We start from the raw sequence: 56,500 nt of genomic DNA, 5'->3' as shown, positions 1-56,500 counted from the left end.
ACCAACTGATCGAGCCTGACGAACAGCTCGACCTGTTTGCCTGCCAGGAAATCCGCGTCCACTTGGCGGCCCGCCAGCTTGAGCTGGGCGTGCCGGTCGACCGTACCTTGTGCGGCAGTTTGCTGCCCGCGCAGCCGCGCTGGTCCGGCGTGCAACGGTCGATCTACCGCGATGACCGCCTGTGCGCACTCTGCCGCGCCATTCTCGACGCCCAGCGGCGCGGCATGCGCCCGGTGTGGCCGCAGCTTTGATGCCAAACCTGACACACCTTTCATCATCTGAAACGCTTGCGTGACGCCAATGCCTCCCGCTTGCATCGGTGCAGGTGTACAATCGATTCTCTTGACCCACCTTTCGAAGGATTTACCGGATGTTGCCGCGCTTTCCTGCCGTCACCCGTAGCCTGTCCCTGGCCGCCCTGCTGGTAGCGGGCCCCGCTGCTGCGCTGGAGCTGCCATTGCCACCCCCCGGTGAAGACATTGTCGGCCAGGTGCAGGTGATCAAGGCAAAGTACGAAGACACCTTCGCCGACATCGGCACTGCCAACGACCTTGGCTACCTGGAAATGATCGCCGCCAACCCGGGCGTCGACCCTTGGTTGCCGGGTGCCGGTACCGAAATTATCCTGCCGACCCGCTATGTGCTGCCGCCGGGGCCGCGCGAAGGCGTCGTCATCAACCTGGCCGAGTACCGTCTGTACTACTACCCGAAAGGGCAGAGCGTGGTGTACACCTTCCCGCTGGGCATTGGTCGTGAAGGTTGGGGGTCGCCGATCGCCAACACCAAGATCACCGCCAAGACCCCGAACCCGACCTGGACCCCGCCCGCTTCGATTCGCGCCGAGCACGCCGCCGACGGCGACATCCTGCCGACCGTGGTGCCTGCCGGGCCGGACAATCCGCTGGGCCCGTTCAAGTTCACCCTGGGTGTACCGGGTTACCTGATTCATGGTTCGAACAAGAAGTTTGGCATCGGCATGCGCACCAGCCACGGTTGCTTCCGCATGCTCAACAACAACGTAGTCGAGCTGTCGAAGATGGTGCCGGTAGGTACACCAGTGCGCATCATCAACGAGCCTTACAAGTTCGGTATCAGTGCTGGCAAGGTCTACCTCGAAGCACACACGCCGTTGGACGATCAAGGTAATCCGTCGGTGGTGGATAAGCACACTGCGGTTATCAATGCATTGCTCAAGCGTGAAGACCTGGCGAACAACCTGCGCATGAACTGGGACATGGTGCGTGACGTGGTCGCCGCTGAAGATGGCATGCCCGTCGAAATTGCCGTGCCGGTCGATAATCAGGGTACGGCGCCGATGGTTTCGAGCATCCCGCCTGAACTGCAGTAAGCGTTCGCGAGCTGCCCAGGGCCTGCCTTAGTGCAGGCCTTTTCGTTTGTGCACTGCGTGTTGCGGGGCAATAAAAAAGCCGACCCACAAGTGGGTCGGCTTCATAACAATCCGTGAGGACTATTACTTGCGGCTGGCTTTGTCCAGCATACGCAGAGCGCGCTCATTGGCTTCGTCAGCGGTTTGCTGAGCCTTCTGAGCGGCTGCCAGTGCGTCGTCAGCCTTACGGTAGGCTTCGTCTGCACGAGCTTGAGCGCGAGCTGCTGCGTCTTCAGTCGCAGTCAGACGAGCTTCGGTTTCTTTGGATACGCTGCTGCAACCGGTAGCCAGAACTGCGGCCAGAGCCAGAGCAGAGAATTTCAGAACGTTGTTCATCGTGTTCCCCTTCAAGGACTTTCTATTAAAGAGCCATCTCTCGGAAAAGAGAAACTGGCCGGCGTACATAGTACCCATTACTTGTAGTAAGTAAACTGACAGAGCGCAAGAACTGCAAAAAAAATGTTGCTCCAGGTCACGCCGACAAGATTTGCGACGCGTTTGTGAAAAAAACGTACAGGGGCCGCAACCGTCTGTACTACGGGAACTTTTTTGTTGAACTAACGGTGACTTTGTCTGTCGTTCAGCGTCTTAAGCCCTACAACATCCGGCTGCTGTTGGCGTAACGGGAAGAGTCCATTAGCGACGTTTTTTGCCGTTTTTAACCATTGCCACCTTGAGCAATCCTGCTTGCCGCGCCTACTATCTTGTGAATGCCCGAGGGTAGAACGATTGCAATCGTCCTGTGGTCCAAGGGGCAACAGGTGGCGTAGAGGATTCTGTGCCGGATAAACCACCATCGGTTAAGGTATGGGTCTGCCGAGAAGACCTGCGAGGAGTAGTGATGAGCGAAGCGCTGACCATCCACCATGACCAGGCCGGTCATCAGTTCGAGACCAACGTGGACGGTCATCGTGCCTATCTGACGTACATGGATCTGGGCAAGCAGACGCTGGACATCTATCGCACCTTCGTGCCTAACGCCCTGCGCGGGCGTGGCATTGCCGCAGCGCTGACCGAGCGGGCCCTGGAGTATGCCGAGCAGATGGGGTACACGGTGATTCCGTCGTGCTCTTATGTAGAACGCTACATGGAACGCCAGCAGCGTCACTCGAGCAAAGTCTGAACCTATAAAAAAAGGGCCGCTTAGCGGCCCTTTTTTTGTCAGCCGCGCTGGCGCTGCGGCAGTACATCCTTGAGCTTGGCGTGCATGCTGCGCAAGGTCTTCTCAGTCGCAGCCCAGTCAATACAGGCGTCGGTCACCGAAACACCGTATTGCAGTTCGTTCAGGTCTTTCGGAATCGACTGGCAGCCCCAGTTCAGGTGGCTCTCAACCATCAGGCCGATGATCGACTGGTTACCTTCGAGGATTTGGTTGGCGACGTTTTCCATCACCAGTGGCTGCAGGGCCGGGTCCTTGTTGGAGTTGGCGTGGCTGCAGTCGACCATGATGTTGGCCTTGATCTTGGCCTTGGCCAGGTCCTGTTCGCACAAGGCGACGCTGACCGAGTCATAATTGGGCTTGCCATTGCCGCCGCGCAGTACCACGTGACCGTAAGGGTTGCCCTTGGTGGTGACGATCGAGACGCCGCCTTCCTGGTTAATACCAAGGAAGCGGTGCGGTTTGGACACTGACTGCAGGGCGTTGATCGCAACGGTCAGGCCGCCATCGGTGCCGTTCTTGAAGCCGACCGCCGAAGACAGGCCCGAGGCCATTTCGCGGTGGGTCTGGGATTCGGTGGTGCGGGCGCCGATGGCCGACCAACTGATCAGGTCCTGCAGGTACTGCGGGGAGATCGGGTCGAGCGCTTCGGTAGCGGTCGGCAGGCCCATTTCAGCCAGGTCCAGCAGCAGTTGGCGGCCGATGTGCAGGCCGTCCTGGATCTTGAACGAGTCATCCAGGTACGGATCGTTGATCAGGCCTTTCCAGCCTACGGTGGTGCGCGGCTTCTCGAAGTACACGCGCATGACCAGATAGAGGGTGTCGGACACTTCCGCAGCCAATACCTTCAGGCGTTCGGCGTACTCGTGGGCAGCCTTGATGTCGTGGATGGAGCAGGGGCCGACCACGACGAACAGGCGATGGTCCTTGCCGTCGAGAATATCGCGCACCACTTGGCGGCCGGCAGTCACGGTCTGCAGGGCCGTGGCGCTGAGGGGGATTTCCTTCTTGAGCTGATCGGGCGTGATCAGGGTCTCGTTGGAGGCAACGTTTAAGTCGTCGATCGGTAAATCAGCCATCGTGTTACTCGTCAGGTCACGGGTGCCGGCCGCCAGCAATCCCCGTGCGGCCCAGCAGCAAGAATGTTCGCAGCGGGGAGCCGAACCTTAGCGCGTTACAGGTGGCGCGACAATGGGCTTTGGCCCGTCAGGGCAGGGATTTTCCCGTGCTGGCGGCGCTGTTGTGCGATTGGGATGCCCAGCGGGCCGGAACGGGTGTAAAAAAGCGCACTGACATTTACCTGGAGATCGGCATGCATCCGCGCAAACCACGTATTGGGATCATCGGCAGTGGTGCCATTGGCGGCTTTTATGGGTTGATGCTGGCGCGGGCCGGTTTCGACGTGCACTTCCTGCTGCGCAGCGAATACGAGGTGGTGCGCGACCAGGGGCTGGTGCTTGAAAGTGCCGTGCATGGCCCGTTGCAGATGCAGGTTCAGGCGTATGCCAATGTTGCCGACATGCCGCAATGCGACTGGCTGCTGGTGGGCGCCAAGGCCACCAGCAATCACCAGCTGGCGCCGCTGATCGTGCAGGCCGCTGCACCTGACGCACGCGTGGTGCTGCTGCAGAATGGCCTGGGTGTGGAGGAGCAACTGCGCCCGGCATTGCGCGACGACATGCACCTGCTCGGCGGCCTGTGCTTCATTTGCGTCAATCGCCAGGCCCCGGGTGTGATCCGCCATCAGGCGCTGGGTGCGGTCAACCTGGGCTATCACAGTGGGCCGGCAAGCGAGGGTGGTGCTGCGCTGGTCAAGGAGGGGGCAGGGCTGTTCCAGACGGCGGGTATCGATTCGCAGGCCATGGACAACCTGAGCCAGGCCCGTTGGCAGAAGCTGGTGTGGAACGTGCCGTATAACGGGCTTTCGGTGTTGCTCGGCGCCAGCACCACGCCGCTGATGGCCGACCCGCATAGCCGGGCGCTGATCCAGGCGTTGATGGACGAGGTGGTGCAAGGCGCTGCAGCGTGTGGCCATGAGCTGCCCGAGGGGTATGCCGAGCATCTGTTCCAGGTCACCGAACGGATGCCCGACTACTGGCCAAGCATGTACCACGACCATGCCCAGCAGCGCCCGCTGGAGCTTCAGGCCATTTATGGCGAGCCGCTGGCGCGCGCGCGGGCGGCGGGCTGCAGCTTGCCGCGCATGGAGATGCTGTACCAGGCGCTGTCATTCATCAGCCGCGATACACGCCCCATCTGACGCCTCCCGCGGCCCGCGCCAGCAGCACGCCGGACGGCAAAGCGTGCGTGCGGCGCGCTGCTAAGCTGAAGCTTGCTCTGCCGCAGCGGCAGTCGAGGAGGTCGAATGATCCGCTCCATGCTGTACGCCACCGACCTCGGTGTCTACGCCCCTTTTGTCATGCAGCACGCCCTGGCATTGGCGCGCACGTTCAATGCGGAGTTGTATGTGATTCACGCCGTGGAGCCCATGGGCCAGTTCGCCGAGTCGCTGCTGCAAAGCTATCTCGATGAGCAGACGCTCGACCAGTTGCACAGCCAGGGCGTCAACACGGTCATGGCCAATATCGAACAGCGCGTGCTGGAAAATTTTCGCGATGAACTGGGCGAGGAGGCGGACCTTGCGGTCATCAAGGCAGTGCGTGTGCGCCAGGGTGACCCTGCGCAGGTCATACTCGACCAGGCGCAGCGCTTGAGCGTCGATTTGCTGATTTTCGGAAGCCACAGTGCTGGTGCGGGCGTTGATGTGCCGCTGGGGCGAACGGCGGTGCGGTTGCTGCAGTTGTCGCCTGTGCCGGTGTATATGGTGCCGCTTGCACAGCACCTGGGACGTAGGAAAATGTGAAGCTGGCTGTAGGCTATTACTGGGGCGCGTGTAACAAAATAGTTCTAGATTTATTTCCAGAACCACTAATATAGTTATATATCGTCGCTGCCTGCTGCCGCTGACTCACCGCTGAACCGAGGGAAACCTATGAAGCTTCAACAACTGCGCTACATCTGGGAAGTGGCGCACCACGACCTCAACGTCTCCGCGACGGCGCAGAGCCTGTATACCTCCCAGCCAGGTATCAGCAAGCAGATCCGTTTGCTCGAAGATGAGCTGGGCGTTGAAGTCTTTGCCCGCAGCGGCAAGCACCTGACCCGCGTCACGCCGGCAGGTGAGCGCATCATCAATACCGCTGGCGAAATCCTGCGCAAGGTCGAGAGCATCAAGCAGATCGCCCAGGAATTCTCCAACGAGAAGAAGGGCACCCTGTCCATCGCCACCACCCACACCCAGGCCCGCTACGCGCTGCCGCCGGTGATCAGCAGCTTCATCAAGCAGTACCCGGAAGTGGCCCTGCACATGCACCAGGGCTCGCCGATGCAAATTGCCGAGATGGCCGCTGATGGCACTGTCGACTTCGCCATCGCCACCGAGGCGCTGGAGTTGTTCGGCGACCTGATCATGATGCCGTGCTACAAGTGGAACCGCTGCGTGGTGGTTCCGCAGGGGCACCCGCTGGCCAAGCTGCCGAAGCTGACCCTGGAAGCCGTTGCCGAATACCCGATCGTCACTTACGTCTTCGGTTTTACCGGCCGTTCCAAGCTGGACGAAGCCTTTAACCATCGCGGCCTGACGCCGAAAGTGGTGTTCACCGCCGCCGACGCCGACGTGATCAAGACATACGTGCGCCTTGGGCTGGGTGTGGGCATCGTGGCCAAGATGGCCGTTGACACCAAGCTCGACAGCGACCTGGTGGCCCTGGATGCCAGCGAACTGTTCGAGGCCAGCATCACCAAGATCGGCTTCCGCCGTGGGACCTTCCTGCGCGGCTTCATGTGCGACTTCATCGAGAAGTTCGCCCCGCACCTGACTCGCGAAGTGATGGCCAAAGCCATCCAGTGCCATAACAAGCAAGAGCTTGAAGAGCTGTTCGAAGGTGTCGAGCTGCCGGTGCACTAAGCCGTTCGAGCATGAAAAAACCGGCCCAGTGGGCCGGTTTTTCTTTACCTGTCGATCAGCCCTTGCTGATCAGGTTGCCGGCGTGCAGGCCGCATTCCTTCTGGGTCGACTCTTCCCACCACCAGCGGCCCTCGCGCTCGTGCTGGTTCGGCAGCACCGGGCGTGTGCACGGTTCGCAGCCAATGCTGATGAAGCCGCGCTCGTGCAGGCTGTTGTAGGGCAGCTCGAGCATGCGGATGTAGCCCCACACTTCTTCGCTGCTCATCTGTGCCAGTGGGTTGAACTTGTACAGGGTGCGCTCGGGGGTAGAGAAGGCGCTGTCGATCTCCAGTGCAGCCACCTGGCTACGCGTGCCAGGGCTCTGGTCGCGTCGCTGGCCGGTGGCCCAGGCGCTTACCGTGGCCAGTTTGCGGCGCAGGGGTTCGATCTTGCGGATGCCGCAGCACTCGCCGTGGCCGTCCTTATAGAAGCTGAACAGGCCCTTTTCCTTGACGAACGGATCGAGCTTGCTGCGATCCGGGCTGAGGATTTCGATCGGCAAGTCATAGTGCTCACGGACCTGGTCGATGAAGCGGTAGGTCTCCGGGTGCAGGCGGCCAGTGTCGAGGCTGAAGACCTTGACCTGTTTGTTCAGCTTCCAGGCCATGTCGACCAGCACCACATCCTCGGCGCCGCTGAAGGAGATCCACAAGTCGTCGCCGAAATGCTCGAAGGCGAGTTTCAGGATGTCTTGTGGTGACTTGTTGGCATAGGTCGCGGCGAGGGCGGCGACGTCGAAGGGTTGGCTCATCAGGCGGTTTCCATCTTGGCTGTGGCGCTGTGCGCTCGTAATGAGGTGATGGTAACAAAAAAATGCTGGGTTAGACGCCTGGCATAAAGGCCTTGTGGCGCCGAATCAGAGCTGTTGTAAGGTCTCCATCAGCACCCGCACCTTGGCAATCGATTCTTCGTATTCCGACGCCCAGTCGGAGTCCGCCACCACTGCGCCGCCGCCCCAGCAACTGGCTTGGCCGTCCTTGATCAGCACACTGCGGATGGCGATGGAGCTGTCCATCTCGCCGCGCACATCCACGTACAGCAACGAGCCGCAATACAGTGCACGGCGGCTGGGCTCCAGTTCGTCGATGATCTGCATGGCGCGGATCTTCGGCGCCCCGGTGATCGAGCCGCCGGGGAAGCTGTCGCCGATCAGGTCGAGTGGGTCCTTGTCGGTGGCCAATTGCCCGGTGATGCTGCTGACCAGGTGGTGAACGTTGGGGTAGCTTTCCAGGCTGAACAACTCGGGCACCTTGACCGAGCCGATCTGGCAGGTACGGCCCAGGTCGTTGCGCAGCAGGTCGACGATCATCAGGTTTTCCGAGCGGTCTTTGGGGCTGTGCAGCAGCTCTTCGGCGTTGCGGGTGTCCTGGTCGGGGTTGCTAGAGCGTGGCCGGGTACCCTTGATCGGGCGAGTCTCGACCAGCCCTTGGCTGACGCAAATGAACCGCTCCGGCGAGAAGCTCAGCAGTGCGCTGCCATCGGCCAGTTGCTGGTAACCGGAGAATGGCGTCGGGCACGCTTTGCGCAGCGCCTGATAGGCGCGCCACGGGTCGCCCTGGCACGGTGCGCGGAAGCGTTGTGTCAGGTTGATCTGGTAGCAATCGCCGGCCTGAATGTAGCGTTGCACCTGGTCGAACGCTGCTTGGTAGTGCTCGGGCTTCAAGTCGCCGGTCATATTGGCCAGCAGGTGGAAATCGCCAGTTGCAGCACAATCGGGGGCTTCGAACAGGGCAATCAGGCGCTCGCGCTCAGCGCTTGCCAGGCTCGGGTGGAACACCAGCTGGCTGGTTGCCAGCGTGTGGTCGGTCACCAATGCCCAGCGGTAAAGGCCAAGTTGTGCATCGGGCAGGCCGAGATCATCGACGGCCAGGCTGGGCAGGTTTTCCAGGCGCCGGCCGAAGTCGTAGCTGAGGTAGCCGATCAGGCCGCCGGCAAACGGCAGTTCCACCCCAACCGGCAAGTCGGCGTGGCCCAGTTGCGCCAGCCCTGCGCGCAGCCGTTGCAGGAAGGCGCGGCCGTCCTCGTCTGCGTGGGCTTGCAGGTGTTGCATGGGCCAGGCGCTGAGCAGGTCGAAGCGGCCGCGTTCGGCACCGGGGCGGGCACTGTCGAGCAGAATCGCGCCGGGCGCCTGGCGCAGGCGGGCGAAATAGGCGGCAGGGTCAGGCTGGTAGGGCAGGGGGTGGAGCGTACAGGTCGGCATCAGTGTGGACGGCGATGTAAAAGCGAGGAGGGCGATTGTAGACCTGTGTAGGAAATGCGCCTAGCGCTGGAACGACATTCAAACGTTGTGTTGAAGCCGAGGGCTGCTTTTGCAGCCCATTCGCGGGTCAAGCCCGCTCCCACAATACGGTGTTGCGCTCAAGCTGTGGGAGCGGGCTTGCCCCGCGAATGGCTCGCGAAACGGGCCCCGTCGCGTCGTTACTGACTCAGCGCGGATGCACGTGCCCGAACAGCCCTTGCGAGACACGAACGCGCTGTTCGGCATCCTCGGTCACACCGTCCTTGGCCAGCGCCTCGATGTGCGCCTCGATGGCGTGGGTGCGCTGGGTCAGCCCGCAGTCGTTGGCAATCTGGATGTTCAGGCCAGGGCGGGCGTTGAGTTCCAGAATCAGTGGGCCCTTTTCCTGGTCCAGCACCATGTCCACACCGATGTAGCCCAGGCCGCACAGCTCGTAGCAGCCAGCCGCAAGCTTCATGAAACCGTCCCAGTTCGGCAGTTGCACGCCGTCCACGGCGTTGGTGGTGTCCGGGTGCTTGCTGATGATGTTGTTCAGCCAGGTGCCGCGCAGGGTCACCCCTGTGGCAAGGTCGACACCCACGCCGATGGCGCCCTGGTGCAGGTTGGCCTTGCCGCCGGACTGGCGGGTCGGCAGGCGCAGCATCGCCATGACCGGGTAGCCCATCAGCACGATGATGCGGATGTCCGGCACGCCTTCGTAGCTGATGCTCTTGAAGATCTGGTCCGGCGTGACCCGGTACTCGATCAGCGCCCGGTCGCGGTGGCCACCCAGCGAGTACAGGCCGGTAAGGATGCTCGAGATCTGGTGCTCGATTTCCTCGTGGCTGATGATCTTGCCCGACACCGTGCGGTAGCGGTCCTCGAAGCGGTCGGCGATCACCAGGATGCCGTCACCGCCGGCGCCTTGCGCCGGTTTGATGACGAAGTCACTGCGCCCGCCGATAATCTGGTCGAGCTTCTCGATCTCTTTCTCGGTCTCGATGACGCCGTACATTTCCGGCACATGGATGCCGGCCGCGAGCGCGCGCTCTTTGGTGATGATTTTGTCGTCGACGATCGGGTACAGGTGGCGCTTGTTGTACTTCAGGACATAGTCCGCGTTGCGCCGGTTGATACCCATGATGCCCCGGGCCTCCAGGGCTTTCCAGGTCTTGATCAGTCCGAACATCAGGCATCAGCCTTCTTCAGGAACGCCTTGAAGCGAACGAGCTCGGTCAGGCGGTAGCCGCGGTAGCGACCCATCGCCAGCATGAAGCCCACCAGAATCAGCAGCACCGCCGGGAAGGTGAAGACGAAGTACACCAGCTCCGGCACCATCATCAGCAGGTGCGCGACGGACGCTGCGAACAGGGTGCCGATGGCCACTTTCATGGCATGGCCACCGCCGCGCTCTTCCCAGGTGATCGACAGGCGTTCGATGGTCATGGTCAGGATCACCATCGGGAACAGCGCCACCGACAACCCGCGCTCCAGGCCCAGCTTGTGGCTGAACAGGCTGATGGCGGCGATCAGCACCACCACGAAGGTCAGCACCACCGACAGGCGTGGCAGCATCTGCAGCTTGAGGTGTTCGAGGTACGAGCGCAGTGACAGGCCCAGCGCCGTGATCACCGTGAACAACACGATCCCGAAGCCCAGTTGGGTTTCGCGGAAGGCCAGGGCGATCAGGACCGGGGTGAAGGTACCCAGGGTCTGCAGGCCGATCAGGTTGCGCAGCACCAGGATCACCAGCACGCCGATTGGGATCATCACCATGATCATGAAGGTCTGCTGGGTCTGCAGCGGCAGGCCGTACAGCGAGTACTCGAGGAAGTCGGCGTCGGTGTTCTCGTCGGTCAGCTTGGCCAGGCGGATGGCATTCATCTCGCTGTTGTTCATGCTGAAGGTGACGTTGGCTTTCTTGCCGCCATCGACGGTGATCAGGTTGTCATCACCGGTCCACCACAGCAGGCGGTCGTTGGGCAGGCCCTGCTCGCCGGTGTCCGGGTTGAAGTACAGCCAGTCGTTGCCGTTGAAGCTGCGCAGCCACAGCTCTGGGGTCTGCGGGGTGTCGGCGACCAGGCGGATGGTGTGGACCTTTTCCATCGGCACGTGGGCGATGGACAACAGCAGGTCGATGACCTGGGCCTTCTTCATGGCCGAGGTGTCGCCGGCCAGCAGCAGCTTGACGTTGTCGTCGTTGAGGTTGTTGACCCGCTTGATGGTCTCGCTGACGAAGGTTTCGACGTCGGCCGAATGCTGGCGGATAGGCGCCATCAGGGCTTCGGCAGCGATCTTCTCGGGGCCGTCGACTGCCAGGCTGTCACGGAAGGTCGGGCCCTTGATGGTGGTCTTTTCGTTGCTGTAGCGCTTGGTCAGCACCAGGCGGTAGTAGAGCGTCTGGTTGCCGCTGGCGCGGCGTGCCGACCAGGTCACCTTGCGGTTGCCGTCGGCACGGTTGACGCTCACCCCATAGTTGTTGGAGATGAAGCTCTCGTTGAGGCTGACGTAATCGCGGTTCAGTGGCGGCACGAACATCTGCACCTTGACCGGGTCCTTGGTGCTGGCCACGAACTCGACCTTGGCGTCGATATTCCACAGGTCGTCGGTTTCGTCTTCGGTCACCGGGATGCCGAGGAAGAAGATCTGATAAGCGGTGACCGCCACGCCCAGCAGCACCAGGACGGTGATCAGGACTTTCAGATGGAGGGTAAGAGAGCGCATCGGGATTACTCTGCTTTAGGAGCGTCGGTGGCACAGGCAGGTTTGCCGGCCGCGTATTTAAGGCTTGGGTCGACCAGCGCGTCGAAGTGCTTGAGCGCCTCGGAGCCGATCAGCAGCGGGAACTGGAACGCGCTGCGGTCGGTGAGGTTGACTTCGATGGTGCGCAGGGCCTGGCCCATGCAGATTTCGAGTTCGATGACCGGGCGCGCGGTGTAGGCCTTGCCCGATTCGGCATCGTAGTCGCCTGCCCGTCGCTTGATCTTGCTGACGCGCGCGAGGGGGCGTTCGATCGGGTGCGAGTGGGCGGCATCGATGGCCAGGTAGAAACGCACCCAGCTCTCGCCGTTGCGCTTGAAGCGCTTGATGTCGCGGGCGCTGAGCGAGGCGGTCTTGGCACCGGTGTCGAGCTTGGCGGCCACTTCCAGGTCCAGGTCGCCCAGCTTTGCGTATTCGTTGAGACCGTACACGGTCTTGCCCGCCGCTTGGCCGATGGCCGGCAGCAGGGTGAGGCATAGCAGCAATAAAACGGGTGTAAGTCTCATAATCCTGGCGCGGTACTGTGCAGGGTTCGGGGCAAGGCGACTGGCAACGACTGCGCAAGCTTCCTCGTTCATCTGTCAACAACATGAATAGATGACAGACACGCTATCCATACTCCGTCGGAGGCGCGGCATTCTATCACGCCGACGTCTTGACGCCAGCGCGTCGCGATCTGACAGCAGCGGGGCAGGGTTAGTTCGTTATTAGACGATTGTCGACAATGTTCATTTTGTCTTTGACTGATCGCGCTGAATTAGCTAATTTCTGGCCATGTGATTATCAGGGTGTCGACAATATGCTGGACCTATCCACTCCCAGCCCAGCGTTGGCGGACGAAACGGAAACCTTGTCCGAAAACGTCTTTCGGCGCATCCAAGCGGCCATCGTCAAGGGCGACATCGCCCCGGGCAGCAAAATTTCCGAGCCGGAGCTGGCGCGGACCTACGGCATCAGCCGCGGGCCGCTGCGCGAGGCCATCCACCGCCTCGAAGGCCAGCGCCTGCTGGTGCGCGTGCCGCATGTCGGGGCGCGGGTGGTGTCGCTCAACCATGCCGAGCTGATCGAGCTGTACGAAATCCGCGAATCGCTCGAAGGCATGGCCTGCCGCCTGGCCGCCGAGCGCATGAGCCAGGCCGATATCGACGAACTGCGCCGGGTGCTCGACACCCATGAGCGCGATGCGGCGTTCCAGGCGGGTGTCGGCTACTACCAGCAGGAAGGTGACTACGACTTCCACTACCGGATCATCCAGGGCAGCGGCAACCAGACCCTGGTCAAGATGCTGTGTGGCGAGCTGTACCAGCTGGTGCGCATGTACCGCATCCAATTCTCCGCCACGCCCAATCGGCCACGCCAGGCGTTTGCCGAACACCACCGGATTCTCGATGCCATCGCCGACCGTGACGGTGAACTGGCCGAACTCCTGATGCGCCGCCACATCGGCGCGTCCAAACGCAACATCGAGCGTCACTACCTGGACGCCAACGACAATAGCCCACGAGGTGATTCATGACTGTGAAGAGCACGCCCGGCCAACGTTTCCGCGACGCGGTTGCCGCCGAACATCCCTTGCAGGTAGTCGGCGCCATCAACGCCAACCATGCCCTGCTGGCCAAGCGCGCCGGCTTCAAGGCCATCTACCTGTCCGGTGGCGGCGTGGCCGCAGGCTCGCTGGGCCTGCCGGACCTGGGTATCAGCGGCCTGGACGATGTGCTCACCGATGTGCGCCGCATCACCGACGTCTGCGACGTGCCGCTGCTGGTGGATGTCGACACCGGCTTCGGTGCCTCGGCGTTCAACGTGGCGCGTACCGTGCGCTCGATGAGCAAGTTCGGCGCAGCGGCGATCCACATCGAAGACCAGGTTGGCGCCAAGCGTTGTGGCCACCGCCCGAACAAGGAAATCGTCACCCAGCAGGAAATGGTCGACCGTATCAAGGCCGCCGTCGATGCCCGTACCGATGACAGCTTCGTGATCATGGCGCGCACCGATGCCCTGGCCGTCGAAGGCTTGAATGCTGCGTTGGACCGTGCCGCAGCGTGCGTCGAGGCCGGCGCCGACATGATCTTCCCGGAGGCCATTACCGAGCTTTCGATGTACAAAACCTTCGCTGACCGTGTGCAAGCGCCGATCCTGGCCAACATCACTGAATTCGGCGCCACCCCGCTGTACACCACCGAAGAGCTGGCGTCGGTCGACGTGTCGCTGGTGCTGTACCCGCTGTCGGCGTTCCGCGCCATGAACAAGGCGGCCGAGAATGTCTACACGGCGCTGCGTCGTGACGGCACCCAGAAGAATGTGGTCGACACCATGCAGACCCGCATGGAGCTCTACGATGCCATTGGTTACCACGCCTTCGAGCAGAGCCTCGATGCGTTGTTTGCCCAGAAGAAAGGATAAGTGACTGCCTGTGCTGGCCCTTTCGCGGGACAAGCCCGCTCCCACAGGTCCAGCACAAGTTTCAAAAGCTGTGATGGACCTGTGGGAGTGGGTTTGTCCCGCGAAGAGGCCGGTACAGGCAAACCAAATTAGCCAGCAAGAAATCCATAACAAATTCAAGAAAGGAGAAACACCATGGCCGAAGCAAAAGTACTCAGTGGCGCAGGCCTGCGTGGCCAGGTGGCCGGCCAGACCGCACTGTCGACCGTTGGCCAGGCCGGTGCCGGCCTGACCTACCGGGGCTACGACGTCCGTGACCTGGCGGCCGGTGCTGAATTCGAAGAAGTGGCCTACCTGTTGCTGTACGGCGAGCTGCCGACCCAGGCCGAGCTGGCTGACTACAAGCACAAGCTGAAGGGCCTGCGTGACCTGCCGCAAGCCCTCAAGGAAGTGCTCGAACGCATCCCGCGCGACGCCCACCCGATGGACGTGATGCGCACCGGCTGCTCAGTGTTGGGCACCCTAGAGCCCGAACTCACCTTCGAAGCCCAGCACGACAAGACCGACCGCCTGCTGGCGCTGTTCCCGGCCGTGATGTGCTACTGGTACCGCTTCACCCACCATGGCGTGCGCATCGACTGTACCAGCGATGAAGACACCCTCGGCGGGCATTTCCTGCACCTGCTGCACGGCAAGAAGCCGAGCGAGTTGCATGTCAAGGTGATGAACGTGTCGCTGATCCTCTACGCGGAGCACGAATTCAACGCCTCGACCTTCACCGCACGCGTCTGCGCTTCGACCCTGTCCGACTTGTACTCCTGCGTCACCGCCGCCATCGGCTCGCTGCGTGGCCCGCTGCACGGCGGTGCCAACGAAGCGGCGATGGAGCTGATCGAACGCTTCCAGAGCCCGCAGGACGCCACGGCCGAGCTGCTCAAGATGCTGGAGCGCAAGGACAAGATCATGGGCTTTGGCCATGCCATCTACAAAGAGTCCGACCCACGCAACGAGGTGATCAAGGGCTGGTCGAAGCAACTGGCTGACGAGGTCGGTGACAAGGTCCTGTACCCAGTGTCCGAAGCCATCGACAAGACCATGTGGGAGCAGAAACGCCTGTTCCCTAACGCCGACTTCTACCATGCGTCGGCGTATCACTTCATGGGCATTCCGACCAAGCTGTTCACCCCGATCTTCGTCTGCTCGCGCCTGACCGGCTGGGCGGCGCACGTGTTCGAACAGCGTGCCAACAACCGCATCATCCGCCCGAGCGCCGAGTATGTCGGCGTCGAACAGCGCCAGTTCGTGCCGATCGAGCAGCGCTGAATAGATCTAGAGAGGCAACCCGTTCCCTTGTGGGAGCGGGCTTGCCCGCGAAGGCGTCAGACCGGGCAATCGATGTGCACCTGCTGACGCCTTCGCGGGCAAGCCCGCTCCCACAGGGACGGAGCAACCTTCCGAATCCTGTGACCGAGCCTGATTCCATGATGAACACCGCATTCCGCAAGCACCTGCCAGGCACCGACCTGGACTACTTCGATGCCCGCGCGGCAGTCGAGGCTATCAAGCCCGGCGCCTACGACGGGTTGCCCTACACCTCGCGCGTGCTCGCCGAAAACCTGGTGCGCCGCTGCGACCCCGCCACCCTCGACGCCTCGCTCAGCCAACTGATCGAGCGCAAGCGCGACCTCGACTTCCCGTGGTTCCCGGCGCGCGTGGTGTGCCACGACATCCTCGGCCAAACCGCTCTGGTCGACCTGGCCGGCCTGCGTGACGCCATTGCCGACAAGGGCGGCGACCCGGCCCAGGTCAACCCGGTGGTGCCGGTGCAGTTGATCGTCGACCACTCCCTGGCGGTCGAATGCGGTGGTTTCGACCCACAGGCGTTCGAGAAAAACCGTGCCATCGAAGACCGCCGTAACGAAGACCGTTTCCACTTCATCAACTGGACCAAGAAGGCGTTCAAGAACGTCGACGTGATCCAGCCGGGCAACGGCATCATGCACCAGATCAATCTGGAGAAGATGTCGCCGGTGATCCACAGCGACCGCGGCGTGGCCTACCCGGACACCTGCGTTGGCACCGACAGCCACACCCCGCATGTCGACGCCCTGGGCGTGATCGCCATTGGTGTCGGCGGCCTGGAAGCCGAGAACGTGATGCTTGGACGTGCCTCGTGGATGCGCCTGCCGGAAATCGTCGGCGTCGAGCTGACCGGCAAGCTGGCGCCGAACATCACCGCCACCGACCTGGTGCTGGCCCTGACCGAGTTCCTGCGTAAACAGAAAGTCGTCGGCGCCTACCTGGAGTTCCATGGCGAGGGTGCCCGTGCCCTGACCCTGGGCGACCGCGCGACCATCTCCAACATGGCACCTGAATACGGCGCCACTGCGGCGATGTTCGCCATCGACCAGCAGACCATCGACTACCTCAAGCTGACCGGCCGCGAAGAGCAGCAGGTCAAGCTGGTGGAAACCTACGCCAAGGCCACCGGCCTGTGGGCCGACAGCCTGGCCGGCGCCGTCTACGAGCGTACCCTGAGCTTCGACCTGTCGAGCGTGGTGCGCAACATGGCCGGCCCGTCCAACCCGCATGCCCGCGTGGCCACCAGCGACCTGGCGGCCAAGGGCATCGCCGGGGCTTGGGAAGACGTCCCGGGGCAAATGCCGGACGGGGCGGTCATCATCGCCGCCATCACCAGCTGCACCAACACCAGCAACCCGCGCAACGTGATCGCTGCGGGCCTTTTGGCACGCAATGCCAACAAACTGGGCCTGGCGCGCAAACCCTGGGTCAAATCTTCGCTGGCGCCAGGCTCCAAGGCTGTGCAGCTGTACCTGGAAGAAGCGGGGCTTGAGAAAGAGCTGGAGCACCTGGGCTTTGGCATCGTCGCTTTCGCCTGCACCACCTGCAACGGCATGTCCGGTGCGTTGGACCCGGTGATCCAGCAAGAGATCGTCGAGCGTGACCTGTATGCCACTGCGGTGTTGTCGGGTAACCGCAACTTCGACGGGCGCATCCACCCTTACGCCAAGCAGGCGTTCCTGGCCTCGCCGCCGCTGGTGGTGGCCTACGCCATCGCCGGGACCATCCGGTTCGACATCGAGAAGGACGTGCTGGGCGTGGTTGACGGCAAGGAAATCCGCCTCAAGGATATCTGGCCGAGCGATGAAGAAATCGACGCCGTGGTGCGTGCCTCGGTCAAGCCGGAGCAGTTCCGCAAGGTCTACATCCCCATGTTCGCCATCGAGGAAGACCGTGGGCCGAAGGTGGCGCCGCTGTACGCGTGGCGCCCGATGAGCACCTATATCCGCCGTCCGCCGTACTGGGAAGGCGCCCTGGCCGGTGAGCGCACCCTGCGTGGCATGCGCCCGCTGGCGGTGCTGCCGGACAACATCACCACCGATCACCTGTCACCGTCCAACGCCATCATGATGGACAGCGCGGCGGGGGAATACCTGGCGAAAATGGGCCTGCCGGAAGAGGACTTCAACTCCTACGCCACCCACCGTGGCGACCACCTGACCGCCCAGCGCGCCACCTTCGCCAACCCCAAGCTGTTCAACGAAATGGTGCGCCAGGACGACGGCAGCGTGAAACAGGGCTCGTTGGCGCGCATCGAGCCGGAAGGCAAGGTGACCCGCATGTGGGAGGCGATCGAGACCTACATGGAGCGCAAGCAGCCGCTGATCATCGTCGCTGGTGCCGACTACGGCCAGGGCTCGTCCCGTGACTGGGCGGCCAAGGGGGTGCGCCTGGCGGGTGTCGAGGCGATCGTGGCCGAAGGCTTTGAGCGCATTCACCGCACCAACCTGGTGGGCATGGGCGTGCTGCCGCTGGAGTTCAAGCCGGGTACGGACCGCAACACCCTGGGTCTGGATGGCAGTGAGACCTATGATGTGCTCGGTGAGCGCAAGCCGCGTGCAACGCTGACGCTGGTGGTTACCCGTCGCAATGGCGAGCGGGTCGAGGTGCCGGTGACCTGCCGCCTGGATACCGCCGAGGAAGTGTCGATCTACGAGGCGGGCGGGGTGCTGCAGCGCTTTGCCCAAGACTTCCTCGAAGCTTCTGCTTGAGTGTTTGGGGCTGCTTTGCAGCCCATCGCCGGCAAGCCGGCTCCTACAGGGATAGCGCTTTGCGCCGTAGCTGTAGGAGCTGGCTTGCCGGCGATGGGCCGCGCAGCGGACCTAAGGGTTATTGCATTTTCAGACAGGACAGCACAGCAATGGCACACGCACCACAAATCAAGATCCCCGCCACCTACATCCGTGGCGGTACCAGCAAAGGCGTATTCTTCCGCCTGGACGACCTCCCCGAGCAGGCGCAGATCCCAGGCCCAGCCCGCGATGCGCTGCTGTTGCGGGTCATCGGCAGTCCCGACCCCTACGGCAAGCAGATCGATGGCATGGGCGGCGCCACCTCGAGCACCAGTAAAACGGTGATCCTCTCGCGCAGCATCAAGCCCGAACACGACGTCGACTATCTGTTTGGCCAGGTCAGCATCGACAAGGCCTTCGTCGACTGGAGCGGTAACTGCGGCAACCTGTCTGCCGCAGTCGGTTCCTTCGCCATCAGCAGCGGCCTGGTCGACCCGGCGCGGGTGCCGCGTGACGGCATCGCGACCGTGCGCATCTGGCAGGCCAATATCGGCAAGACCATCATCGCCCACGTGCCAATCACCGAAGGTGAAGTACAGGAAACCGGTGATTTCGAACTTGACGGCGTGACCTTCCCGGCGGCCGAGGTTCAGCTGGAGTTCCTGGACCCAGCTGCCGACGAAGAGGGTGCAGGTGGGTCAATGTTCCCAACCGGCAACCTGATAGATGACCTGGAAGTGCCAGGGGTTGGCACGTTCAAGGCAACCCTGATCAATGCGGGTATCCCGACCATCTTCGTCAATGCCAGCGATATCGGCTACACCGGCGCCGAGCTGCAAGACGCGATCAACGGTGACCCGCAAGCGCTGCTGCGCTTCGAGACAATCCGTGCCTATGGCGCCGTGCGCATGGGGCTGATCGAGCATGTCGACCAGGCGGCCGGGCGTCAGCACACGCCGAAAGTGGCCTTCGTCGCGCCACCGAGCACCTACACTGCGTCCAGTGGCAAGGTGGTTGCGGCGGCTGACATCGACCTGCTGGTGCGTGCGTTGTCCATGGGCAAGCTGCACCACGCGATGATGGGCACTGCTGCGGTCGCCATCGGTACCGCTGCCGCCATCCCAGGCACGCTGGTCAACCTCGCCGCCGGCGGGCGCGAGCGCAGTGCCGTACGGTTCGGTCACCCTTCCGGCACCCTGCGGGTTGGCGCCGAAGCGCGTCAGGTGAAGGGCGAATGGACGGTGACCAAGGCAATCATGAGCCGCAGTGCTCGCGTGCTGATGGAAGGCTGGGTGAGGGTGCCTGGCGATAGCTTCTGACGCACCACTGGCGCTCGGCGTTCGATGACTGGGGCCGCTTCGCGGCCCATCGCCGGCAAGCCGGCCCCCACTCCGAACCTGTGGGAGCCGGCTTGCCGGCGATGGGCTGCCAGGCAGCCCCACAATCACAGGAGCTGCAAATGAGCGCCAACGTGGACCTTAACCAGCGCCCGGACTACGACCGGGTGCTGCAAACCCTCGCCGACTACGTCCTCACCTACCGGGTCGAATCCCCAGAGGCACTGGACACCGCGCGCAACTGCCTGATGGACACCCTGGGCTGCGGCCTGCTGGCCCTGCGCTTCCCCGAGTGCACCAAACACCTCGGCCCGCTGGTGGAAGGCACGGTGGTGCCGAATGGCGCCCGTGTGCCCGGCACCGCCTACCGCCTCGATCCGGTCAAAGCCGCCTGGGACATTGGCTGCATCGTGCGCTGGCTGGACTACAACGACACCTGGCTGGCCGCCGAGTGGGCGCACCCTTCAGACAACCTCGGCGGCATTCTGGCCGTGGCCGATCACCTGTCGCAAAAACACGTAGCAAAGGGTGAAAGCCCACTGCTGATGCGCGAAGTGCTCGAAGCCATGGTCATGGCGCACGAGATCCAGGGCGTGTTGGCGCTGGAGAATTCGTTCAATCGTGTGGGCCTAGACCACGTGATCCTGGTCAAAGTGGCCTCCACGGCCGTGTGCGCCAAGCTGATGGGGGCCAACCGCGAGCAACTGCTGTCGGCGTTGTCGCATGCCTTTGTCGATGGCCAGGCGCTGCGTACCTACCGCCATGCACCCAACGCAGGCTCGCGCAAGTCCTGGGCTGCCGGCGATGCGTCCAGCCGGGGCGTGCGCCTGGCCGATATCGCGCTGCGTGGCGAGATGGGTGTGCCTGGCGTGCTCACGGCGCCGCAATGGGGTTTCTATGACGTCTCATTCAGTCATACCAACAAGGACCTAGCGCTCAAGCCCTCTGCTCAGCAGGAGTTGCGCCTTCCGCAGCCCTTGGCCAGCTATGTGATGGAGAACGTGCTGTTCAAAGTCAGTTTTCCGGCCGAGTTCCACGCCCAGACGGCCTGTGAAGCCGCCGTGCTGCTGCACCCGCAGGTGCGCAATCGCCTGCATGAGGTGGACCGTATTGTCATTACCACGCAGGAGTCGGCCATTCGCATCATCTCCAAGGTCGGCTCACTGGCCAATGCCGCTGACCGTGATCACTGCCTGCAGTACATGGTGGCGGTGCCGCTGATTTTTGGGCATCTGGTGGCCGAGCATTACGAGGATGTCTTCCACGCCGCCCACCCGAGTATCGACCGCCTGCGCGACAAGATGGAGGTGGTCGAGGACCCGCGCTTCACCCGTGAATACCTGGAGGCTGACAAGCGCTCAATCGCCAACGGCTTGCAGGTGTTTTTCAAGGATGGCAGCAGCACCGAGCAGGTCGTGGTGGAGTACCCGGTCGGGCACAGGCGTCGGCGCGGGGAGGGCATACCGTTGCTGGAGTCGAAGTTCAGGGAGAACCTGGCGACGCGGTTTGCGCGGCAGCGGTGTGAGGCGATTTTCGAGCTGTGCGAGGATCAGCAAAAGCTGGAGGCGACGGCGGTGCACAGGTTTGTGGATTTGTTCGTGATGTGAGGTTGCCAGTGCGCTCCTCTTCGCGGGGCAAGCCCGCTCCCACAGGGGCCGAGCAAACCTTGACTGCCCCCAGAAAATTGGATGGGTGTCCAACTTCTTGGGGACAGTCCAAACCCTGGGAGCGGGCTTGCCCCGCGAAGAGGCCCGAGAGGGCAATAAAAAAAACCCAGCATTTCTGCTGGGGTTTTTTCTTACAGCTTACTGCTGATTACGCCTGAACAACCGGGATTTTGGCGTTGGCCGCAGCCTCGCGGAACTCGGCGATCTGGTCGAAGCTCAGGTAGCGGTAGACGTCGGCAGCCATGCTGTCGATGTCTTTCGCGTACTGCATGTACTCTTCGACGGTCGGCAGTTTGCCGATGATCGAAGCGACAGCAGCCAGCTCGGCCGATGCCAGGTACACGTTGGTCGCGTCGCCCAGACGGTTCGGGAAGTTACGGGTCGAGGTGGAAACCACGGTCGAACCGGTCTGCACACGTGCCTGGTTACCCATGCACAGCGAGCAGCCTGGCATTTCCATGCGCGCACCGGCCTTGCCGTAGATGCCGTAGTAGCCTTCTTCGGTCAGCTGGTGAGCGTCCATCTTGGTTGGCGGGGCCAGCCACAGACGGGTCGGAATGCCACCCTTGACCTTCTCCAGCAGCTTGCCGGCTGCGCGGAAGTGGCCGATGTTGGTCATGCACGAACCGATGAACACTTCGTCGATCTTCTCGCCCTGTACCGAAGACAGCAGGCGGGCATCGTCCGGGTCGTTCGGCGCGCAGAGCACAGGCTCTTTGACGTCGGCCAGGTCGATTTCGATGATTTCGGCGTATTCGGCATCGGCGTCGGCCGACAGCAGCTCAGGCTTGGCCAGCCAGGCTTCCATGGCCTGGGCGCGACGCTCCAGGGTGCGGGCATCGCCGTAGCCTTCGCCGATCATCCAGCGCAGCAGGGTGATGTTGGAAGTCAGGTACTCGGCGATGGCCTTTTCTGGCAGCTTGATGGTGCAACCGGCAGCCGAACGTTCAGCCGAGGCGTCGGACAGTTCGAACGCTTGCTCGACGGTCAGTTCGTCCAGGCCTTCGATTTCCAGGATGCGGCCGGAGAAGGCGTTTTTCTTGCCCTTCTTCTCGACGGTCAGCAGGCCCTTCTGGATGGCGTAGTAAGGGATGGCATGCACCAGGTCACGCAGGGTGATGCCAGGTTGCAGCTTGCCCTTGAAACGCACCAGGATCGACTCTGGCATGTCCAGCGGCATGACGCCGGTGGCGGCAGCGAAGGCCACCAGGCCGGAACCGGCCGGGAACGAGATGCCGATCGGGAAGCGGGTGTGCGAGTCACCACCGGTACCGACGGTGTCAGGCATCAGCATGCGGTTCAGCCAGCTGTGGATGATGCCGTCGCCTGGGCGCAGCGACACGCCGCCACGGGTGCGGATGAAGTCTGGCAGGGTGTGGTGGGTGGTGACATCGATCGGCTTCGGATAGGCCGCAGTGTGGCAGAACGACTGCATGACCAGGTCAGCGGAGAAGCCCAGGCACGCCAGGTCTTTCAGCTCGTCGCGGGTCATCGGGCCAGTGGTGTCCTGGGAACCGACGGTGGTCATCTTCGGCTCGCAGTAGGCACCTGGGCGCACGCCCTGGCCTTCTGGCAGGCCGCACGCACGGCCGACCATCTTCTGCGCCAGGGTGAAGCCCTTGGTCGAAGCGGCAGGCTGCTCCGGTTTCTTGAACAGGTCGACAGGGCCCAGGCCCAGCTCGGCGCGGGCTTTATCGGTCAGGCCACGGCCAACGATCAGCGGGATACGACCACCTGCGCGGACTTCGTCCAGCAGCACTTCGGTTTTCAGCTCGAAGTTGGTGACCAGTTCGTCGCTGCCGTGACGGCGCACTTCACCTTTGAACGGGTAGACGTCGATGACGTCGCCCATGGCCAGGTTGGTGCAGTCGAACTCGATTGGCAGGGCGCCGGCGTCTTCCATGGTGTTGTAGAAGATCGGGGCGATCTTGGTGCCGAAGCAGAAGCCACCGGCGCGCTTGTTCGGCACGTACGGAATGTCGTCACCGAAGAACCACAGCACCGAGTTGGTGGCGGATTTACGCGACGAACCGGTACCGACCACGTCACCCACGTAGGCAACTGGGAAGCCTTTGGCCTTGACCGCTTCGATCTGGGCCAGAGGGCCAACCGACCCTGGCTGCTGTGGCTCGATGCCGTCACGGGCCATTTTCAGCATGGCCAGGGCGTGCAGCGGGATGTCAGGGCGCGACCAGGCGTCCGGGGCAGGGGACAGGTCGTCGGTGTTGGTTTCGCCAGGCACCTTGAACACGGTCAGGGTGTACTTGTCGGCGATGGCCGGACGCGAGGTGAACCACTCGCCGGCAGCCCAGGACTCAAGCACGGCCTTGGCGTGGACGTTGCCCGCCTTGGCTTTTTCGGCCACGTCGTGGAAGGCATCGAACATCAGCAGGGTGTGCTTGAGCTTTTCGGCCGCGACGGCGCCCAGTTCGGCGTCATCCAGCAGCGCGACCAGCGTTTCGATGTTGTAGCCGCCCTGCATGGTGCCCAACAGCTCGGTCGCGAGCTTGCGGTCGACCAGCGGGGATTTTGCTTCGCCCTTGGCCACGGCGGACAGGAAAGCAGCCTTGACGTAGGCAGCTTCGTCTACCCCTGGCGGTACACGGTTGGTGAGCAGGTCTACGAGGAAGGCTTCTTCGCCGGCCGGCGGGTTTTTCAGCAGCTCGACCAGGCCTGCAGTTTGTTCGGCGTTCAGCGGCTGGGGCACGATACCCAGGGCGGCACGCTCTTCGATGTGTTTGCGGTAGGCTTCAAGCACAGTTATTACCCTCATCAGTGGTCCCTAAAGGGAGTCCGGGACGCTCATCCAGCATTCCCTGCACCCATGCGCAATGACGGCTTCTTGGGCCGCCCAGCCAGGGTCGCAGAGAATCCTTACAGAAGCTGCTTTCAAAGTTTTACGCCTGCAGAACGGGGAGCTGATGAGGGCTGGCACGGGCATGCGAGGGTGCATGGCCCGGGCCAACGCCGTTCTACCGGATTAACTGTGCTCGTGACGCTTTGAAAACAGCTTCCAACGGACATTGTTGCCTTGAAAAGGCCGGGTGATTCTACGGCAAAAAAAGCCTGAAGGTAAGGCGGCGAAGATGACTTTAACGAGTGACCCTGGTTAGACAAAGGGCTAACATGGGCCCGTGTTCCACCGCCAAGCCGTTGTTTTTCATGTCCAACAAGTCCATCAAGACCCCTTGCGTCGGCCTGTGCTCCACGGTGTACGGAGACACCGTATGCCGTGGCTGCAAGCGTTTTCACCATGAAGTGATCAACTGGAACGGCTACGACGACGCGCAGAAGCGCGCCGTGTGGCTGCGTCTGGAGCAATTGCTGGTGCAGGTGATGATGGCCAAGCTGGAAGTCTTCGACAAAAGCCTGCTGCGCCTGCAATTGGAGCAGCGCTCCATCCGCTTTGTGGAGCAACAGTCGGAATACTGCTGGGCCTACCAGTTGATCGCCCGTGGGGCACGGATGATCCGCGACCTGGAGGCTTACGGCATGGTATTGCTGCCGGAGTTTCGAGGCTGGGAACTGCCGCAGTTGCGCGACGCCATCGACCGCGAGTTCTTTCTGCTGTCCGAGGCGCATTACCAGCGCTATATCGCACCGAGCTTCTTGCGCGATGCCCTGGAGAATGGGCAGGGCTGAAATTTCACTGGCCTCTTCGCGGGGCAAGCCCGCTCCCACAGGATGCTGCGTATTAACTGTGGGAGCGGGCTTGCCCCGCGAAGAGGCCAGTGAAGATACCGGCTCAGTCGCCGGTATATTCGCACCCGCTGGTGCAGGTCTCGTGAATGCGCACCTTCGACAGTTCTGGCAGCAATGGTTTGACCTGCTCCCAGATCCACTTGGCGATCACTTCGCTGGTGGGGTTTTCAAGGCCTGGAATGTCATTCAGGTAGTTGTGGTCCAGCTGTTCGTAGATCGGCTTGAAGATCGCCTTGATCTCGGAAAAATCACGGATCCATCCGGTGTGCGGGTCAAGCGGGCCGGTCAGGTGCAGGCCGACCTTGAACGAGTGACCATGCAGGCGACCACACTTGTGCCCGGCAGGGACGTGCGGCAGGCGGTGGGCCGATTCGAATGTAAATTCCTTAAAGATTTCCACGCTGTCAGAACTCTGTATGAATCAAGAATGCGCGCAGTTTATCATGGCGCCAGCTGTTTTCAGGTTGAATTAAGGACCGCTGGGTAATCTTAACCCCGTAGACAACTTGAACATCTCTCAGGAGAGAAGACACGATGAAAACCTTGACTGCCCTGTTCACCGCCGCCGCCCTTACCCTGGGCGCCAATGCCGCTTTCGCCAAGGACGTTCAGCCTGACGAAGTGGTCAAACTGGTCAACGCCAAGACCATCAAGTCGCTGGATGAGCTGAAAGCCACCGCCATGGCCAAGCACCCAGGCGCCACGGTCGAAGACTCGGAACTTGAAGACGAATACGGCCGCTACATCTACAAGGTCGAGCTGCGCGACGCACAGAACGTCGAGTGGGACGTCGACCTGGATGCCAAGACCGGTGAAGTACTCAAGGACGCGCGAGATAACTGATGATCCCCTTACCGCGGCCGGCGCGATACCTCGCGCTTTCGCTGCTGGCTGTCTGCTCCCTGGCGGCTGCCCGTGACCTGGATCAGGACGAGGCCCTGGCGCTGCGCCAAAAGGGCGTCATCCTGCCGCTCGAGCAGCTGCTGGAAACCGCCCTGGGGCGTCACCCCGGGGCGCGTTTGCTGGAGGCCGAGCTGGAAGAAGACGACGATCGCTACGAATACGAAGTCGAGTTGCTGACTGCCGAAGGTGTGGTCCGCGAAATCAAGCTAGACGCCAGTACCGGTGCCCTGCTCAAAGACGAGGAAGACGACTGAATGCGCCTGTTGCTTGTCGAGGACAATGTCCCGCTGGCCGATGAACTGATCGCCGGCCTGCAGCGCCAGGGCTACGCCGTGGACTGGCTGGCCGATGGCCGCGATGCGGTGTACCAGGGCCAGAGCGAACCCTACGACCTGATTATCCTGGACCTCGGCTTGCCAGGCTTGCCGGGGCTCGACGTGCTCGCCCAGTGGCGTGCCGCTGGCCTGGCCACGCCAGTGCTGGTGCTGACCGCCCGCGGCTCCTGGGCCGAGCGCATCGAAGGCCTCAAGGCCGGTGCCGACGACTACCTGAGCAAACCCTTCCACCCCGAAGAGTTGCAGTTGCGCATCCAGGCGTTACTGCGCCGTGCCCGTGGCCTGGCCAACCAGCCCACCTTGGAAGCCGCCGGCCTGCACCTGGATGAAAGCCGGCAGTGCGTGAGCCGTGACGGTGTCGATATCCAGCTGACCGCTGCCGAGTTTCGGCTGCTGCGTTATTTCATGCTGCATCCGCAGCAGATCCTGTCCAAGAGCCATCTGGCCGAGCACCTTTACGATGGCGAGACGGAGCGCGATTCCAACGTCCTTGAAGTGCACGTCAACCACCTGCGCCGCAAGTTGGGCCGCAGTGTGATCGAGACGCGCCGCGGGCAAGGCTATATCTACGCCGGGAGCGTTGCGTGAAGTCGATTCAGGCGCGGTTGAGCCTGGGTTTGGTGGCCGTGCTGGTGGTGGTGGGTGTGGTGCTGGCGCAACTCACCCTGTGGCTGTTCGAGGCGGGCCTGCAGCGCTATCTGGAAAACGGCTTGCGCAAGGAAAGCGAGAACCTGCTGGTGGCCCTGGTGCGGGGGCCTTCAGGTTTGCAGCTGGACGAGCGGCGCATTTCTGCGGCCTATCAGCGGCCGTTTTCCGGGTATTACTTTCGCATCGATTTTGACAACGGTACCTGGCGCTCGCGTTCGCTGTGGGACCTGGACATGCCCAAGCCCGCCGCTCCTGGGCTTTCCGATAGCCACGAGCTGGGCCCAGAGGGGCAGCAATTGCTGGCGCTGCGTGCTGACTATCGCCGCCTAGGCCAGGACATCTCGATCAGTGTGGCGCAGGATTACTCACCGGTGCGTGAAGGCTTCCGGCGCATGCAGCAGATCGGCCTGGGCATGGGGCTGGTGGCGTTGATACTGGTGCTGGTGCTCCAGCGCGTCACGGTTAAGCGCTCATTGCGCCCGCTGGAGCGTGCCCGCCAGCAGATCGCCCAGTTGCAACAAGGGCAGCGCTCGCAACTGGATGCCGAAGTGCCTGTCGAGCTGGCGCCGCTGGTGGGGCAGATCAACCACTTACTGAGCCACACCGAAGACAGCCTGCGGCGCTCGCGCAATGCCTTGGGCAACCTTGGCCATGCGCTGAAGACGCCGTTGGCGGTCTTGCTGAGCCTGGCGTCCAGCGCGCGTTTGGAGGGCCTGCCGGACGTGCGCGAGCAAATGCGCGCGCAGCTTGAGCACATTCAGCAGCGCCTGGCACGCGAACTCAACCGCGCTCGCCTGGCGGGTGACGCCTTGCCCGGTGCCCAGTTCGATTGCGATGCCGAATTGCCGGGGTTGTTGAGCACCTTGGGCATGATCCACGGTGAAGGCCTGTTGCTTGAGCGGGACGTACCGCCTGGGCTGCTGTTGCCGTGGGACCGCGAGGACGTTCTAGAGTTATTAGGCAACCTGCTGGACAACGCTTGCAAATGGGCAGACTGCGAAGTACGCCTGGGCATTGCACCGAGCGACGGCGGTTACCGGCTGTGGGTCGACGATGATGGCCCAGGTATTCCAGAAAGCCAGCGCCTGCAGGTGCTGGAGCGGGGCTCGCGGCTGGATGAGCAGGTCGATGGGCATGGCCTTGGGCTGGGCATCGTGCGCGATATCGTCGAGGCTTGGGGCGGGCAACTGGCGTTGCTTCAGAGCCCGTTGGGCGGGTTGCGGGTGAGCATCGACTTGCCGCGCAGGGCTAGATAATGCCGGGGCCGCTTCGCGCCCCTTTCGCGACGCAAGGCCGCGCCCACAGAACTGTCGCAGCGGGCCTGTGAGCAGATCACCACTGCAAAAAAATTGCAGTACAGGCGCATTTTTTTGAATTGGCCCTCGCCAATCCCACCCGGCACAATCCCCGCACGAAACTTCCCAGTTTCCATCTCTCCACGGACGGAGCCCCTTGCGCTATTGCTCTGGCAATACAGGGCCCAGGCCAGCGCGGCTGGGCTTTCTTTTTAACCAGAAAAACTACGATTTCGATTATTCACATGCCTGCTTCGCGTTCCGAAAGTCGTCTGCAGCGGCTGTTGCCCGCACCCCTGAATATCCCCCCCAAAGAATGGCTGCGCGCTGGTATCGGCGCCTTGCTTGGCTTGTTCTTGGCCGGCTGGCTGACCAGCATGGCCTATGGCCCTGGCATCGCTTTGCACCTTCTAGGCCCTTTGGCCGCTTCGGCAGTGTTGGTATTTGCCGTGCATTCCGGCCCTTTGGCCCAGCCCTGGCCCGTGCTGGGCAGTTACGCCCTGGCGGGCGCCGTCGGCCTGGCCATGCGCCAGGGTTTCGGGCCTGAGCTTTGGGTGGCTGCTACTGCCCTGGCGCTCTCGGTACTGGTGATGTGCCTGTTGCGCTGCCTGCACCCACCGGGCGGCGGTGTGGCGGTCAGTGCGGTGCTGGCCGACCCGGGCCTGACCGCGTTAGGGGATCACCTGCTGGAGCCGGTGCTGCTCAATGCGCTGATTCTGGTGGCAGTGGCGGTGGTCTACAACCGCCTGACTGGCGTGCGTTACCCCAAAGGCGCGGCCCCACGCAAAGAGCTGCATCACACCCACGACCCGCTGCCCAGCGAGCGTGTCGGGGTCAGCGGCGCCGACCTGGACCAGGCCCTTGAAGAGCTGGGCGAGTTCGTCGATGTCACCCGGGACGAACTGGAGCGCATCATCCTCGCCACCGAACAGCATGCCTTGCAGCGCAGCCTGGGCGGTATCACAGCAGCCTCCGTGATGTCGCGTGATGTGCAGTTCGCGTCACCGGACACCACCCTGGAGCAGGCGTGGAAGCTGCTGGCCAGCCACCACCTGAAAACCCTGCCGGTGCTCCAGCATGGCAAGCTGGTCGGCATCGTCAGCTTAAGTGACCTGGTAGGGCCGGCCATGCAGCGTGGGCGGTTCCGCTGGCGCGGCCTGTTCGGGCGCAAGGGAGTGCGCATGGAGCAGGTGATGAGCCGGCGGGTGGTCAGTGTCAGCAGCCAGCACCCGCTGGAGCGCCTGCTGCCTTTGCTGTGCGAACAAGGGCTGCACTGTCTGCCGGTGCTCGACAACGGCCAACTGGTCGGGGTGGTCACCCAGACCGACCTTATCGCCGGCCTCAAGCGCCAATTACTGAGCGCCGCCGGCAGTGCCTCAGATAACCGGGTCCCAGCGCTGTGACCAATCGCTGGCGCCGGCAGCCACCAGCTGGCGGAGTATCGCGAAGGCCTGTTGCAGCGCTTCGCTGTCGCGCTTGCGCGGGTACACCAGAAACGTCGGATAGGTGAACTCTGGCGCCTGCGGCACGCGCTCGAACACGCCGCTGTCCAGGTAAGCCTGCACCACGCGGGTACGGAAGTAGCCACTGCCGCCCTGGTCGAGGATGAACTGCAGGGCCAGCGGCCCGAGGTTGAAACTCAGTGCCGGGCGCGCGCAGTCGGGCAGGGCGGCGTCGTGCTGGCGGCGGAACGCCTCGCCCCAGTCGATATAGATGTACGGGTCAGGCTGATCGACCCGGCGCACGCGGATCAGCTTCTCTTCCATCAACTGCTCAACTTGCAGGCCTGGCCCGTAGGTCGGCTGATAGACCAGCGCGGCGTCCAGCAGGCCCATTTCGACCTTGCGCAGCAGCGATTCGCCGTCGCTCACTTCGCTGCGGATGGCATGGCTGGGCAGTTCGCGGTGCAGCGCACTGACCCAGTCGAGCATCATCGGGTTGCCCAGGCTCACTTCGCCGCCCACATGCAGTACCTGCTGGCAACCTTCGGGCAGCGGCAGGTCGCGGCGCGCCGCTTCCCAGGTCTGCACCAGCTGGTTGGCATAGCTGACGAAGGCCTCACCATCGCTGGTCAGGCTGGCGCCGTTGCGGCTGCGCACGAACAACTGGCAGCCCAATTGCTGCTCAAGGCGCTGGACCCGCGCCGTGATCGCCGTTTGTGACACGAACAGGCGTTCGGCGGCGGCGACCAGGCTGCCGCAGCGCACGATTTCCAGAAAGGTACGGGCCTGATCGATGTCCATGGGCTGCTCGGTGGCTAAAAGGGGCGGCCTATTCTAGAGGCTTTGCACCGTTATGGGGCGTATTCGTGTTATTTGCAAATTTGCAGGTCGGTTGTGACTTTAGTCCCATGGCGCGCCCGGCGTGGCGGTCCATACTCAAGTTTCGCCCTTCAATAACAACAAGTACCGGGTTCCCTTCGACATGAGCTATCAGCACAGCTACGCCCATTCCATCGCCCATCCTGCCGCGTTCTGGGCCGAGCAAGCCGCGCACCTGGCCTGGCACCGCAAGCCTTCCCTGACCTTGCAGGAAAACCCTGACGGCACCCACCGCTGGTTTGCTGACGGCCGCCTGAACAGCTGCCACCTGGCACTCGACCATCAGATCGAACAAGGCCGTGGCGAGCAGTTGGCGCTGATCTACGACTCGCCGGTGACCGGTACTCAACAGACGTATACCTACCGCCAGCTACGCGACGAGGTGGCACGCCTGGCCGGTTTGCTGCGCCAATTGGGGGTTGGCAAGGGCGATGGGGTGATCATCTACATGCCCATGGTGCCGCAGGCGGCCATGGCCATGCTGGCGTGCGCGCGGATAGGCGCGGTGCATTCGGTGGTGTTCGGCGGTTTTGCCGCCAACGAGCTGGCCTTGCGCATCGATGATGCCCGGCCCACGTTGCTGTTGACGGCGTCCTGTGGCCTGGAGTTCGACCGGGTAATCGAATACAAGCCGCTGGTCGATCGTGCCCTGCAGTTGGCCCGTCACCAGCCGCGCAACGTGCTGGTCCTGCAACGCCCCCAGGCCACCGCCCAGTTGCAGCCAGGCCGCGACCTGGACTGGCAGCAGGCATTGGCAACGGCCGAGCCGGTGGCCCCTGTCGAGCTGGACGCCGGTGACCCGCTGTACATCATGTACACCTCCGGCACCACCGGAAAGCCCAAGGGCATCGTGCGTGAAAACGGCGGCAACGCGGTTGCGCTGTGCTATGCCATGCGCCACATCTACGGCATGCAGGCGGGCGATGTGTGGTGGGGTATTTCTGACGTGGGTTGGGTGGTGGGCCATTCGCTGATCGTCTACGGGCCGTTGATGAGTGGCTGCACCACGGTGTTCTACGAAGGCAAGCCGATCCGCACCCCGGACGCCTCCGCCTACTGGCGCGTGGTCGAGCAATACAAGGTCAACGCGTTATTTTGCGCGCCGACCGCCATGCGGGCCATCCGCAAGGAAGACCCGGACGGTGAGCTGATCAAAGGACACGACCTGAGCTCGCTGCGCCAGTTGTTCCTGGCGGGGGAAAAACTCGATTCAAGCACCCACGAATGGCTGGAGCGGGTCACTGGCAAACCTGTGCACGACCATTGGTGGCAAACCGAGACCGGCTGGCCGGTCACCGCGCCCTGCGTTGGGCTGGAGGGCAGCGCGGCGCGTGCAGGGTCGAGCAATCGCGCAGTGCCGGGTTACCACGTGCGTGTATTGGACGATGACGGCCATGTGCTGGGGCCGAACCACCAGGGGTCGATCGTAATCGCGCTGCCGTTGCCGCCTGGGTGCAGCCAGACGCTGTGGGGCGATCACGAGCGCTACCTGCAAGCGTACCTGCGCACCTACCCGGGCTACTACCACACGGGCGATGGCGGCTACTTGGACGATGACGGCTTCGTCTACATCATGGGGCGCACGGACGACGTGATCAACGTCTCTGGGCATCGCCTGTCCACCGGTGAAATGGAGGACCTGGTGGCGCGTCACCCGGCCGTGGCCGAGTGCGCGGTGATCGGCGTGCATGACGATATCAAGGGTCAGGTGCCGTTGGCGCTGGTGGTGCTGAAAGATGGCGAGGGCATTGCCGAATCGCAGTTGCTGGTGGACCTGGTCGGCAGTGTGCGCGAAGAAATCGGTGCGCTGGCGTGTTTCAACCGGGTGCGGTTGGTCAAGCGGCTGCCCAAGACCCGGTCGGGGAAAATTTTGCGCGCGGTGCTGCGCAAGATTGCCGATGGGCAGGACTATGTGCCGCCGTCGACCTTGGATGATCCGGCGGTGTTAGGGGAGATCGAGGCGGTATTGGCGGACCTGCCACGGGCGGGTTGAGTCGGTGGTATTGATGGCCCATTCGCGGGGCAAGCCCGCTCCCACAGGAAGCCCCCGGCTTTCAGGTTCGGTGACATGCCGGTGGGGCTTGCCCCGCGAATGCGCCAGTTCAGCCAACAAAGTACTCAGGCCCCACCTGATGCAACTGCCCCAAGCGGCTGCGGGTGCGCATCAGGTCGGCAATCGCTCCGCCCAGGCTTTCGTCCAGCGGCCGCCGCCCGATCACTGTCACCTGCTTGTCCTGGTCATACAGCACATCCACCAGGTTGACGAACCGCTGCTGTGCTGCCAGCGAACATTCAGACAGGTCGTCCAGCCCATCGATCACCCACGCATCGTACTGCGCCGCCAGTGCCAGGTAATCGATCACCGCGGTGGGCTGTTCGCACAGGTCGTCGAAGGCGAACATCACCTGCCGGTCGTTACTGGCCAGCACGCGCAGGCTGCGTTTATTGATGTCCAATGTGGCCGGCTGCGCGTCCGGTACGTTCGCCGTCTGGCGTTGCTCGGCAGTGCCGGGCCACACATAGTGCCCCTGGGTAAAACGCTGATGCTCGCGGTTGGCCGGCAGGCTGCGAAAGTCGGTGTCGCCACCGACTTCCAGCACCTGCATGCGCCCGTTGATCAGGCGGATCACTGGCAGGAAGCGTTCGTGGTATAGCGGATTGGGCAGCAGGCCTTCAGGTGCATAGTTCGACGTTACCAACAGGAAAACCCCACGCTCGAACAGCGCGGTGAACAGCCGAGTGAGCAGCATGGCATCGCCGATGTCATGCACATGGAACTCGTCGAAGCACAACACCCGGCACTGGCCAATCAGCTCGTCCAAGGTAGCGCCCAGTGCATCGTCCAGCGCGCGGTGGCGGTGCATGCCCTGGTGCAGGCGGGCAAAAAAATCATGGAAGTGCAGGCGTCGTTTGGCCTCTACCGGCACAGCCTGGAAAAACCCGTCGAGCAGCCAGCTTTTGCCGCGGCCGACCGAGCCGTGCAGGTACAGGCTGCACGGTTGCCCGTGTTCCAGCTGCGCCAGTTGCTCGGCCATGCTGTGGATGACCCGGCGTTGGCCGTCACTGAGCTGGTAGCCACGGCTGCACGCCTTGTCTTCGAACCAGGCCAGCAGTTCGCTTTCAGGGGCAGTGTTGGCGCGCAGGCGCTGGCCGAGCTGACGCAGCGGGGTAGGGATCCAGGCAGGCAAATCGATAGCTCCTTGGTCGATGGCAGTGCAGGGCGCAGCTTGCGCGACGGTCGCCATTTTGACCAATAGAGAAAGCAGTGGGCAATGATCGCCTGACGAGATAGGTCGAGCGCCCGCTTAGGCTTTGCGCTCCAGCTGGCGCTCGATCATGTACTTCACCGTCAAGCGGCGCTCCTTGAGGTGGCGCAGGTCCTCGTCGACGAAGTTGCCGGCCGAGATAGATTCGGCGGCCAGCACCTGGTTGTCGATGTCCATGTACTCGTCCAGCAGGCGGTCGAGGGCTTTGTCTTGCTGGCGACGTTGCTGGACGATTTCTCGCGGGTAGTGCAGGTCTTGGTAAAGGTCGTGTGAGACAGGCATGGATACCTCCTTGGTCAATGAATGCGCCTATCTGATTGGAAAGGTGAAATGCGAATGTGTTGAAGCCATGCAGGCGGAAAGCGACGGATGGTTGCCGGGATGGGGTATTGGCAGAGGGAAGGAACTAACTTGCTGTTTTAAAGCATTTTTTTTACATCAGGGGGTTCACAGGCCGAAAGAATGTTGTTAAAGTGCCGCGCATTCCAAGACAACAACCCAGTTGTCACTCAGTTGGAATTGTCAGGGCAGCGTTTGCTGCATCTCGATACAGGGGCGTCGCCAAGCGGTAAGGCAGCAGGTTTTGATCCTGCCATGCGTTGGTTCGAATCCAGCCGCCCCTGCCATTTTCTGATTCAACTTATTATGTCTTCCCGGTGCTTAGCCAGATAAGCGCTGGGTTTTGTCGTTTCTGTTCTTAAGTCCCGCCATGCCCGCCAAACTGTAGGAGCAGCCTTGTGCTGCGAAGAGGCCGACAGCCGCAGCGGACATTCCCTGACGGTCACTGGCCTCTTCGCAGCACAAGGCTGCTCCTACAGTTGGCGTGCGTACAGCAGGTACAGCTGGCGAGCATACAACAGGTGCTGTAAAGCTACGCCGAGACCCGCAGCAATTCACTCAGCACCCGCGCCAATTCTTCGGCCTGCACTGGCTTTTGAATCACCAGGCTACCGGGCAGCTCCAACCCTTCCAGCTCCGCATACCCCGTCAGAAACACCACCGGTAAACGCGGGTGTCGCTCGCGCGCTGCCAGGGCCAACTGCGCGCCATTGAATTCGGGCATGGCGAAATCGGTCAGCAGCAGGTCGATGCCGTCGTCGAGCAATGCCAGTGCCTGTTCGCCGCTGTGTGCCTGGCGCACCTGATAGCCGTACTGGCGCAGCACATCGCCGAGCATGTCGCGTACCAGGTGGTCGTCATCCACCAGCAAGACAGTGTGGTTTTGGCCACTGTCACCGATCGGCTGGGAAACCTCTGGCACCACAGGCTCGCTCTGCGCTTTACCCTTGACCGCCGGCAGGTACACCGCCACTTGGGTGCCGCGCCCGGGCACGGTGTCAATGCGCACGCCGCCACCCGACTGCTTGGCGAAGCCAAACACCTGGGCCAGGCCAAGCCCCGAACCCTTGCCGATGTCCTTGGTGGTGAAAAACGGCTCGAACACTTTGGCCAGCACATCTTCGCTCATGCCGCAGCCGGTATCGCGGATGCTCAGCATCACGTACTCGCCAGGGTCCGGGTCTTCCGGGCGCTGGGGGCGGGCCTCGATGTGTGTGTTGCGGGTGTAGAGGGTCAGTTGGCCGCCGTCGGGCATGGCGTCGCGGGCATTGATCGCCAGGTTGAGGATGATCATCTCGGTCTGGGTCGGGTCGGTCAGTGCTTGCCACAGGTGCGGGTCCAGGTCCAGGCGCACCGACACGTTACCGCCCAGGGTTCGGCGCAGCAGTTCTTCAAGGCCGGCCAGTGTCCGGTTCAGGTTCAGCGGCACGGGCTCCAGGCGCTGGCGCCGGGAGAAGGCCAGCAACTGCGAGGTCAGCTTGGCACCGCGTTCGCCTGCTTCACGGATGTGTGTGAGGCGGGTACGTGCTTTGTCCAGGTCGGCCTTGTTCAGGTCCCGTTCAAGGAAGCTGGCACCGGTGAGGATCACCGTCAGCAGGTTGTTGAAGTCGTGCGCCACACCCGCGGTCAACTGGCCGACCGCTTCCAGGCGCTGCATCTGTTGCAGCGCAGCCTCGATACGCTCGCGTTCGGTGATTTGTTCACGCAGGCGGGTGTTGGCCTCGGCCAGCCCCAGGGCGGACTCGCGCTCGCTGGTGATGTCGCGGGCCACCACGTACAGCAGGGTGTCTTCGGGTACCACCACCCAAGACAGCCAGCGTTGCTGGCCGCCGGCATGCAGGATGCGGCCGACAAAGCGCGCGCTGGTGCGGCCGTGGGCGAGGGCGGCCAGCTCCGTGAGGAAAAGCTCCTGATCGGACTCGGGCAGCAGGTGCAACAGTGACGTTTGGCTCAGGCGTTCGCGCGAAAGGCCCAGGCTGGCTTCCCAGGCTGGGTTGAGGGCGACCGGAGTGAGGTCTTTGTTCAGCACCGCCAACAAGTCTTGCGACAGCTCCCAGGCGCGGTCGCGTTCACGGGTACGGCGCTCGACCCGTTCGCCAAGCATCTCGTTCAGTTGCTTGAGGGCGAGGGTGGCCTGGCGTTGGGTGTGAATGTCCTGCAGCACGCCAGAAAAGCGCACGCACTGGTCATCGACGAACTGGCTCTGGCCGCTGCTGAGCAGCCAGCGGGGTTCCAGGCCGTGGGGTTGCGCGATGCGGAACTCGACCCGGTAGTGGCCGCCGCTCTCGGGGCGCATGGCATGCTCCACGGCGTCGCGGACCATGGCCAGGTCTTCGGGGTAGATACCCGCGAAGAACACGTCCAGGGTCATTTCGGTACTGGTGGGCAGCCCGAACAAGGTCTTGCAGCGGTCGTCCCACAGCAACAGGCCTTCCTGTGGGCGCAGGTCCCAGGTGCCCATGCCGGCGGCGTCGATGGCGATGCGGGCGCGCGCCTCGACATCCGCCAGCGCTTCTTCGGCGCGGCGCCGACGCTGGCGTTCCTGCACTTCGGTCAACGCCCGGCGCACGGCCTTTGGCAGCAGCGGCAGGTTTTTTTTCAGTACATAGTCGGTAGCACCCAGGCGGATCATCTCCACCGCGTGCTCTTCGCCGTAGATGCCGGAGAGGAAGATGAACGGGGTGTCTGGCGCCAGGCGCTGGGCGATGGCCAGCACGTCGGTACCGGACGAGCCGGGCAGCACACAGTCGCAAAGGATCAGGTCGTAGTGGCTCTCACGCAGGGCGTGTTCGACGCCGACATGATCGAACACCAACTGCGACTGAACGTGCAGCCCGCTGCGCTCCAGGCGCAGCAGGGTCAGCTCGGCGTCCATCGAGCTGTCTTCGACCATCAAGAGTTTCAGCGGCGTTGGCAGCATGTTCGCGTTGGCCTCAGTTGCTGCCGCGGCGGTTTAGGCGCAGCGAGCCGGGTGGCGGTTCGTTGAGCACGGCCCAGAACACCCCGAGGTCGGAGATGGCGGCGACGAATTCCTTGAATTCCACGGGCTTGACCACGTAGGCATTGACCCCCAGTTCGTAGGCGCGCAACAGGTCGGGCTCCTCCCGCGACGACGTTAGCATCACGGTCGGGATGCTGCGCAGGTCAGGGGTGGTGCGAACTTCCTTGAGCACTTCCAGGCCATCGACTTTGGGCAGTTTCAGGTCCAGCAGCAGCACGGCGGGGTTGCCACCGTCGCGTTCGGCATAGGCATTGCGGCGCAACAGGTAGTCGAGCGCATCGGCGCCGTCACGCAGCACGATGACTTCGTTGGCCAACTGGCTGCGCTCCAACGCCAGCAGCGTCAGCTCCAGGTCCCGGGGGTTGTCTTCTACCAGCAGGATAGGTTTGAGCATGATGGTACAGGGGCCTCATGTAGTCGCGGCGGGGCGCGGGAGGGTGAAATGGAAACTGGCGCCCTGGTCGATCTGGCCTTCGGCCCAGACACGGCCGTCATGGCGCTCAATGATGCGGCGTACGCTTGCCAGGCCTATCCCGGTGCCTTCGAAGTCTTCCATGCGGTGCAGGCGCTGGAACACGCCGAACAGTTTGTTGGCGTAGGCCATGTCGAAGCCTACGCCGTTATCGCGGATGCACACCTCGACCTCGTCTGGGTGCTCCTGGGCGCGGATCTCGATGCGCGCAGGGTCGCGACCGCGGGTGTATTTGATGGCGTTGCCAATCAGGTTTTGCAGCGCCAGGTTGATGAACGCCGGGTCAGCGATCACCTTGGGCAGGGGGGCGATGTCCCAGACAATTTCGCGGCCCTGGTAGTCCGGTGCCAGCTCGGCGCGTATGGCGTCGACCAGGGCATTGAGGTCGACATCCGACAGGCGCAGGGCCGAGCGGCCCATTTGCGAGAAATTCAGTAGGTTGTCTACCAGGCTGCCAGCGAATTGCGCGGCTTCGCCAATGTGCTGCAGAAAACGCCGGCCACGCTCGCTAAGGCCCTGGCCTTCGATTTCGCCGAGCAACTCGGTGTACCCCGCAATGTGCCGCAAGGGCGCACGCAGGTCGTGGGACACGCTGTAGGAAAAGGCTTCGAGTTCTTTGTTCGAGCGGCGCAGTTCGCCGGCCAGTTGTGCCAGCTCTTCGGCCTTGCGCAGGACGATGCCCAGCACGGCAGTGCGCAGCTCCACCACGCCTTCGACGATCAACGGGTCCCAGGCTTGGCAAAAGCCGCGTACTTCTTCCTGCCAGCGTTCAAAGCTGTGGCGTGGGTCAAGCTGGCCTTGCGGCCCGACCTGTTTGCTTGGCTGCCCGGCCCAGTTGACCGTGCGCACCTGCTCGGGGCGGAACCACAGCAGGTAGTGCGAGTGGATTTGAGAGATGGCCACTGCCAGCACACCGCCGACATGGTCTGCCAGTTCAGGCAGCTCGTCGATGTCGCGGCGTACGTTGTCGCTGTGGAAGACCGTGTCTTCACCGCGCTGGGCCAACCAGTGCACCAGCGCCGTGACTTGCGCCTGCGGTGGCGTCTTGCCGATCAGGTCGCAACGGTCGGCAGAGATCACTGCGGCGCCGCTGGCACCGGCAAACTCCAGCAGCACATCGGGCAGGTCGCGCAGGCCCTCACTGACGCTGTCGTGATCGGCCATCGACGAGATCATCCGCACGATGTGCTGGCGCAGGTCGAGCAGGGTACGCGTGCTGGCGTGGGATTCACGCGACTCGATCTGCAGCGACAACACGCTGGCCAGCAGCTCACAGGCGGTACGGGTACGCAGGTCCACCGGGCGTGGCTGGTCATGGTGGCAGGACACCAGCCCCCACAGTTGCCCGTCGACCACGATCGACAGCGACATCGAGGCCAGCGTGCCCATGTTGCGCATGTATTGCAGGTGCACCGGCGACACGCTGCGCAGCGCGGCGAAACTCATGTCCAGCGCCTTGCCGGTGCGCGGGTTGGCGGCGGGTACCAGTTTGGAGGGCTGGTAGTTGGCGTCTTCGATCACGCGGATGCGGTTGACCCGATACAGTTCGCGCGCCTGGCGCGGGATGTCCGAGGCGGGGAAGCACAGGCCCAGGTAGCTGGGGTAGCCGGGGTCGGCCACCTCGGCCAGCACCTGGCCGTTGCCTTCGCTGTCGAACCGGTACGCCTTGACCCGGCCGAACCCGGTGATGCGCTTGAGCTGTTCCACCGACTGCTGCAGCAGGTCTTCAAGGCTGGCGGCCATGTGCAGGTTGCCGACGAAGCTGCGCACCAGTGGGTAGTAATCACCTTGCTCAGCCAGGTCGGCCGGCAAGCGCACGGGCTCGAACTCGACGATCAGCACCTGGTCGTGACGGTGGGCCAGCACGCGCAGCTTGTCGCGCCAGGGTGCACCCGGGCGCAGGCACACGTCGCCGATATGAAACGGAAAGGCCTCGTCGTCGGGCAGGCGTGCAAGGTGCGCGCGCATATCGAAGCTGTCACCGACCAGCTCGGCCAAGGCGCAGCCCAGCAGCTCCCTGGCGGGCAAGCCTAGCCAGTGCTCGGCGTTTTCGCTGGCCTGGAGGATGTGCAGGTCGGCCTCGTCCAGCACCAGCAGAAACCCGTGGGGCTGGATGCTGCCCGGCACCTGGATCGGCTCCTGGGCACAGCGCTCTACGGCCTCGGCGAGGGGGTTGTCTGCAGTTATCAATGAAAACGCTCCTGTCATGCCCGCCCATGCAGCGGTCACGTGTCTGGTGCAGGACGATGGTTGACATGCACCGTACCAGAATGTCGGCTGATTTGCCGGCTCATGGCCATTGGAGGCACTGTGCGACGAGGGGTTCGGTGGCATCGAAGTTTTTTTCGCGGTGGCCGCGAACGCCCGCTATCGCTTTATCGCTAATACAAAAAAATGGCTTGAAGCCATCACTGCTATTCCACCCCGCTGCTACGCTCCAATGGGTACACAGCTTCAATGCAAAGCGTCAGCACACAGCGATAAGGATTATAAAGTGACGGAACGCTTTTTGGCCGCGTTGTTTGGCCTGTTGTTGAGCGGCAGTGCCGTAGCGACGGACTTTCTCGTTGAAGTGCGGGTCCTGGTGCAGCGGGGCTGCATGCTGGTCAACCAGACGCGAGATGCCGGGGCACAAGCGTTGGGCCTGATCGACCTGGGCAGTGCCGCGCGGCTCGATGGCCCAGGCGCGCCCTTGAGCGGTGTACTGCACAGCCAGCGGCCGCCACGCTTGGAATGCAACCCCGACACGCCCTATCAGGTGCGGGTCGATGGCGGCCAGCACGGTGGCGCAGGTGAGCTGCGCTTTCTGGCCAACGACGACGGCAAGGCCCGGCCTATTCCTTATCGCTTGTATCGCGACCCCGCCTGGCGCGAGCCGTTGGCGGTCGATGTCGCGCACTCGGCGCGGGTGCCGAGCAGCGGTTCGATCGAACTCCCGCTCTATGCCCGCATCGACAAACTGGCCTGGGTACCACAGGCAGGCCTGTATGGCGACCTGCTCAAGATCACGGTCACCTGGTAAGGATGCCCCCTGCACAAGGACGCGACGCCATGAACCGCACCTCGATCCTGCTGCTTACCCTCGGCCCGCTGCTGTTGCCCGGTGGCGCGGCCCATGGCACCACCACCGGGTTCATCCAGGCGCGGCTGGTGATCAGTGCGGCCTGTCAGATCAGCAGCGGCACCGACCAGCCTGCAACCCTGGGCAACCCAGGCCTGATGGACTTCGGTGAACGTGGCCCGAACTGGGACCAGCCACTGCGCAGCCGGGTCGACGAAGTGGCCGGCGAGGGCCGCTTGCAGATCAGTTGCACGCCCGAGGTCAGGGCCTTCAACGTGCGGATCAACGGCGGCCTGAATGGCAATGACGGCGTACGGCGCCTGAGCAACGGCCGTGAACTGATCCCTTATCAACTGGCGGTGGACCCGGGTGGCAACAGCCGCTACGGCATCGGCCAGGCCCGCGCCTTCACCATCAGCAGCACCCAGCAGATACCGATTCCGATCTACGGCGTGGTAGTGGCGCAACCGCGCGCCCTGCCCGCCGGGCTGTACCGCGACACCCTGAGAGTGACCCTGGACTGGTAACCACGCAAGGAGACTCCGATGCGCACGAACCTCACCCACTGCATCCTCGCCGGCCTCGGTTTGGCCTTGGCTTCCCAGGCCCAGGCCGCCACGGTGACCGGTAACATCACCTCGACGCTGACACTGATCGCGGCCTGCCAGGTCAATGGCAGTTCCGCGAGCTCAGGGTTGAACTTCGGTACCCTCAACTTCGGCACCCAGGATGCCCTGTTCGGTACTGCCAACGCCCAGGTGCTTGGCGGCACGGGTAGCGCCTTGAGCATCCTGTGTTCGGCGGGCAGCATCCCGGCGATCCGCGTGCGCGCCGGTAGCCACGATGGCCAGTCCAGCGGCGGCACGCGTGCGCTCGCCGATGGCGCCGGCAACTTCGTGCCCTACGACTTCTACACCGATACCGGGCGCACCCAGATACTGGCCATTGACGGCACCATCACCTTGCCGACCAGTACCGGCGTGGCCCAGACCGTCAACCTGTATGGTCAGGCACGCGGCAAGGCGGGCCTGCCAGCGGGGGTGTACACCGACACGGTGGCCGTCGAGCTGACCTTCTGAGCCATGCGCGGTTGGCTGGCAAGTGGCATCACGGGTATCGGTGTGCTGCTGGCCACGCCCCTGGGGGCGGTGCCCACCAGCACGTTCCAGGTGAATGCGCAGATCGTCGCCGGTTGCCTGGTGGTCGGTGGCGTGAGCAACTACGGGACGCTCGACTTCGGCACCCAGTCGGCGCTGGCCAGCGGCACCCTGAGCACCTCACTGGGGGGCGCCAGCGTGACGTTTCAGTGCACACCCGGGGTAACCCTGAACATGAGCCTGGACGGCGGCCAGAACAACGCCAGTGGCACACGCAACCTCAAGCGTACGGGCGGCACGCAGGTGTTGGCCTACCAGTTGTACCGCGACGCGGCGTACAGCCAAGCCTTCGGCATTGGCCAGAGCGTGGCGGTCAGTTACACCGACCCCACGTCAATCAAATTGCCGGTGTACGGCAGAACCCAGTTGACCGGCACGCTGCCGGCAGGGACCTACACCGATGTAGTGCAAGTGACGGTGACCTGGTGAAACGGCCAGCACCCATGACAGCAGTCTAAGGAGAGTGGCATGTGGGCAGGCGCGAAGTGGGCGCGTGGTTTGATCGGGTTATCGCTGCTGGCAAGCCTGCCGGCGGGGGCAGCCACCTCGGTGCTGATCTGGCCGATTGACCCGGTGCTGGAGGCTGACCAGAAGGCCGGCGCACTGTGGCTGGAAAACCGCGGCACTGCGCCGGCGAACCTGCAGGTGCGGGTGTTCGCCTGGCGCCAGGGTGATTACCAGGAGCAGTTTCAGGCGCAGCGCGACATCATTGGCAGCCCGCCCGTGGCCAATATCGCCCCGGGGCAAAAACAGTTGATCCGCCTGACCCGCACCGGCAGTTCGCCCGCCGGCCAAGAGCAGGCCTATCGCATCATCATCGACGAAATCCCCCCAGCAGTCCCGGCAGACAACGCCAGTCAGGGCGCTACGGCCGCGATCCGCCTGCAGATGCGTTATTCGGTGCCGCTGTTCGTCTACGGCGAAGGGTTGTGGGGCAAGGCCGACCCTGAAGGCAAACGTAATGCCGAAGGGGTGGGCAAGCCGCAACTGAGCTGGCACGCAGTGACCGTGCAGGGCAAACCCTACGTCGAGCTGCGCAACACCGGCCCGGTGCATGCGCGCCTGACCGATGTGGTGGTGCAGCAAGGCAGCCAGAGCAAACCGCTGGCCGAAGGCCTGCTGGGCTATGTATTGCCCGGTGCCAGCATGCGTTGGCCGGCGCCGATGGCGCCGAGCGCCGGCAGTGTGCTGAAAGGGCGGGTCAATGGCCAGAACGTGGCGGATGCCATCCGCCAAGGTCAATGAGCCAGCGGCTGAATGAAGGGCAGGGGCCAGGGAGGACCCGGCAATGGTCGGAAACCGTGTGTGAAATGGCTGTCGGCGACGCCGCGCCACTGGTGCCTGGGGCTGGCCCTGTTCGGCCCCTGCCTGGCACTGGCCGACGACCTGCCGCCACCGCCCACGGAGATGTCCGCCATCGCCGACGCCACGCTGTACCTCGACCTGCTGGTGAACCAGATGCCCAGGGCTGAACTGGTGCCCGTGCAGCAACGGGCCGGGCAACTGTTCCTGGGCAGTGATGTGCTGCGCACGGCCGGTATCAGCCTGCCAGGCGACCCCCAGGGCGAAGTGGCACTGGATGCTGTGCCAGGTCTGCACGCCGACTACGACAGCCAGAACCAGCGCCTGCTACTGCAGGTGCCGCCGGCCTGGCTGCCGGACCAACAGGTAGGCGATCGCAACCTGTACCCGGCCAGCGACGCGCGCAGCAGTTTCGGCGCCTTATTCAACTACGACCTGTACCTGAATGACACCGATGAGGGTGGCACCTACCTGGCAGCCTGGAACGAACTGCGCCTGTTCGACAGCTGGGGGACGTTCTCCAGTACCGGCCAGTGGCGCCAGTCGTTCAATGGCGCCCAGGCCGACCAGTCGCGCCAGGGCTTCCTGCGTTACGACAGCACCTGGCGCTTCACCGATGAACAACGGCTGCTCAGCTACGAAGCCGGTGATTTCGTCACCGGTGCCTTGCCCTGGACCAGCGCGGTGCGGGTCGGCGGCCTGCAACTGTCGCGCGATTTCGCGGCTCGTCCGGACTTGGTGACCTACCCGCTGCCCGCATTCGCCGGAGAGGCGGCGGTACCGACTTCGCTGGACCTGTTCATCAACGGCTACAAGTCCAGCACCACCGAGCTGCAGCCCGGCCCGTACACCCTGACCAACGTGCCGTTCATCAACGGTGCAGGTGAGGCGGTGGTGGTAACCACCGACGCCCTCGGCCGGCAGGTGTCGACCACGCTGCCGTTCTATGTCACCAGCAGCCTGCTGCAAAAGGGCCTGTCGGACTTCTCAGTGGCTGCCGGTAGCCTGCGCCGCGATTATGCCGTGCGCGATTTCAGTTACGGCCCAGGGGTCGCCTCGGGGAGCTTACGCTACGGCCTCAGCGACAGCTTTACCCTGGAGAGCCACCTCGAAACCGCCGAGTCACTGGTGCTGGGCGGCTTGGGTGGCAACATGCGCCTGGGCAACTTCGGGGTGTTGAATGCGGCCTTGGCACAGAGCCAGTTCGACGGCGAAAAGGGCCATCAGGTCGCCCTCGGTTACCAGTACAACAGCCAGCGCATCGGCTTCAGCTACCAGCGCCTGCAGCGCCATGGTGACTACGCCGACCTGTCTCGGGTCGACAGCCCGGACATGCAGTTGAGCCAACGTAGCGAGCAGGTCACCGTCAGCCTCAACCTCAATGAATACGGCAGCCTCGGCGCTGGCTATTTCGACGTACGCGCCGCAGACGCTTCGCGCACGCGCCTGATCAACCTGAGCTGGAGCAAGCCGCTGTGGGGCAACAGCAGCATCTACCTGTCGGCCAACCGCGAAATCGGTGACAGCCAGTGGGCCGTGCAGGCGCAATTGGTCATGCCGTTCGACCTTAACGGTACCCTGGCTTTAAGCGCAGAACGCAGCAAGGAAGGCGAGGACCTGCAGCGGGTCAACTACAGCCGGGCGGTGCCGGTGGGCGGTGGCGTCGGGTACAACCTGGGGTATGCCACCGGTGGCAACCGCGATGCCTATCGCCAGGCCGATGTCACCTGGCGCCTGCAGTCGGTGCAGTTGCAGGCCGGTGTATACGGCAGCAGTGGCGAGATGACCCGATGGGCAGACGCCAGCGGCTCGTTGGTTTGGATGGACGCCGGGGTGTTCGCCGCCAACCGCATCGACGACGCCTTCGTGGTGGTCAGCACCAACGGCTACGCCGATGTGCCGGTGCGCTACGAGAACCAGCAGATCGGCCGCACCGACAGCAGCGGCCATTTGCTGGTGCCGTACAGCAGCGGTTACTACCGGGGCAAATATGAGATCGACCCGATGGACCTGCCGCCCGACATCCTGGCACCCGAAGTGGAGCAGCGTGTGGCGGTGCGTCGTGGCAGCGGCTACTTGCTGGAGTTCCCGCTCAGGCGCGTGCTGGCGGCGAGTATCGAGTTGGTGGACGCTAGCCATCAGGTGATCAAGCTCGGCAGCCGAGTGACCCACGAGGAAAGCGGCAGCCAGGCGGTGGTTGGCTGGGATGGGTTGGTCTACCTGGAAAACCTCTCGCCGCACAACCGCCTGCAGGTGGCGCTGGAGGGCGGAGGGCAGTGCCAAGTCGAATTCGACCTGCCTGAAGGCGCAGGCTCGGTCCCCTTGATCGGCCCATTGGTGTGCCGATGAAGGCCTGGCAGCGAGGGTTGTGGGCGTGCGCGTTGCTGCTGCCGGCAGGTGCGGCGTGGGCCAAGTGCGCGTCGGTGCCAACCTCGCCCGCAGCGTTTGGCACCATCAGTTCGACCCTGGTCCGCAGCACGGTACAGACCGCCTTCAGCAGCAATTCGGGGTTGCAGTGCAACGGCTCGGTGCTCAGTGTGCTCGGCAGTGGCGATACCTTCAAAGCGACCATTCTGCCGGCTACCGGTGGTTTGGTCGGCCCCACCGGTGACGTCATCCCCTACACGCTGTATGCCGACAGCAGCACCAACTACCCGATCACCCGTGGCGTGGCCTTCGATTTTGCCCGCAACGGCATTCTTGACCTGCTCGGGTTGCTCAACGGTACACCCAAGGCGGTGCCGATCTACATGCGCACGCAGATCAATAGCAACGTAGCGGCAGGGCTTTACCAGGAGACGCTGAGCGTCAACTGGGCCTGGAACTACTGCGATGGGATTGGCATTGGCGGTTTGTGCATCGGCCGAGATAACAGTTCCGGCACCCAGTTTCTCACGGTCAGCCTGACGGTGAGCAACGACTGCCAGATCACCACACCCACCATCAGTTTCGGCAGTGCGCCGGTGGTGTCGGGGTTTGCCACGGTTAACCAAGGCGTGAGCCTGTCATGTACCAAAGGCACCAGCTACACGGTGGGGCTGGATGACGGGCAGAACGTGTCGGGTGGGCGGCGCAGGATGAAGTCGGCGGCCAACAACTACCTGGCCTACGATATCTTCAAGAGCGGCAGTACAGTGCGCTGGGGCTCGGTCACCGGTGCCCGGCGTTCGAGCAGTGATGCCGATATCAACCCAGGGGTGGGTACGGGGACAGGCAGCCAGGTGTTCAACTACAACGCCAAGGTGTACACCGACCAGGCCACACCGCCGGCGGCGAGCTACACCGACAGTGTGACGCTGGACGTGCAGTTTTAGCGTTCTACTGAACCTGCCTCTTCGCGGGCAAGCCCGCGAAGGCGCCTTGAAGGTCAACGCAGATCGTCAGCCATCTTCAGCAATGTCTCCAACACTGCCCCTGCCAGTGCCTTCGACCGCGCCCCTGACCACCCGGTAACGGCATTGGGTGCATCGTCATGGTCCTTGAAGGGCATTTCCAGCGTCAGTGACAGGCAGTCATGGGCCATGCCCACCGCATTGCACGCCAGCGTGGTATTGGCTTGCCCAGGCTCATCACGTGTATAGCCATGCACGGTCTGGAAGTCCGGGGTCACGCTGCACAGCGTGCTCCGGAACTGCTCCTCCAGCTTAGCCAGGCGTGGTGTGTAACCGGGGTTGCCCTCGCACGCCGCAGTGAACACATGGGGGATTTCTTCATCCCCGTGCACATCGATGAACGCATCCACCCCGTACTGCTTCATCTGCGCCTGGGCAAAGAACACCTCAGGGCTGAACTCAACGCTGGCGTCCTGCCAAGCACGGTTGAGGTCCTTGCCCTTGAAGTTGGTGCGCAGATGCCCGAGGAAGGCGCCGTCCGGGTTCATGTTGGGGATCAGGTACAGGTCGGCCTTTGCCAGCAGTTGCTGCACCTGGCCATCGTTGGCTTGCAGGCGGTCGATCACGCCCTCCATGAACCACTCGGCCATGTGCTCGCCGGGGTGTTGCTGGGCAATCAGCCACAGCTTGCGCTTGCCGGCTGCGCCGTCGCCCGCACGCAGCAAGGGGATATCGCGCCCTTGCACACTGCGGCCGCTGGCCAGCAGTTCGACACCGGGGATCTGCTTGGCGCGCTCGATCAGTTGGTTGTGGCGCGCGCGAGGGTAGGGCTCGAAGTAGGCGAACCAGATCTGTTCCTGCTTGGCAGTCACTTCGAATGACAATGCCTTGCCATCGAACTGGCTGGGTACGCGAAACCAGGTCTGCTGGTCGTAGGAGGCCACGGCGTTGTACCCGGCCCAGGCATTCTTGTAGGAGGATTCGGAGGCGTTATCCAGGCTGAAGCGATGGACCTGGCCCGGCGTCAACCCGCTGACCTTGAAGTGAAACCACTGGAAGTGGCCGCTGTGGGTGTCCGGCCGGATGGCCAGGTGGACCTTGGCAGGGTTGCTGGCATCCAGAACCTGGATGTTGCCGGAATCGAAATCGCAGTCGATCTGCAGGGGGGACAGCGTCACGGTCATCGCCGGGCTCCTTGACGGGCTTTGTTGTGGGGTTACTGTACACCGGTTGCGCGCTTGAGTGATGCGGGTGGCCTGTTGCTTCAGGTGTCGAGGGCTCGACAGTCACTGGTTTGTGCTTTGTTTTGCATATTAGGTTATCGCTAAAATCAATTTCATTTATTAATTGGCTGCCGTTAGAGTCCAGGTTCCCTACCTGCAAGGAGCCGCGGATGTCCATCCGATCCCACCTTCTGATGATTGCCGCCAGCGCATTGCTGGCGACCCAAGCCTTCGCAACCGAACGCCTGACCCTGCGCATTGGTGACCAGAAAGGCAACATGCGTGCACAGCTGGAAGCCGCCGGTGCCTTGCGCGACCTGCCCTACGACATTCAGTGGGCCGAGTTTCCCGCCGCTGCGCCCTTGGCCGAGGCGCTGAATGCTGGGGCGATCGATGCCGGCATCATCGGCGATGCACCGTTGCTGTTCGTGCTCGCCTCCGGGGCGCCGGTGAAGGCGATCGCCGTCGACAAGTCCGACCCTTACGGCACGGCATTGTTGGTGAACCCCGATGCGCCCTTCAACAGCGCCGCCGACCTCAAGGGCAAGCGCATTGCCACGGGCCGCGGGTCGATTGGCCATCATCTGGCGCTCAAGGCGCTGGACCAAGCTGGCCTGTCGGAAAAGGACGTCGAGTTTCGCTTTCTCGGCCCGGTCGATGCCAAGATTGCCTTGGCCAATGGCGCGGTGGACGCCTGGTCGACCTGGGAACCCTACACCGCGCTGTCCGAGCTGAGCGGGCAGGGCAGGGTGCTGGTCAATGGCCGTGGCCTGTCCAGCGGCAACAGCTTCCTCGCGGCCACCGACAACGCGCTGGAGGATGCGCCACGCCGGGCCGCACTGCAGGACTACCTGGCACGCCTGGCCGGCGCCCAGGTCTGGGCGTATCAGCACCTGGACAGTTATTCGAAAACCCTCGCGGCGATCATCGGCTTCCCTGAAGAGGCCGCGCGCCTGCAGTTCGAACGCCGCCAATTGCGCTGGCAGGCCATCGACGCCACCACCATTGCCGAACAACAGGAAACCGCCGACTTCTATAAAGCCCACGGCCTGATGAGCCAACGGCTGGATGTGGCACCGACCTTCGCCAGCGGCTTCAGCGTGCCCGCAACCGATGCACTGGCGGCTCAACGCTGACCCTGTTGCGGGCTTGCCTGCGAGAGGCCACGGCAGTTACAGGGTTTCTCCTTAGTCGAAGGCGATGACCGACGAACAGATGGCGCCTTTGCTGCTTGCCGCAGTCAGCAAGATGACGCTCTGAATCGCCTCATCAGGATGGCTCGCGCTCCAGGCTTTGCCGGGCCACCCACTTCAGCAGCGTTGCGATGGGCACGCGGCGGTGCACTTCGTGACGCTGCTGTGCAGCAGTGCCGTCGCCCGTGCGCTCGCGATAACGGCTCAGAATCAGATGCTGGCCATCCTCGGAGACCCGCGCCTCGAGCTCGTGCAGCACCTGCTGGCGAGTGTCGCGCTGCAGGCGCCTGAACAACACCACCGGTTGGGGATCATTCATCGGTGGGTACCCCCGTACAGCTCGCCGGCCGTTTGCCAGGCGCGCCAGCCTTGCCTTCGGCCACCCGCTCGGCACGCTGTTGGGCGGTGTAGTCGCGCACGGCCAGGTAGTAATCAGGCAGGATGCGCAACGTGTCGGTAACCGGCAGCGCTTCGGCGCGGCCATCCACCACACTGCCTGCCATGGCCACATTGCCCAGGGTGTCGACCGTGTCGCTGTTGTCGCCGAACGGGTCGACCGCCAAGCTCAGCACGCTGCCGGTTGCATCGCGCAGGTTGTGGGTGCCCAGCAGCGGTAGCTCGACGATCGGGCCATCGGCGATGTTCCACACGCCGAAGGTTTGGCCAAAGTCCGACGTGTGTCGGGGTAGCCCCATCTTTCCGGACACATCGATCAAGCCGGCGACGCCCAGGGTCGTGTTGAACATGAAGCGCGTGAGGCTGGTCATCGCCCGTTCGCCGTTGCCTTGTAACAGGTCGTTGACCAAGACCTTGGGTTCGCCGAAGTTGGCGGCGAAGTTGTGCACGCCCTGCCTGGTGAAATCAGGCAATGCGCTATAGCCACGGGCGACCGGTGCCAGCAGGTAATCGTCGACACTGCGGTTGAAGGCGAACACGGCGCGGTTGGCGGGCTCGGCGGGGTCGCTGAGCTGATAGGCCACTGGGCCGCAGGCACTGGCAGGTGGCCGCTGGCTGCAGCCGCCGGCAGCGAGCAATGACAAGGCCAATAGCGCATGGCGGGCTGAAAACCAGGCAGTGGGGGTAGCGGTGGGCATGGGCACATTCCTGACAAGAACTGGCGCCGATGGTGTGGCCGGTTGATTGCGTGGGAATGTCTGGATTATTGCCCGGCTGACACTTTGTTTCCGGGTTGAAATATATGACGGCAGCCCTGGGATGGCCGTAAAGTAAGTCTTTACTCCCTCTGTTCGCGGTGCCCCGGTGTGAGCCATTTGCTGATTGTCGACGATGATGTCGAAGTACTCGACCTGCTGCAGAAGTTTCTCCGCCAGCACGGCTACGAGGTCGATGTGGCCAGTGATGGCCAAGGCCTTTGGCAGGTACTCGAACGGCGCGTGCCGGACTTGGTCATTTTGGATGTCATGCTGCCGGGCGACAGTGGCCTGGTGCTGTGCCAGCGCTTGCAGGCTGAGTACAAGGTAGCGGTGATCATGCTCACCGCCATGGGCGAACTGAGCGACCGTGTGGTGGGCTTGGAGCTGGGCGCGGACGACTACCTGACCAAGCCGTTCGCCGCTCGCGAGTTGCTGGCCCGGGTGCGGGCGGTACTGCGCCGGGCAGGCGAGAGTCCGGGCAGTCCAGTGCCTGCCTCGTCGCGTGCCGTACTCGAATTCTCTGGCTGGCAGCTGGACGTGCTGCGACGTGAGTTGCGCTCGCCTGAGGGGGTCATGATCCCCTTGTCCAACGGCGAATTCGAGCTGCTGCTGGTGTTCGCCGAGCACCCCAGGCGCGTGCTCAGCCGCCAGCAACTGCTGGACCTGGCGCGCGGCGAAGCGCACGAGGCCTATGACCGCAGCATCGACGTGCAGGTGAGCCGGCTGCGGCGCAAGCTTGAAAGCGACGGCGACAGCGAACCGTTGATCCGCACCTTGCGCAACGTCGGCTACCTGTTCACCGCCAGCGTGACCAAGCGATGAGGATGCTGGCCTGGGCGCGCAGGGCCCTGCCACGGCCACGCGTCACCATTGCCCGCTGGATCGCGCTCACTACCCTGGCGGCCATGCTCAGCCTGCTGCTGCTCAAGTGGCTGTTCGGTGTACTGCTCAGCGTGTGGGCGCAGCCGCCGTTGCTGGAAAGCGGCTTGATCGAGAAGGTTGCTACTGTTGCCCGCATGGTCGACGCCGCACCTGTGGCGCAGCGGCCGACCTTGGCCAGCGCCGCAGGTGATGTGTCGTATAGCGTGCAATGGCTACTGCAGCGTGACGAGGCCGGTTTGCCAGCCCTGGTAGATAACGAATTTCACCAAGGGGCGCCGACATTGCGCGCACTCCTGGCGCGCCCGGACGCGCAGATCGAGGTCTACGGACCGTCCGACTTGCCCGCGCAGGCGCAACCGCGTGGCTATGCGCTTCTGATTGAGCTGTCAGACAAGTCATGGCTGCTCTATCGCGCCACCGACCGCAGCTGGGGGCTGGATGAACTGCCGCGCAACCTGATCATTGTGGCGCTGATGATCGTCTCCAGCCTGGCGCTCGCGCTATTTGCCACACGCTACCTGGCCCGCCCTCTGGAGCGCTTCGCCGAAGGTGCGCGGCGCTTTGGCAAGGACTTCAACGCCCCACCGATCCCAGTGGTCGGCCCTTACGACCTGCGCCAGGCCATTTTGGCTTTCAACGCCACCCAGGCCCAGCTCAAGCATTTTCTCGACGACCGCACGCAGATGCTCGCGGCGATTTCCCATGACCTGCGCGCCCCGTTGACACGCATGCGCCTGCGCGCCGAGTTCATCGAAGAGGGCGAACTGCAGGCCAAGTTGTTCAAGGACGTGGACGAGATGCAGGCGATGGTCGACGCCGCGCTGCAGTTTTTCCGCGATGATGCACGGCTGGAACCGGCCACGGCGTTCGACCTGGGCGAGCTGTTGTCGACCGTGGTCGACGACTTCAAGGATGCGGGGGTGGACATCGACCTCAGCGGGCCGCGCCGTTGGGTCTATGTGGGCCGCCCGATTGGTATCAAGCGGGTGATGGTCAACCTGATCGAAAATGCGGTGAAGTACGGCACCGAGCCGACGGTGCAGTTGGCGATCACTGACGAGCAGATCATCATCCGCGTTCTTGACCGAGGCCCGGGCATCCCAGAGCACTTGCAAGCATGCGTTTTCGAGCCCTTCTACCGCATCGAAGGCTCACGCAACAAGGACACCGGCGGGGTCGGCCTGGGCTTGCCGGCGGCGCGCGCCATCGTCCTCGAACAGGGCGGTAGCGTGACCCTGAGCAACCGCCAGGGCGGTGGGCTCGAGGTCAGGGTCACGCTGCCTGTCGGCTGACCCACCGGTGGCGATCAGAGGCCCAGGTCACTGAGCCCGGGGTGATCGTCCGGGCGCCGCCCCAGGGGCCAATGGAACTTGCGATCCGCCTCGGCGATAGGTTGCTCGTTGATACTCGAATGGCGGTTCTGCATCAGGCCATCCTCGGCAAATTCCCAGTTCTCATTGCCATAGGCACGGAACCACTGGCCGCTGTCATCGTGGTACTCGTACGCGTAGCGCACGGCAATGCGGTTGCCGGTGAAGGCCCACAGCTCCTTGATCAGGCGATACTCCAGTTCATGGTTCCACTTGCGTGTCAGAAAGGCCTCCACCTCGGCCCGACCACGGGGGAACTCGACACGGTTACGCCACACGGTATCGGGCGTGTAGGCCAACGCCACCTTGGCGGCGTCGCGGCTGTTCCAGCCGTCTTCGGCAAGACGGACCTTTTCGATGGCGGTTTCACGGGTGAAAGGGGGCAGCGGTGGGCGGGGCATCGTAGGCACTCCTCGGGTGGTTTATAGCTAGGAGCGTAGTCATCGAGGGCGGTACAGGGAATCGGCGTGCCCGGCACTTCATAATTGCGGGCGGCGGAATAATGTTGGGATGCGGAGGTCGCAAGTGAGTCCCTGACTCTGTGGGAGCAGCTGTCTTGTGGTGCTTGTTCCGGCCTCTTCGCGGGCAAGTCGGACCGCCGCACCGCCGCTCCCACCCGAACTGTGTAGCCTCCAAGTCTAGCGCCGCACCTGTGGGAGCCGGCTCCCACGGGGCCCTGCTAAATCAATGAAACATCCTCTCTAGGGGAGGTTCTCAGGCGTTCAGGCTGCGCCGTCCAACGCTGTGCCCGTCGCCTTCGCGCGCCCGCCGAGCCATACCAAAAGCAGCCCCGCAGCCGCCAGCAGCCCACCAGCCATCGGTACCGCCGCGTAGCCCAGGTTCAGGCTGATCACCCCACCTCCCAGCGCAGCGCCCACGGCATTGCCAAGGTTGAACGCGCCGACGTTGATCGAAGAGGCCAGCCCTGGGGCCTCGGCGGCGGCGGTCATGACGCGCATCTGCAGTGGCGGCACCACGGCGAAGGTGAACACACCCCACACCAGCAGCGCGAGGGCGGCGCCCAGGTGGCTGCCCAGCACCAGTGGCATCAGCAGCATGATCACCGCCAACGCACCCAGGAAGATCCGTGCCGCGCCATCCAGTGACCAATCGGCCAGTCGCCCGCCGAGGCTGTTGCCCAAGGTGAAGCCCACGCCGATCAGGACCAGCCCGAGGGTGACGAAGCTGTCCGAGGCACCGGTCAGTTCGGCCAGTACCGGCGCCACGTAGGTGTACAGGGTGAACATGGCGCCGGCACCCAGCACGGTGGTGGCCATGGCCAGCAGCACGCTGGGGCGGGCAATCACGGCCAGTTCCTTGCGTACATGGGGCACGCTGCCGCGCTCACCCTTGGGCAGGGCGTACCACAGCGCGGCCATGGCCAGCAGGCCGAGCACCGCTGTGCCGGCAAACGCCATGCGCCAGCCGACCTGCTGGCCGACCCAGGTGGCGGCAGGCACACCGCCGATATTGGCGATGGTCAGGCCCATGAACATGGTCGCCACGGCGCTGGCTTGTTTGTCCTTGGGCACCACGCTGGCAGCAACCACTGCGCCCAGGCCGAAGAAGGCCCCGTGGTTGAGGCTGGTGACCAGGCGGGAGGCCAGCAGCGTGTAGTAGTCCGGCGAAAGTGCCGACAACAGGTTGCCCAGGGTGAAGATGGCCATCAGCGACATCAGCGCGGCGCGCTTGCCGAAGCGGCTGAACAGCAAGGTCATGATCGGTGCACCGACCATCACGCCGATGGCGTAGGCGGTGATCAGCATGCCCGCGCTGGGGATGCTTGCATCGACGCCTTGGGCGATCACGGGCAACAGGCCCATGGGGGTGAATTCGGTGGTGCCGATGCCGAAGGCGCCGATGGCCAGGGCGAACAGGACCCGTTTGGGAGAAAGCGTGCTCATCGAGCGCTCCGGATTGGATGAAGGGGGGTAGGAGCAGCCTTGTGCTGCGAAGAGGCCGGTGAACACAGCATGAGTCTTCGCTGTGTTTACGGGCCTCTTCGCAGCACAAGGCTGCTCCTACAGTGCAAGCTGCAGCGGAAGGGCGATCAGTCCCAGGCTGGCGCAAGGCCATCCGGGCTGACTTCACGCCCGTTGCGTTCGAGCGTGGCGATGCGCGCCATGTCGTCGGCGTCCAGGCGCAGGTCTCGGGCGAGCAGGTTGCTGGCCAGGTTTTCGCGTTTGGTCGACGACGGGATCACCGCATAGCCCAATTGCAGGGCCCAGGCCAGGGCCACTTGCGCGACGGTGGCTTTGTGCTTGGCAGCGATCTCAGCCAGCACCGGGTCTTTCAGGACCTTGCCATAGGCCAGGGTCATGTAGGAGGTGACGGTGATGCCCTGATCCTGCAGGAACGCGGCCAGCTTGGCATTTTGCAGGTAAGGGCTGAGCTCGATCTGGTTGGTGGCGATTTCGCCCTCGCCAACCACCGCGATGGCCTGCTGGGTCAGGTCGATGTTGAAGTTGGACACACCGATCTGGCGGGTCAGGCCCTGCGCCTTGGCCTCAGCCAGGGCTGCCATGTACTCGGGCAGCTCGACGCCATTGCCCGGTGCCGGCCAGTGGATCAGCAACAGGTCGACATGGTCGGTGCGCAGCTTGGTCAGGCTCTCGCGCAGGCTGGGGACCAGCTTGTCGGCGGCGTAGTTGTCGACCCAGATCTTGGTGGTGATGAACAGCTCGCTGCGCGGCACGCCGCTTTCGGCGATGGCTTGGCCCACCTCGGCTTCGTTCTTGTAGATCTGTGCGGTGTCGATGACGCGGTAGCCCAGCGCCAGGGCCGACTTGACCGAATCGATGACGGCCTGGCCGGTGAGGCGGAAGGTGCCCAGGCCGAAAGAGGGAATGCTCATGATCTTGCTCCTGATGAGGCTACGTGAACCGAACGGTGCTTGCGTTGGTTGTTCAGGTGAGGGAGCAGTGTGCGGCTTCTCCAGAAGGTGATAAAGCCGTCGTCACTCCAAAGTACTTTGCGTCTCGAGCAAGAATTGGCGCTTGTGGATAAACGCACCGAGAGGTAATGACGCTGCGATGCGCGCTCTGCGCAATCGCTTTTCAATGGCAAGCAGGTAGTCATCTACCACCGCCGCCTGCCGCGCAGCTGATGTGATCGAGCCCCAATTCAAGTGGAGCGCTCGATCATGCCGATGGCAACCCATAGCGACGACCTGCTGGACGAGTTGATCGCCAGCCGCCTTCCCAACTGGCTGGCCAGTGCCACACCGGAGCGTCTGAGGGCACTGAACCTGTGCCTGAGCCAGCAAATGGACGTTCAGCAGCAGCTACAGGGTCTTTACCAAGGGACTACTGGGCTCGATGATTTTGCCGCCCCCTTGTTGCAGCAGGCCCTGCACGACCAGCAGTTGCAGCTGGACGTGAGCAAGGCGCAGATTCAGTTGAAAGTCGTGCTCCCTGCACCCTTGGCAAAACTGCTGGGCAAGCCGCAAGTGCGGTTTTTCAAGCATTCGTTGCTTGAGGCCGCACTGCACAACTTCAGTGCGGGTGAGGCAGCTTCTCAGGACGGCGCGACATTGCTCGATGAAAACGCCAGCCCGCTTGCGTTTGCGCCCGTGGCATTCGCTGAGCTTTGTCGCACGCTCGATGTGGGCAAGCAGTACCAGGACTACCTCAAGGCCCGCTATCAAGCCCCGTTAGAGGAGGGGCGCCGTGTTAACCGAATAGTCGAAGAGGGCCACCGGGCAGCGTTGGAGGCGGCAGTGCGGCTGTCGGCCTTGAAGGGTGAGATCAATGAGCGAGGCTATCAGCTGTTTCTACCGCTCATGTCATCTGTGCCCACCGAGGGCAGTGATTCAGCGGTGTTGATCCCCAAAGCCCTGCGGCTGCTCGGCAAGCAGATTCGTGGGGCCATGGCCTTCGAAGTGCGGCAAGGCGGGCGGGCAACTGCCCCCCTGGAGGGCGTAATTTGCTGGATCCCAGGTGACGAGCAGGGGGCACTTACCTGGTATGGCAACTGGGACACGTTGTTCAGTAGCCTGGGTGAGCTGTTCCGGCTACCCGGCTATGAACCGTTTTTCCAGCGCTTCATTGGCCAGCGCGACCGAATGGCATTCACCCAGGCGTTGAGCAAAGCAAAAGCAGCGCGTGCTGCCCACCTGCCTGCCAAACTCGACGGCCGTTATGAAGCTATCGAGCTGCCGCTGTTCGAGCACATGCGTAAGGTGCAGCTCGACACGCTGCTCGATGATGCCAGGGTCTTGGCGGTGCCCACGGCAGATCAGGACAGCAACGAGCGCAACGCGCGCCTGCACTTCTACCTTGATGCAGGCTTGTCCGTGCTTGGGCTAGCGAGCCTGTTCGTGCCTTGGTTGGGCTTGCCCTTGCTGGCCATTGCGGCGATCGAGGTGGTCTCGGGGGTGTACGAGGGCTATGTCGATTGGCAACTGGGTGACCGGCAGGGAGCGCTGGAGCACCTGTTGGGCGTTGCCGAAAATATCGCCTTGGTTGGGGTAGGGGTAGGCGTCGGCGTGATTGCTGGGCGTGTGCTCAAAAGCGCCGGCCTGGTGCGCCGGTTG

At 63.2% G+C, this 56,500-nt stretch carries 51 protein-coding genes and 1 tRNA gene (2 of these 52 only partly in view); 31 read left to right on the top strand and 21 right to left on the bottom strand.

From position 1 onward, the window contains the following. Both HU764_RS16990 and HU764_RS16985 read left to right on the top strand, forming a co-directional pair. Window positions 1–251 carry the 3' portion of a hypothetical protein gene (locus tag HU764_RS16990; protein WP_186678979.1) on the top strand. The gene continues 31 nt to the left of window position 1, outside the view, so only the last 251 of its 282 coding nucleotides appear in the window; the start codon falls outside the window, past its left edge; the stop codon is at window positions 249–251. Between the two features lie 119 nt (window positions 252–370). After that, window positions 371–1,348, top strand: a complete 978-nt coding sequence (locus tag HU764_RS16985) for a L,D-transpeptidase family protein (protein ID WP_085273233.1) — start codon at window positions 371–373, stop codon at window positions 1,346–1,348. Window positions 1,349–1,471: 123 nt separating this feature from the next. On the opposite strand, the gene oprI is transcribed toward HU764_RS16985, so the two are convergent. After that, on the bottom strand, window positions 1,472–1,723 hold the full coding sequence (gene oprI / locus HU764_RS16980; protein WP_003259780.1) for an outer membrane lipoprotei OprI: 252 nt from the start codon (window positions 1,721–1,723) through the stop codon (window positions 1,472–1,474). 505 nt (window positions 1,724–2,228) lie between these two features. On the opposite strand from oprI, the gene HU764_RS16975 reads away from it, so the two are divergent. Further along, window positions 2,229–2,510, top strand: a complete 282-nt coding sequence (locus HU764_RS16975) for a GNAT family N-acetyltransferase (RefSeq protein ID WP_025338432.1) — start codon at window positions 2,229–2,231, stop codon at window positions 2,508–2,510. 38 nt (window positions 2,511–2,548) lie between these two features. Here HU764_RS16975 and HU764_RS16970 read toward each other — a convergent pair whose 3' ends face one another. Continuing rightward, on the bottom strand, window positions 2,549–3,625 hold the full coding sequence (locus HU764_RS16970) for a 3-deoxy-7-phosphoheptulonate synthase (RefSeq protein ID WP_027593931.1): 1,077 nt from the start codon (window positions 3,623–3,625) through the stop codon (window positions 2,549–2,551). A 233-nt stretch (window positions 3,626–3,858) separates the two neighbouring features. Here HU764_RS16970 and HU764_RS16965 point away from each other — a divergent pair, with 233 nt between their 5' ends. The 3 genes from HU764_RS16965 (at window position 3,859) to cysB (ending at window position 6,513) form a co-directional block, all read left to right on the top strand. Further along, window positions 3,859–4,806 carry a putative 2-dehydropantoate 2-reductase gene (locus HU764_RS16965; protein WP_186678968.1) on the top strand — a complete coding sequence of 316 codons (948 nt, stop codon included), beginning with the start codon at window positions 3,859–3,861 and terminating at the stop codon, window positions 4,804–4,806. A 105-nt stretch (window positions 4,807–4,911) separates the two neighbouring features. Further along, window positions 4,912–5,409, top strand: a complete 498-nt coding sequence (locus HU764_RS16960; RefSeq protein WP_186678965.1) for a universal stress protein — start codon at window positions 4,912–4,914, stop codon at window positions 5,407–5,409. 129 nt (window positions 5,410–5,538) lie between these two features. Further along, window positions 5,539–6,513, top strand: coding sequence for an HTH-type transcriptional regulator CysB (gene cysB, locus HU764_RS16955; protein WP_176507456.1), 975 nt, complete (start codon window positions 5,539–5,541; stop codon window positions 6,511–6,513). 55 nt (window positions 6,514–6,568) lie between these two features. On the opposite strand, the gene HU764_RS16950 is transcribed toward cysB, so the two are convergent. From HU764_RS16950 to rloA, 5 genes are all read right to left on the bottom strand, one after another. Next, window positions 6,569–7,303, bottom strand: coding sequence for a phosphoadenylyl-sulfate reductase (locus HU764_RS16950; protein ID WP_186678962.1), 735 nt, complete (start codon window positions 7,301–7,303; stop codon window positions 6,569–6,571). Between the two features lie 105 nt (window positions 7,304–7,408). After that, window positions 7,409–8,752, bottom strand: coding sequence for an aminodeoxychorismate synthase component I (gene pabB, locus HU764_RS16945; RefSeq protein ID WP_186703374.1), 1,344 nt, complete (start codon window positions 8,750–8,752; stop codon window positions 7,409–7,411). Window positions 8,753–8,978: 226 nt separating this feature from the next. Then, on the bottom strand, window positions 8,979–9,959 hold the full coding sequence (locus HU764_RS16940) for an alpha-L-glutamate ligase-like protein (RefSeq protein ID WP_099429926.1): 981 nt from the start codon (window positions 9,957–9,959) through the stop codon (window positions 8,979–8,981). Beyond that, the gene (gene rloB / locus HU764_RS16935; protein ID WP_027593924.1) at window positions 9,959–11,494 is read right to left on the bottom strand and encodes an osmotic stress tolerance membrane protein RloB; all 1,536 of its coding nucleotides are present in this window, start codon (window positions 11,492–11,494) and stop codon (window positions 9,959–9,961) included. Before rloB ends, HU764_RS16940 begins: the two co-directional genes overlap by 1 nt. Before the next feature lie 5 nt (window positions 11,495–11,499). Beyond that, entirely contained in the window at window positions 11,500–12,036 is a 537-nt protein-coding gene (gene rloA, locus HU764_RS16930; RefSeq protein ID WP_027593923.1) for a retropepsin-like aspartic peptidase RloA, read from the bottom strand. Window positions 12,037–12,329: 293 nt separating this feature from the next. Between rloA and HU764_RS16925 the strand changes: the two genes are divergently transcribed. The 6 genes from HU764_RS16925 to prpD all read left to right on the top strand — a co-directional run bounded on the left by HU764_RS16925 (window position 12,330) and on the right by prpD (window position 20,950). After that, complete coding sequence (locus HU764_RS16925) at window positions 12,330–13,046, top strand: GntR family transcriptional regulator (protein ID WP_027593922.1); 717 nt, start codon at window positions 12,330–12,332, stop codon at window positions 13,044–13,046. Further along, on the top strand, window positions 13,043–13,933 hold the full coding sequence (gene prpB, locus HU764_RS16920) for a methylisocitrate lyase (RefSeq protein ID WP_027593921.1): 891 nt from the start codon (window positions 13,043–13,045) through the stop codon (window positions 13,931–13,933). Before HU764_RS16925 ends, prpB begins: the two co-directional genes overlap by 4 nt. 174 nt (window positions 13,934–14,107) lie before the next feature. Then, complete coding sequence (gene prpC / locus HU764_RS16915) at window positions 14,108–15,235, top strand: bifunctional 2-methylcitrate synthase/citrate synthase (RefSeq protein ID WP_186678954.1); 1,128 nt, start codon at window positions 14,108–14,110, stop codon at window positions 15,233–15,235. A 161-nt stretch (window positions 15,236–15,396) separates the two neighbouring features. Next, window positions 15,397–17,985 carry a Fe/S-dependent 2-methylisocitrate dehydratase AcnD gene (gene acnD, locus HU764_RS16910; protein ID WP_186679063.1) on the top strand — a complete coding sequence of 863 codons (2,589 nt, stop codon included), beginning with the start codon at window positions 15,397–15,399 and terminating at the stop codon, window positions 17,983–17,985. Window positions 17,986–18,134: 149 nt separating this feature from the next. Next, a complete protein-coding gene (gene prpF, locus HU764_RS16905; protein ID WP_186703373.1) occupies window positions 18,135–19,325 on the top strand; it encodes a 2-methylaconitate cis-trans isomerase PrpF in 1,191 nt (396 codons plus the stop codon). 140 nt (window positions 19,326–19,465) lie between these two features. Next, window positions 19,466–20,950, top strand: a complete 1,485-nt coding sequence (prpD, locus tag HU764_RS16900) for a 2-methylcitrate dehydratase (RefSeq protein ID WP_186703372.1) — start codon at window positions 19,466–19,468, stop codon at window positions 20,948–20,950. A 208-nt stretch (window positions 20,951–21,158) separates the two neighbouring features. Here prpD and acnB read toward each other — a convergent pair whose 3' ends face one another. Further along, on the bottom strand, window positions 21,159–23,768 hold the full coding sequence (gene acnB / locus HU764_RS16895; RefSeq protein WP_186679057.1) for a bifunctional aconitate hydratase 2/2-methylisocitrate dehydratase: 2,610 nt from the start codon (window positions 23,766–23,768) through the stop codon (window positions 21,159–21,161). A gap of 404 nt (window positions 23,769–24,172) precedes the next feature. On the opposite strand from acnB, the gene HU764_RS16890 reads away from it, so the two are divergent. Next, entirely contained in the window at window positions 24,173–24,652 is a 480-nt protein-coding gene (locus tag HU764_RS16890) for a DUF1289 domain-containing protein (RefSeq protein WP_172960418.1), read from the top strand. A 103-nt stretch (window positions 24,653–24,755) separates the two neighbouring features. Here HU764_RS16890 and queD read toward each other — a convergent pair whose 3' ends face one another. Further along, on the bottom strand, window positions 24,756–25,112 hold the full coding sequence (gene queD / locus HU764_RS16885; protein WP_033699061.1) for a 6-carboxytetrahydropterin synthase QueD: 357 nt from the start codon (window positions 25,110–25,112) through the stop codon (window positions 24,756–24,758). Between the two features lie 134 nt (window positions 25,113–25,246). Between queD and HU764_RS16880 the strand changes: the two genes are divergently transcribed. The 5 genes from HU764_RS16880 (at window position 25,247) to HU764_RS16860 (ending at window position 29,296) form a co-directional block, all read left to right on the top strand. Beyond that, window positions 25,247–25,555 (top strand): PepSY domain-containing protein, encoded by a 309-nt coding sequence (locus HU764_RS16880; protein ID WP_186703371.1) that lies wholly within the window; start codon window positions 25,247–25,249, stop codon window positions 25,553–25,555. After that, window positions 25,555–25,869, top strand: a complete 315-nt coding sequence (locus tag HU764_RS16875) for a PepSY domain-containing protein (protein ID WP_186678922.1) — start codon at window positions 25,555–25,557, stop codon at window positions 25,867–25,869. The genes HU764_RS16880 and HU764_RS16875 overlap by 1 nt, the downstream gene beginning before the upstream one ends. Then, the gene (locus HU764_RS16870; protein WP_027593911.1) at window positions 25,870–26,538 is read left to right on the top strand and encodes a response regulator transcription factor; all 669 of its coding nucleotides are present in this window, start codon (window positions 25,870–25,872) and stop codon (window positions 26,536–26,538) included. Then, on the top strand, window positions 26,535–27,854 hold the full coding sequence (locus HU764_RS16865; RefSeq protein WP_186703370.1) for an ATP-binding protein: 1,320 nt from the start codon (window positions 26,535–26,537) through the stop codon (window positions 27,852–27,854). The genes HU764_RS16870 and HU764_RS16865 overlap by 4 nt, the downstream gene beginning before the upstream one ends. A gap of 284 nt (window positions 27,855–28,138) precedes the next feature. After that, the gene (locus HU764_RS16860) at window positions 28,139–29,296 is read left to right on the top strand and encodes an HPP family protein (protein ID WP_186703369.1); all 1,158 of its coding nucleotides are present in this window, start codon (window positions 28,139–28,141) and stop codon (window positions 29,294–29,296) included. Here the strand turns inward: HU764_RS16860 and HU764_RS16855 are convergent. Beyond that, a complete protein-coding gene (locus tag HU764_RS16855; protein ID WP_085273236.1) occupies window positions 29,270–30,136 on the bottom strand; it encodes a LysR family transcriptional regulator in 867 nt (288 codons plus the stop codon). The two genes, HU764_RS16860 and HU764_RS16855, sit on opposite strands and share 27 nt — an antisense overlap. Before the next feature lie 181 nt (window positions 30,137–30,317). Here HU764_RS16855 and HU764_RS16850 point away from each other — a divergent pair, with 181 nt between their 5' ends. Continuing rightward, window positions 30,318–32,207: a propionyl-CoA synthetase gene (locus HU764_RS16850; protein WP_186703368.1), complete on the top strand. Its 1,890-nt coding sequence runs from the start codon at window positions 30,318–30,320 to the stop codon at window positions 32,205–32,207. 109 nt (window positions 32,208–32,316) lie between these two features. On the opposite strand, the gene zapE is transcribed toward HU764_RS16850, so the two are convergent. Both zapE and HU764_RS16840 read right to left on the bottom strand, forming a co-directional pair. Continuing rightward, complete coding sequence (gene zapE / locus HU764_RS16845) at window positions 32,317–33,402, bottom strand: cell division protein ZapE (protein ID WP_186703367.1); 1,086 nt, start codon at window positions 33,400–33,402, stop codon at window positions 32,317–32,319. Window positions 33,403–33,519: 117 nt separating this feature from the next. Further along, window positions 33,520–33,762: a hypothetical protein gene (locus tag HU764_RS16840; protein WP_027593905.1), complete on the bottom strand. Its 243-nt coding sequence runs from the start codon at window positions 33,760–33,762 to the stop codon at window positions 33,520–33,522. Between the two features lie 269 nt (window positions 33,763–34,031). On the opposite strand from HU764_RS16840, the gene HU764_RS16835 reads away from it, so the two are divergent. Further along, window positions 34,032–34,106: transfer RNA gene (locus HU764_RS16835), tRNA-Gln, on the top strand. 245 nt (window positions 34,107–34,351) lie between these two features. Here HU764_RS16835 and HU764_RS16830 read toward each other — a convergent pair. The 3 genes from HU764_RS16830 to HU764_RS16820 are packed head-to-tail and all read right to left on the bottom strand — an operon-like array spanning window position 34,352 to window position 39,479. Beyond that, window positions 34,352–36,739, bottom strand: a complete 2,388-nt coding sequence (locus HU764_RS16830; protein ID WP_186703366.1) for a hybrid sensor histidine kinase/response regulator — start codon at window positions 36,737–36,739, stop codon at window positions 34,352–34,354. A gap of 13 nt (window positions 36,740–36,752) precedes the next feature. After that, window positions 36,753–37,214 (bottom strand): response regulator, encoded by a 462-nt coding sequence (locus tag HU764_RS16825; protein ID WP_027593903.1) that lies wholly within the window; start codon window positions 37,212–37,214, stop codon window positions 36,753–36,755. Between the two features lie 15 nt (window positions 37,215–37,229). Next, entirely contained in the window at window positions 37,230–39,479 is a 2,250-nt protein-coding gene (locus HU764_RS16820) for an ATP-binding protein (RefSeq protein WP_186703382.1), read from the bottom strand. A gap of 307 nt (window positions 39,480–39,786) precedes the next feature. Between HU764_RS16820 and HU764_RS16815 the strand changes: the two genes are divergently transcribed. From HU764_RS16815 to HU764_RS16785, 7 genes are all read left to right on the top strand, one after another. Continuing rightward, complete coding sequence (locus HU764_RS16815; RefSeq protein WP_027593901.1) at window positions 39,787–40,314, top strand: Csu type fimbrial protein; 528 nt, start codon at window positions 39,787–39,789, stop codon at window positions 40,312–40,314. A 29-nt stretch (window positions 40,315–40,343) separates the two neighbouring features. Then, complete coding sequence (locus HU764_RS16810; protein WP_027593900.1) at window positions 40,344–40,880, top strand: Csu type fimbrial protein; 537 nt, start codon at window positions 40,344–40,346, stop codon at window positions 40,878–40,880. Window positions 40,881–40,898: 18 nt separating this feature from the next. After that, complete coding sequence (locus HU764_RS16805; RefSeq protein ID WP_186678894.1) at window positions 40,899–41,432, top strand: Csu type fimbrial protein; 534 nt, start codon at window positions 40,899–40,901, stop codon at window positions 41,430–41,432. A 3-nt stretch (window positions 41,433–41,435) separates the two neighbouring features. After that, on the top strand, window positions 41,436–41,939 hold the full coding sequence (locus tag HU764_RS16800; protein ID WP_027593898.1) for a Csu type fimbrial protein: 504 nt from the start codon (window positions 41,436–41,438) through the stop codon (window positions 41,937–41,939). A 39-nt stretch (window positions 41,940–41,978) separates the two neighbouring features. Continuing rightward, window positions 41,979–42,755 carry a fimbrial biogenesis chaperone gene (locus tag HU764_RS16795; protein WP_027593897.1) on the top strand — a complete coding sequence of 259 codons (777 nt, stop codon included), beginning with the start codon at window positions 41,979–41,981 and terminating at the stop codon, window positions 42,753–42,755. 162 nt (window positions 42,756–42,917) lie between these two features. Continuing rightward, window positions 42,918–45,161: a fimbria/pilus outer membrane usher protein gene (locus HU764_RS16790; RefSeq protein ID WP_189662456.1), complete on the top strand. Its 2,244-nt coding sequence runs from the start codon at window positions 42,918–42,920 to the stop codon at window positions 45,159–45,161. Then, window positions 45,158–46,126: a Csu type fimbrial protein gene (locus tag HU764_RS16785; protein WP_186703364.1), complete on the top strand. Its 969-nt coding sequence runs from the start codon at window positions 45,158–45,160 to the stop codon at window positions 46,124–46,126. Before HU764_RS16790 ends, HU764_RS16785 begins: the two co-directional genes overlap by 4 nt. Window positions 46,127–46,179: 53 nt before the next feature. Here the strand turns inward: HU764_RS16785 and HU764_RS16780 are convergent, their stop codons facing one another. Further along, entirely contained in the window at window positions 46,180–47,328 is a 1,149-nt protein-coding gene (locus HU764_RS16780) for a M14 family metallopeptidase (protein ID WP_186678885.1), read from the bottom strand. 209 nt (window positions 47,329–47,537) lie between these two features. On the opposite strand from HU764_RS16780, the gene HU764_RS16775 reads away from it, so the two are divergent. Further along, the gene (locus HU764_RS16775; protein WP_186678882.1) at window positions 47,538–48,503 is read left to right on the top strand and encodes an ABC transporter substrate-binding protein; all 966 of its coding nucleotides are present in this window, start codon (window positions 47,538–47,540) and stop codon (window positions 48,501–48,503) included. 133 nt (window positions 48,504–48,636) lie between these two features. Here HU764_RS16775 and HU764_RS16770 read toward each other — a convergent pair whose 3' ends face one another. Next, on the bottom strand, window positions 48,637–48,879 hold the full coding sequence (locus HU764_RS16770; protein ID WP_186703363.1) for a hypothetical protein: 243 nt from the start codon (window positions 48,877–48,879) through the stop codon (window positions 48,637–48,639). Next, on the bottom strand, window positions 48,872–49,654 hold the full coding sequence (locus HU764_RS16765) for an MlaA family lipoprotein (RefSeq protein ID WP_186678877.1): 783 nt from the start codon (window positions 49,652–49,654) through the stop codon (window positions 48,872–48,874). Before HU764_RS16765 ends, HU764_RS16770 begins: the two co-directional genes overlap by 8 nt. Window positions 49,655–49,822: 168 nt before the next feature. Between HU764_RS16765 and HU764_RS16760 the strand changes: the two genes are divergently transcribed. Next, window positions 49,823–50,536 (top strand): response regulator, encoded by a 714-nt coding sequence (locus HU764_RS16760; protein ID WP_186703362.1) that lies wholly within the window; start codon window positions 49,823–49,825, stop codon window positions 50,534–50,536. Beyond that, the gene (locus HU764_RS16755) at window positions 50,533–51,888 is read left to right on the top strand and encodes an ATP-binding protein (RefSeq protein ID WP_186678869.1); all 1,356 of its coding nucleotides are present in this window, start codon (window positions 50,533–50,535) and stop codon (window positions 51,886–51,888) included. The genes HU764_RS16760 and HU764_RS16755 overlap by 4 nt, the downstream gene beginning before the upstream one ends. 14 nt (window positions 51,889–51,902) lie before the next feature. Here the strand turns inward: HU764_RS16755 and HU764_RS16750 are convergent, their stop codons facing one another. The 3 genes from HU764_RS16750 to dkgB all read right to left on the bottom strand — a co-directional run bounded on the left by HU764_RS16750 (window position 51,903) and on the right by dkgB (window position 54,820). Beyond that, entirely contained in the window at window positions 51,903–52,367 is a 465-nt protein-coding gene (locus HU764_RS16750; protein WP_027593888.1) for a nuclear transport factor 2 family protein, read from the bottom strand. 321 nt (window positions 52,368–52,688) lie between these two features. After that, a complete protein-coding gene (locus tag HU764_RS16745; protein WP_027593887.1) occupies window positions 52,689–53,870 on the bottom strand; it encodes an MFS transporter in 1,182 nt (393 codons plus the stop codon). A gap of 146 nt (window positions 53,871–54,016) precedes the next feature. Further along, window positions 54,017–54,820, bottom strand: a complete 804-nt coding sequence (gene dkgB / locus HU764_RS16740; protein ID WP_186678864.1) for a 2,5-didehydrogluconate reductase DkgB — start codon at window positions 54,818–54,820, stop codon at window positions 54,017–54,019. Window positions 54,821–55,108: 288 nt separating this feature from the next. Here dkgB and HU764_RS16735 point away from each other — a divergent pair, with 288 nt between their 5' ends. Further along, window positions 55,109–56,500: the 5' portion of a dermonecrotic toxin domain-containing protein gene (locus HU764_RS16735; RefSeq protein WP_186703361.1), read on the top strand. The gene runs 4,053 nt beyond the window's last position; 1,392 of the gene's 5,445 nt are visible here — the first part of the coding sequence; the start codon lies at window positions 55,109–55,111; the stop codon falls past the right edge of the window.

Origin of the sequence: Pseudomonas kermanshahensis, from assembly GCF_014269205.2 — a bacterium.
Taxonomy (GTDB): Bacteria; Pseudomonadota; Gammaproteobacteria; order Pseudomonadales; family Pseudomonadaceae; genus Aquipseudomonas; species Aquipseudomonas kermanshahensis.
This window is presented reverse-complemented; position numbering and strand designations above follow the sequence as displayed.

What these genes read in the sequence shown, in the direction of transcription:
- HU764_RS16985 (WP_085273233.1), top strand. Translation starts at nt 371, where the DNA reads ATGTTGCCGCGCTTTCCTGCCGTCACCCGTAGCCTGTCCCTGGCCGCC.
- oprI (WP_003259780.1), bottom strand. Translation starts at nt 1,723, where the DNA reads ATGAACAACGTTCTGAAATTCTCTGCTCTGGCTCTGGCCGCAGTTCTG.
- HU764_RS16975 (WP_025338432.1), top strand. Translation starts at nt 2,229, where the DNA reads ATGAGCGAAGCGCTGACCATCCACCATGACCAGGCCGGTCATCAGTTC.
- HU764_RS16970 (WP_027593931.1), bottom strand. Translation starts at nt 3,625, where the DNA reads ATGGCTGATTTACCGATCGACGACTTAAACGTTGCCTCCAACGAGACC.
- HU764_RS16965 (WP_186678968.1), top strand. Translation starts at nt 3,859, where the DNA reads ATGCATCCGCGCAAACCACGTATTGGGATCATCGGCAGTGGTGCCATT.
- HU764_RS16960 (WP_186678965.1), top strand. Translation starts at nt 4,912, where the DNA reads ATGATCCGCTCCATGCTGTACGCCACCGACCTCGGTGTCTACGCCCCT.
- cysB (WP_176507456.1), top strand. Translation starts at nt 5,539, where the DNA reads ATGAAGCTTCAACAACTGCGCTACATCTGGGAAGTGGCGCACCACGAC.
- HU764_RS16950 (WP_186678962.1), bottom strand. Translation starts at nt 7,303, where the DNA reads ATGAGCCAACCCTTCGACGTCGCCGCCCTCGCCGCGACCTATGCCAAC.
- pabB (WP_186703374.1), bottom strand. Translation starts at nt 8,752, where the DNA reads ATGCCGACCTGTACGCTCCACCCCCTGCCCTACCAGCCTGACCCTGCC.
- HU764_RS16940 (WP_099429926.1), bottom strand. Translation starts at nt 9,959, where the DNA reads ATGTTCGGACTGATCAAGACCTGGAAAGCCCTGGAGGCCCGGGGCATC.
- rloB (WP_027593924.1), bottom strand. Translation starts at nt 11,494, where the DNA reads ATGCGCTCTCTTACCCTCCATCTGAAAGTCCTGATCACCGTCCTGGTG.
- rloA (WP_027593923.1), bottom strand. Translation starts at nt 12,036, where the DNA reads ATGAGACTTACACCCGTTTTATTGCTGCTATGCCTCACCCTGCTGCCG.
- HU764_RS16925 (WP_027593922.1), top strand. Translation starts at nt 12,330, where the DNA reads ATGCTGGACCTATCCACTCCCAGCCCAGCGTTGGCGGACGAAACGGAA.
- prpB (WP_027593921.1), top strand. Translation starts at nt 13,043, where the DNA reads ATGACTGTGAAGAGCACGCCCGGCCAACGTTTCCGCGACGCGGTTGCC.
- prpC (WP_186678954.1), top strand. Translation starts at nt 14,108, where the DNA reads ATGGCCGAAGCAAAAGTACTCAGTGGCGCAGGCCTGCGTGGCCAGGTG.
- acnD (WP_186679063.1), top strand. Translation starts at nt 15,397, where the DNA reads ATGAACACCGCATTCCGCAAGCACCTGCCAGGCACCGACCTGGACTAC.
- prpF (WP_186703373.1), top strand. Translation starts at nt 18,135, where the DNA reads ATGGCACACGCACCACAAATCAAGATCCCCGCCACCTACATCCGTGGC.
- prpD (WP_186703372.1), top strand. Translation starts at nt 19,466, where the DNA reads ATGAGCGCCAACGTGGACCTTAACCAGCGCCCGGACTACGACCGGGTG.
- HU764_RS16890 (WP_172960418.1), top strand. Translation starts at nt 24,173, where the DNA reads ATGTCCAACAAGTCCATCAAGACCCCTTGCGTCGGCCTGTGCTCCACG.
- HU764_RS16880 (WP_186703371.1), top strand. Translation starts at nt 25,247, where the DNA reads ATGAAAACCTTGACTGCCCTGTTCACCGCCGCCGCCCTTACCCTGGGC.
- HU764_RS16875 (WP_186678922.1), top strand. Translation starts at nt 25,555, where the DNA reads ATGATCCCCTTACCGCGGCCGGCGCGATACCTCGCGCTTTCGCTGCTG.
- HU764_RS16870 (WP_027593911.1), top strand. Translation starts at nt 25,870, where the DNA reads ATGCGCCTGTTGCTTGTCGAGGACAATGTCCCGCTGGCCGATGAACTG.
- HU764_RS16860 (WP_186703369.1), top strand. Translation starts at nt 28,139, where the DNA reads ATGCCTGCTTCGCGTTCCGAAAGTCGTCTGCAGCGGCTGTTGCCCGCA.
- HU764_RS16855 (WP_085273236.1), bottom strand. Translation starts at nt 30,136, where the DNA reads ATGGACATCGATCAGGCCCGTACCTTTCTGGAAATCGTGCGCTGCGGC.
- HU764_RS16850 (WP_186703368.1), top strand. Translation starts at nt 30,318, where the DNA reads ATGAGCTATCAGCACAGCTACGCCCATTCCATCGCCCATCCTGCCGCG.
- HU764_RS16840 (WP_027593905.1), bottom strand. Translation starts at nt 33,762, where the DNA reads ATGCCTGTCTCACACGACCTTTACCAAGACCTGCACTACCCGCGAGAA.
- HU764_RS16830 (WP_186703366.1), bottom strand. Translation starts at nt 36,739, where the DNA reads ATGCTGCCAACGCCGCTGAAACTCTTGATGGTCGAAGACAGCTCGATG.
- HU764_RS16825 (WP_027593903.1), bottom strand. Translation starts at nt 37,214, where the DNA reads ATGCTCAAACCTATCCTGCTGGTAGAAGACAACCCCCGGGACCTGGAG.
- HU764_RS16810 (WP_027593900.1), top strand. Translation starts at nt 40,344, where the DNA reads ATGAACCGCACCTCGATCCTGCTGCTTACCCTCGGCCCGCTGCTGTTG.
- HU764_RS16805 (WP_186678894.1), top strand. Translation starts at nt 40,899, where the DNA reads ATGCGCACGAACCTCACCCACTGCATCCTCGCCGGCCTCGGTTTGGCC.
- HU764_RS16800 (WP_027593898.1), top strand. Translation starts at nt 41,436, where the DNA reads ATGCGCGGTTGGCTGGCAAGTGGCATCACGGGTATCGGTGTGCTGCTG.
- HU764_RS16795 (WP_027593897.1), top strand. Translation starts at nt 41,979, where the DNA reads ATGTGGGCAGGCGCGAAGTGGGCGCGTGGTTTGATCGGGTTATCGCTG.
- HU764_RS16790 (WP_189662456.1), top strand. Translation starts at nt 42,918, where the DNA reads ATGTCCGCCATCGCCGACGCCACGCTGTACCTCGACCTGCTGGTGAAC.
- HU764_RS16785 (WP_186703364.1), top strand. Translation starts at nt 45,158, where the DNA reads ATGAAGGCCTGGCAGCGAGGGTTGTGGGCGTGCGCGTTGCTGCTGCCG.
- HU764_RS16780 (WP_186678885.1), bottom strand. Translation starts at nt 47,328, where the DNA reads ATGACCGTGACGCTGTCCCCCCTGCAGATCGACTGCGATTTCGATTCC.
- HU764_RS16775 (WP_186678882.1), top strand. Translation starts at nt 47,538, where the DNA reads ATGTCCATCCGATCCCACCTTCTGATGATTGCCGCCAGCGCATTGCTG.
- HU764_RS16770 (WP_186703363.1), bottom strand. Translation starts at nt 48,879, where the DNA reads ATGAATGATCCCCAACCGGTGGTGTTGTTCAGGCGCCTGCAGCGCGAC.
- HU764_RS16765 (WP_186678877.1), bottom strand. Translation starts at nt 49,654, where the DNA reads ATGCCCACCGCTACCCCCACTGCCTGGTTTTCAGCCCGCCATGCGCTA.
- HU764_RS16755 (WP_186678869.1), top strand. Translation starts at nt 50,533, where the DNA reads ATGAGGATGCTGGCCTGGGCGCGCAGGGCCCTGCCACGGCCACGCGTC.
- HU764_RS16750 (WP_027593888.1), bottom strand. Translation starts at nt 52,367, where the DNA reads ATGCCCCGCCCACCGCTGCCCCCTTTCACCCGTGAAACCGCCATCGAA.
- HU764_RS16745 (WP_027593887.1), bottom strand. Translation starts at nt 53,870, where the DNA reads ATGAGCACGCTTTCTCCCAAACGGGTCCTGTTCGCCCTGGCCATCGGC.
- dkgB (WP_186678864.1), bottom strand. Translation starts at nt 54,820, where the DNA reads ATGAGCATTCCCTCTTTCGGCCTGGGCACCTTCCGCCTCACCGGCCAG.